At 52.2% G+C, this 57,671-nt stretch carries 51 protein-coding genes and 1 tRNA gene (2 of these 52 cut by a window edge); 32 read left to right on the plus strand and 20 right to left on the minus strand.

What is annotated here, in order from left to right; translation table 11 throughout:
* The 3 genes from mutL to Q4E40_RS07775 form a co-directional block, all read left to right on the plus strand.
* Positions 1-1,491, plus strand: partial view of a DNA mismatch repair endonuclease MutL gene (gene mutL, locus Q4E40_RS07765; protein WP_303411214.1) — the 3' portion only. The gene continues 336 nt to the left of window position 1, outside the view; the window shows 1,491 of its 1,827 coding nt (coding positions 337-1,827); its start codon lies off the left edge, out of view; its stop codon occupies positions 1,489-1,491.
* A 113-nt stretch (positions 1,492-1,604) separates the two neighbouring features.
* Positions 1,605-2,384: a rhomboid family intramembrane serine protease gene (locus Q4E40_RS07770; protein WP_303411215.1), complete on the plus strand. Its 780-nt coding sequence runs from the start codon at positions 1,605-1,607 to the stop codon at positions 2,382-2,384.
* 69 nt (positions 2,385-2,453) lie between these two features.
* Positions 2,454-3,368, plus strand: a complete 915-nt coding sequence (locus Q4E40_RS07775; protein WP_303411216.1) for a rhomboid family intramembrane serine protease — start codon at positions 2,454-2,456, stop codon at positions 3,366-3,368.
* Positions 3,369-4,197: 829 nt separating this feature from the next.
* On the opposite strand, the gene mdh is transcribed toward Q4E40_RS07775, so the two are convergent.
* Together mdh and tilS are read right to left on the minus strand one after the other, a co-directional pair.
* Entirely contained in the window at positions 4,198-5,139 is a 942-nt protein-coding gene (gene mdh / locus Q4E40_RS07780; protein WP_303411217.1) for a malate dehydrogenase, read from the minus strand.
* Positions 5,140-5,406: 267 nt separating this feature from the next.
* The gene (gene tilS, locus Q4E40_RS07785) at positions 5,407-6,738 is read right to left on the minus strand and encodes a tRNA lysidine(34) synthetase TilS (protein ID WP_303411218.1); all 1,332 of its coding nucleotides are present in this window, start codon (positions 6,736-6,738) and stop codon (positions 5,407-5,409) included.
* A gap of 121 nt (positions 6,739-6,859) precedes the next feature.
* On the opposite strand from tilS, the gene Q4E40_RS07790 reads away from it, so the two are divergent.
* From Q4E40_RS07790 to Q4E40_RS07825, 9 genes are all read left to right on the plus strand, one after another.
* Positions 6,860-8,710, plus strand: coding sequence for an OstA-like protein (locus Q4E40_RS07790; protein ID WP_303411219.1), 1,851 nt, complete (start codon positions 6,860-6,862; stop codon positions 8,708-8,710).
* A 55-nt stretch (positions 8,711-8,765) separates the two neighbouring features.
* Positions 8,766-9,590, plus strand: a complete 825-nt coding sequence (locus Q4E40_RS07795; protein WP_303411220.1) for an outer membrane protein assembly factor BamD — start codon at positions 8,766-8,768, stop codon at positions 9,588-9,590.
* 11 nt (positions 9,591-9,601) lie between these two features.
* Positions 9,602-9,928, plus strand: coding sequence for a DNA-directed RNA polymerase subunit omega (locus Q4E40_RS07800; protein ID WP_303411221.1), 327 nt, complete (start codon positions 9,602-9,604; stop codon positions 9,926-9,928).
* 68 nt (positions 9,929-9,996) lie between these two features.
* Positions 9,997-10,494: a flavoprotein gene (locus Q4E40_RS20400; protein ID WP_368411163.1), complete on the plus strand. Its 498-nt coding sequence runs from the start codon at positions 9,997-9,999 to the stop codon at positions 10,492-10,494.
* Positions 10,478-11,137 (plus strand): bifunctional phosphopantothenoylcysteine decarboxylase/phosphopantothenate--cysteine ligase CoaBC, encoded by a 660-nt coding sequence (coaBC, locus tag Q4E40_RS20405; RefSeq protein WP_368411164.1) that lies wholly within the window; start codon positions 10,478-10,480, stop codon positions 11,135-11,137. The genes Q4E40_RS20400 and coaBC overlap by 17 nt, the downstream gene beginning before the upstream one ends.
* A complete protein-coding gene (gene porD / locus Q4E40_RS07810) occupies positions 11,130-12,035 on the plus strand; it encodes a type IX secretion system protein PorD (RefSeq protein WP_303411222.1) in 906 nt (301 codons plus the stop codon). The genes coaBC and porD overlap by 8 nt, the downstream gene beginning before the upstream one ends.
* A gap of 69 nt (positions 12,036-12,104) precedes the next feature.
* A complete protein-coding gene (locus Q4E40_RS07815; RefSeq protein ID WP_303411223.1) occupies positions 12,105-12,335 on the plus strand; it encodes a hypothetical protein in 231 nt (76 codons plus the stop codon).
* Positions 12,336-12,410: 75 nt separating this feature from the next.
* A complete protein-coding gene (recN, locus tag Q4E40_RS07820) occupies positions 12,411-14,090 on the plus strand; it encodes a DNA repair protein RecN (RefSeq protein ID WP_303411224.1) in 1,680 nt (559 codons plus the stop codon).
* Positions 14,091-14,290: 200 nt separating this feature from the next.
* A complete protein-coding gene (locus tag Q4E40_RS07825; RefSeq protein ID WP_303411225.1) occupies positions 14,291-15,106 on the plus strand; it encodes an enoyl-ACP reductase FabI in 816 nt (271 codons plus the stop codon).
* A gap of 200 nt (positions 15,107-15,306) precedes the next feature.
* Here the strand turns inward: Q4E40_RS07825 and Q4E40_RS07830 are convergent, their stop codons facing one another.
* Positions 15,307-15,678 carry a cupin domain-containing protein gene (locus Q4E40_RS07830; protein WP_303411226.1) on the minus strand — a complete coding sequence of 124 codons (372 nt, stop codon included), beginning with the start codon at positions 15,676-15,678 and terminating at the stop codon, positions 15,307-15,309.
* 17 nt (positions 15,679-15,695) lie between these two features.
* Entirely contained in the window at positions 15,696-15,926 is a 231-nt protein-coding gene (locus Q4E40_RS07835) for a Kazal-type serine protease inhibitor family protein (protein WP_303411228.1), read from the minus strand.
* Positions 15,927-16,150: 224 nt separating this feature from the next.
* Here Q4E40_RS07835 and Q4E40_RS07840 point away from each other — a divergent pair, with 224 nt between their 5' ends.
* From Q4E40_RS07840 to Q4E40_RS07850, 3 genes are all read left to right on the plus strand, one after another.
* The gene (locus Q4E40_RS07840) at positions 16,151-16,540 is read left to right on the plus strand and encodes a CsbD family protein (RefSeq protein WP_303411229.1); all 390 of its coding nucleotides are present in this window, start codon (positions 16,151-16,153) and stop codon (positions 16,538-16,540) included.
* A 180-nt stretch (positions 16,541-16,720) separates the two neighbouring features.
* Positions 16,721-17,062, plus strand: a complete 342-nt coding sequence (locus Q4E40_RS07845; protein ID WP_303411230.1) for a YtxH domain-containing protein — start codon at positions 16,721-16,723, stop codon at positions 17,060-17,062.
* 235 nt (positions 17,063-17,297) lie between these two features.
* Positions 17,298-17,786, plus strand: a complete 489-nt coding sequence (locus tag Q4E40_RS07850; RefSeq protein ID WP_303411232.1) for a YtxH domain-containing protein — start codon at positions 17,298-17,300, stop codon at positions 17,784-17,786.
* Between the two features lie 77 nt (positions 17,787-17,863).
* Here the strand turns inward: Q4E40_RS07850 and lysS are convergent, their stop codons facing one another.
* Both lysS and Q4E40_RS07860 read right to left on the minus strand, forming a co-directional pair.
* Positions 17,864-19,390, minus strand: a complete 1,527-nt coding sequence (gene lysS / locus Q4E40_RS07855; protein WP_303411233.1) for a lysine--tRNA ligase — start codon at positions 19,388-19,390, stop codon at positions 17,864-17,866.
* 714 nt (positions 19,391-20,104) lie between these two features.
* Positions 20,105-21,133, minus strand: coding sequence for a hypothetical protein (locus tag Q4E40_RS07860; protein WP_303411234.1), 1,029 nt, complete (start codon positions 21,131-21,133; stop codon positions 20,105-20,107).
* 265 nt (positions 21,134-21,398) lie between these two features.
* Between Q4E40_RS07860 and Q4E40_RS07865 the strand changes: the two genes are divergently transcribed.
* From Q4E40_RS07865 to Q4E40_RS07875, 3 genes are all read left to right on the plus strand, one after another.
* The gene (locus Q4E40_RS07865) at positions 21,399-22,559 is read left to right on the plus strand and encodes a trans-sulfuration enzyme family protein (protein ID WP_303411236.1); all 1,161 of its coding nucleotides are present in this window, start codon (positions 21,399-21,401) and stop codon (positions 22,557-22,559) included.
* A gap of 181 nt (positions 22,560-22,740) precedes the next feature.
* A complete protein-coding gene (locus tag Q4E40_RS07870; RefSeq protein ID WP_303411237.1) occupies positions 22,741-26,148 on the plus strand; it encodes a T9SS-dependent choice-of-anchor J family protein in 3,408 nt (1,135 codons plus the stop codon).
* Positions 26,149-26,303: 155 nt separating this feature from the next.
* Positions 26,304-26,690 carry a hypothetical protein gene (locus Q4E40_RS07875; protein ID WP_303411238.1) on the plus strand — a complete coding sequence of 129 codons (387 nt, stop codon included), beginning with the start codon at positions 26,304-26,306 and terminating at the stop codon, positions 26,688-26,690.
* Between the two features lie 112 nt (positions 26,691-26,802).
* Here the strand turns inward: Q4E40_RS07875 and ggt are convergent, their stop codons facing one another.
* Complete coding sequence (ggt, locus tag Q4E40_RS07880; RefSeq protein ID WP_303411239.1) at positions 26,803-28,542, minus strand: gamma-glutamyltransferase; 1,740 nt, start codon at positions 28,540-28,542, stop codon at positions 26,803-26,805.
* A 90-nt stretch (positions 28,543-28,632) separates the two neighbouring features.
* Positions 28,633-30,747 carry a carboxy terminal-processing peptidase gene (locus tag Q4E40_RS07885; protein WP_303411240.1) on the minus strand — a complete coding sequence of 705 codons (2,115 nt, stop codon included), beginning with the start codon at positions 30,745-30,747 and terminating at the stop codon, positions 28,633-28,635.
* Positions 30,748-31,089: 342 nt separating this feature from the next.
* Here Q4E40_RS07885 and Q4E40_RS07890 point away from each other — a divergent pair, with 342 nt between their 5' ends.
* The gene (locus tag Q4E40_RS07890; RefSeq protein ID WP_303411242.1) at positions 31,090-31,653 is read left to right on the plus strand and encodes an arylesterase; all 564 of its coding nucleotides are present in this window, start codon (positions 31,090-31,092) and stop codon (positions 31,651-31,653) included.
* 42 nt (positions 31,654-31,695) lie between these two features.
* Here the strand turns inward: Q4E40_RS07890 and Q4E40_RS07895 are convergent, their stop codons facing one another.
* From Q4E40_RS07895 to Q4E40_RS07915, 5 genes are all read right to left on the minus strand, one after another.
* Positions 31,696-32,283, minus strand: a complete 588-nt coding sequence (locus Q4E40_RS07895; RefSeq protein ID WP_303411243.1) for a DUF4142 domain-containing protein — start codon at positions 32,281-32,283, stop codon at positions 31,696-31,698.
* 189 nt (positions 32,284-32,472) lie between these two features.
* Positions 32,473-33,009 (minus strand): hypothetical protein, encoded by a 537-nt coding sequence (locus Q4E40_RS07900; protein ID WP_303411244.1) that lies wholly within the window; start codon positions 33,007-33,009, stop codon positions 32,473-32,475.
* Positions 33,010-33,220: 211 nt separating this feature from the next.
* A complete protein-coding gene (locus tag Q4E40_RS07905; RefSeq protein ID WP_303411245.1) occupies positions 33,221-33,910 on the minus strand; it encodes a fasciclin domain-containing protein in 690 nt (229 codons plus the stop codon).
* 167 nt (positions 33,911-34,077) lie between these two features.
* Positions 34,078-35,175 carry a S1 family peptidase gene (locus Q4E40_RS07910; protein ID WP_303411247.1) on the minus strand — a complete coding sequence of 366 codons (1,098 nt, stop codon included), beginning with the start codon at positions 35,173-35,175 and terminating at the stop codon, positions 34,078-34,080.
* 50 nt (positions 35,176-35,225) lie between these two features.
* Positions 35,226-35,798, minus strand: coding sequence for an RNA polymerase sigma factor (locus Q4E40_RS07915; protein WP_303411249.1), 573 nt, complete (start codon positions 35,796-35,798; stop codon positions 35,226-35,228).
* A gap of 144 nt (positions 35,799-35,942) precedes the next feature.
* Here Q4E40_RS07915 and Q4E40_RS07920 point away from each other — a divergent pair, with 144 nt between their 5' ends.
* Positions 35,943-36,146 carry a hypothetical protein gene (locus Q4E40_RS07920; protein ID WP_188502535.1) on the plus strand — a complete coding sequence of 68 codons (204 nt, stop codon included), beginning with the start codon at positions 35,943-35,945 and terminating at the stop codon, positions 36,144-36,146.
* Between the two features lie 249 nt (positions 36,147-36,395).
* Here the strand turns inward: Q4E40_RS07920 and Q4E40_RS07925 are convergent, their stop codons facing one another.
* Positions 36,396-37,583 (minus strand): proline dehydrogenase family protein, encoded by a 1,188-nt coding sequence (locus tag Q4E40_RS07925; RefSeq protein WP_303411251.1) that lies wholly within the window; start codon positions 37,581-37,583, stop codon positions 36,396-36,398.
* A gap of 173 nt (positions 37,584-37,756) precedes the next feature.
* On the opposite strand from Q4E40_RS07925, the gene Q4E40_RS07930 reads away from it, so the two are divergent.
* From Q4E40_RS07930 to Q4E40_RS07945, 4 genes are all read left to right on the plus strand, one after another.
* Positions 37,757-38,887, plus strand: coding sequence for a bifunctional 3-deoxy-7-phosphoheptulonate synthase/chorismate mutase type II (locus tag Q4E40_RS07930; RefSeq protein ID WP_303411252.1), 1,131 nt, complete (start codon positions 37,757-37,759; stop codon positions 38,885-38,887).
* A 67-nt stretch (positions 38,888-38,954) separates the two neighbouring features.
* A complete protein-coding gene (aroB, locus tag Q4E40_RS07935) occupies positions 38,955-39,992 on the plus strand; it encodes a 3-dehydroquinate synthase (RefSeq protein WP_303411253.1) in 1,038 nt (345 codons plus the stop codon).
* Positions 39,989-41,218 carry a 3-phosphoshikimate 1-carboxyvinyltransferase gene (aroA, locus tag Q4E40_RS07940; protein ID WP_303411254.1) on the plus strand — a complete coding sequence of 410 codons (1,230 nt, stop codon included), beginning with the start codon at positions 39,989-39,991 and terminating at the stop codon, positions 41,216-41,218. The genes aroB and aroA overlap by 4 nt, the downstream gene beginning before the upstream one ends.
* 20 nt (positions 41,219-41,238) lie before the next feature.
* Positions 41,239-41,757, plus strand: a complete 519-nt coding sequence (locus Q4E40_RS07945) for a hypothetical protein (protein ID WP_303411255.1) — start codon at positions 41,239-41,241, stop codon at positions 41,755-41,757.
* Here Q4E40_RS07945 and Q4E40_RS07950 read toward each other — a convergent pair.
* The 5 genes from Q4E40_RS07950 to Q4E40_RS07970 form a co-directional block, all read right to left on the minus strand.
* Positions 41,754-42,563, minus strand: a complete 810-nt coding sequence (locus tag Q4E40_RS07950) for an ABC transporter substrate-binding protein (protein WP_303411256.1) — start codon at positions 42,561-42,563, stop codon at positions 41,754-41,756. The genes Q4E40_RS07945 and Q4E40_RS07950 overlap by 4 nt on opposite strands.
* Positions 42,564-42,655: 92 nt before the next feature.
* Positions 42,656-43,726 (minus strand): M42 family metallopeptidase, encoded by a 1,071-nt coding sequence (locus tag Q4E40_RS07955; protein ID WP_303411257.1) that lies wholly within the window; start codon positions 43,724-43,726, stop codon positions 42,656-42,658.
* Between the two features lie 97 nt (positions 43,727-43,823).
* Positions 43,824-45,383, minus strand: a complete 1,560-nt coding sequence (locus Q4E40_RS07960) for an acyl-CoA carboxylase subunit beta (RefSeq protein ID WP_303411258.1) — start codon at positions 45,381-45,383, stop codon at positions 43,824-43,826.
* Positions 45,384-45,524: 141 nt separating this feature from the next.
* Positions 45,525-48,128, minus strand: a complete 2,604-nt coding sequence (locus tag Q4E40_RS07965) for an ATP-dependent Clp protease ATP-binding subunit (RefSeq protein WP_303411259.1) — start codon at positions 48,126-48,128, stop codon at positions 45,525-45,527.
* A 117-nt stretch (positions 48,129-48,245) separates the two neighbouring features.
* On the minus strand, positions 48,246-48,851 hold the full coding sequence (locus Q4E40_RS07970) for a WbqC family protein (protein ID WP_303411261.1): 606 nt from the start codon (positions 48,849-48,851) through the stop codon (positions 48,246-48,248).
* A gap of 260 nt (positions 48,852-49,111) precedes the next feature.
* Between Q4E40_RS07970 and Q4E40_RS07975 the strand changes: the two genes are divergently transcribed.
* Positions 49,112-50,014 (plus strand): lysophospholipid acyltransferase family protein, encoded by a 903-nt coding sequence (locus Q4E40_RS07975; protein WP_303411263.1) that lies wholly within the window; start codon positions 49,112-49,114, stop codon positions 50,012-50,014.
* Positions 50,015-50,064: 50 nt separating this feature from the next.
* Here Q4E40_RS07975 and Q4E40_RS07980 read toward each other — a convergent pair whose 3' ends face one another.
* Positions 50,065-50,691, minus strand: a complete 627-nt coding sequence (locus tag Q4E40_RS07980) for an L-threonylcarbamoyladenylate synthase (RefSeq protein WP_303411265.1) — start codon at positions 50,689-50,691, stop codon at positions 50,065-50,067.
* A gap of 210 nt (positions 50,692-50,901) precedes the next feature.
* Between Q4E40_RS07980 and mltG the strand changes: the two genes are divergently transcribed.
* The 7 genes from mltG to Q4E40_RS08015 all read left to right on the plus strand — a co-directional run.
* The gene (mltG, locus tag Q4E40_RS07985) at positions 50,902-51,972 is read left to right on the plus strand and encodes an endolytic transglycosylase MltG (RefSeq protein WP_303411267.1); all 1,071 of its coding nucleotides are present in this window, start codon (positions 50,902-50,904) and stop codon (positions 51,970-51,972) included.
* Between the two features lie 99 nt (positions 51,973-52,071).
* A complete protein-coding gene (locus Q4E40_RS07990; protein ID WP_007653357.1) occupies positions 52,072-52,485 on the plus strand; it encodes an acyl-CoA thioesterase in 414 nt (137 codons plus the stop codon).
* Positions 52,482-53,456 (plus strand): YihY/virulence factor BrkB family protein, encoded by a 975-nt coding sequence (locus Q4E40_RS07995; RefSeq protein WP_303411270.1) that lies wholly within the window; start codon positions 52,482-52,484, stop codon positions 53,454-53,456. The genes Q4E40_RS07990 and Q4E40_RS07995 overlap by 4 nt, the downstream gene beginning before the upstream one ends.
* A 130-nt stretch (positions 53,457-53,586) precedes the next feature.
* Positions 53,587-55,416, plus strand: coding sequence for a DUF4153 domain-containing protein (locus tag Q4E40_RS08000; RefSeq protein WP_303411271.1), 1,830 nt, complete (start codon positions 53,587-53,589; stop codon positions 55,414-55,416).
* 128 nt (positions 55,417-55,544) lie between these two features.
* Positions 55,545-55,629 (plus strand) — tRNA-Ser (locus Q4E40_RS08005).
* Between the two features lie 251 nt (positions 55,630-55,880).
* Positions 55,881-57,095, plus strand: a complete 1,215-nt coding sequence (locus Q4E40_RS08010; RefSeq protein WP_303411272.1) for a site-specific integrase — start codon at positions 55,881-55,883, stop codon at positions 57,093-57,095.
* 420 nt (positions 57,096-57,515) lie between these two features.
* On the plus strand, positions 57,516-57,671 hold the 5' portion of the coding sequence (locus Q4E40_RS08015; RefSeq protein ID WP_303411274.1) for an ATP-binding protein. 1,500 nt of this gene lie beyond the right edge of the window; 156 of the gene's 1,656 nt are visible here — the first part of the coding sequence; it begins with the start codon at positions 57,516-57,518; its stop codon lies off the right edge, out of view.

Raw genomic sequence — 57,671 nt, forward strand, 5'->3', positions numbered from 1 at the left:
AAAACCAAGCCGCACGGTGCCGAAACGGGTACCCGCCTGCTGGTAGAAGGCTCGACGGTGGCGTCGCAGGAGCCAGCCGCTGTGTCTGCCGGTACCTCCATCGCTGTCAAAAATCTCTTTTATAACGTACCGGCCCGCCGCAATTTCCTGAAGACGAATGCGGTGGAAATGCGCCATATCCTGGACGAGTTTCAGCGGGTGGCGCTGGCTTACCCGGAAGTGGCCTTTACATTGCACCACAACGACGTGGAGATTTTCAGTCTGCCAGCCGGTAAGCTGAGCCAGCGCATTGTGGGTGTGTTCGGCAACAACTACAAAGAGCAGATGGCCGGCTGCGAGGAAGAAACGCCCTTTATGAGCGTGCGCGGCTACATTGGCAAGCCCGAGTTTGCCAAGAAGACCCGTGGCGAGCAATTCTTCTTTGTGAACAACCGTTTTATCAAGAGCGGCTACCTCAACCATGCCGTGATGATGGCCTACGAAGGGTTGCTGCCCAAAGACAGCCATCCGTTCTATGTGCTCTTCATCGACATTGAGCCCGAGCGGATCGACATCAACGTGCACCCGACCAAGACCGAGATCAAGTTCGAAGACGAAAAGACGGTATACGCCATTGTGCATGCTGCCGTCAGAAAATCGCTGGGGACGCACAACATCGCCCCTTCGCTCGATTTCCAGAGTGACGTGAATTTTGCGCCGCTGCAACCCATCCGGATGCCACATGGGGGAGAAGGCTTTGAGAAAGAAGGTGCGTTTCCGGGCTTTAAGGTCCCGTCATCACCAAAAAAGGCCAGTTCTAACGGTTGGGAGCAGTTATATGAGCCGCTACGCAATGCCCAGCCGGAGCAGCAACAGGAGGAGCGCATCACGTCTCCATCGGGCATGGACTTGCTCGACGATACGTTTGCGGCACCCATGACCACCTCCAGCAAAACTTTGCAGGTACATCACAAGTATTTGTTGGTGCAGGTGAAGTCGGGTGTGATGATCATTGACCAACAGGCGGCGCAGGAGCGGATTCTGTTTGAAAAGTACATGGCCTCGCTGCAGAAAAAGATGGTGACCTCGCAGGCGCTTCTTTTCCCGCAGACCATCGAGCTTTCGCCGGCTGATTCGGCATTGGTAAAAGAGCTGCGGGCAGAGTTTCAGGAATTGGGTTTCCAGTTCGAGGACTTCGGCGGCAACACCATCATCCTGAATGGTATACCTGCCGATGTGCAGGCGGCCAACGAGAAAGAGCTGCTCGAGGAGTTGATCGAACAGTATAAAAACAATCTGGCCACGCTCAAGTTGGATAAACGGGAGAACCTTGCCCGGGCCATGGCCAAGCGACTGGCCTCCAAGCTGCAGCCGCGCATGTCAGACCTCGAGATGAACTCGCTTGTAGATAAGCTGTTCGGTTGCGAAGTACCCAACTATACCCCCGGTGGACAGAAGACGCTGGTCATCATGGAGCTCGGTCAGCTGCATGACCTTTTCCAGAAGGGGTAATTTGAATTGTTAAATTGTTGATTGTTAAATTGCTGGGTTGGATTTCAGCGCCTTAACTCAGGTATAGGTATAGCCAACAGGTATAGTAAGCGACGCGAGAAAAAGAAGATAAGATGTTCAATATAACCCCCATGGTCAGGAATCTCCTGATCATCAACGTGGTGGTGTTCATGCTGCAGTCAACGGGTGTGTTCGACTACCGATCCTTTGCGCTGCACCACTTCGGTTCCGACTATTTCCAGCCGGTCCAAATATTCACGCACATGTTCCTGCACGGCGGCTGGGCGCATTTGTTCAGCAACATGTTCAGCTTGTTCATCTTCGGGCCTTTGCTGGAGCGATTCTGGGGACCGCAGCGCTTTCTCAGCTTTTACCTGATCACCGGCCTGGGAGCCAGCATGCTCTACTCCGGCGTTCGGGCGTACGAGTTGAATACGATTGAAAACGAGGCTGTGCAGTACATCGAGAACCCAACGCCAGCCGGTTTCTACAATTTTATGGAATCGCATTACGCAGGCGGCTATGAGAAACGCTTTGCGATAGAGTACCAGCGCAACCCGGATAACGAAGGCTACATAACGGAAAGCAAAAAAGCCGTTACGGCTGTCTTCAACCAGGCGTTCAACATGCCGATGTTGGGGGCTTCGGGTGCGGTGTTTGGCATCCTGATGGCCTTTGGTATGCTCTTTCCGAATCTCGAACTCTTCCTGCTGTTCCTGCCCGTCCCCATCAAGGCCAAATATTTTGTGCTCTTATACGGGGGCTACGAGCTGTATGCGGGCTTTAACAGGGTGCCGGGCGACAACGTGGCACACTTTGCCCACCTGGGCGGTATGCTGTTTGCGTACATTCTTATTAAAATGTGGCAACGCAACGATTATCAGGATACGTAATAGTAAAAACAATAAGTATAAGATAGCTAGGCGCAAAAGCCTTTCCGCTCTTTTCAGCTAACAGGTATAATGAGTATCATCCAAGACATAAAAGACTCTTTCCGGCAGCAAAACAATACCCTGAAGCAACTGATTCTGATCAACGTCATCGTTTTTGTGACGTTGATCGTGCTTCGTACGGTGCTGTACCTGACCAGTAGCAGCTGGGCCTACACGGGGCTGATGCGCTTTATCGCGCTGCCCTCTGACCCACTCGTTTTCATTACCCGTCCCTGGACGATCATTTCCTATTTCTTCACGCACGAAGGTTTCCTACACATAATCTTTAACATGCTCAACCTCTACTGGTTCGGGCAGCTGATCAAGGAGTACCTGGGTGAGAAAAAATTGCTCAGTCTGTACATTTTGGGAGGTATAGCCGGCGGCTTGCTCTACATGCTGAGCTACAACCTGATCCCATATTTTGCCGACCGCGCCGCCTACGCCGTCATGATCGGTGCCTCGGCCAGCGTGCTCGCCGTGGTTGTAGCGGCTGCCACGCTGATCCCGAACTATACCTTCAACCTGATCCTGATCGGTCCGGTTCGGATCAAGTATATCGCCGCTTTTCTGGTGATTTTGTCGATTTCCGGGGCTGTAGGCGATAATGCAGGTGGTAACATTGCGCACTTGGGAGGAGCTTTGTTTGGTTGGCTTTTCGTGAAGCAACTGCAACGTGGCCGCGACATGGGACGCCCTTTGCACAGCACCATGGATTTCTTTGCCAACCTCTTCAAGCGGCGCCCGAAGCTGAAAGTAACCCACCGCCAGAAAGCCACTGTTGGGAATGATTCCCGTCCAGCTTCTGGCTACCACACAGGTTATGCCGGCAAGCCCAGCCAAATGGAGATCGACCTGATCCTGGATAAAATTTCGGTTTCGGGGTATGAGAGCCTTTCCAAAGAAGAGAAGCAGAAGCTGTTTCAGGCGAGTCAGAAGGATTAAGCAGGTATAGCTGGACTTTATTGTTTTTTCGCCTAGCCCCAGCGGGGCTTTGTGCTATGGCGTGAGCGTCCTCGCTCTGTTTGCTATGGAGGGGCCTCTGGCCTAGGTATACCTATACCTTGCGTAGCTTCAGCCTTCCTATACCTTAAGCTAAACTGTTTTATAGCTTGCCCTGGCCGGGCGGGCCTTACTTTTTGTCTTGACACAAAAAGTAAGCAAAAAAGTCAAGATTCCCCAAATCGAGGGCCCCTACCCCCACTCGCTGATCGCTCGAACAGTGGGTAATCATTTTAGTGCACCTGGCAATGCTGTTTGCTGCGTAGTTTCAGTGCAGGTTAGTCTTGTTATACCTGCCAGTGGTTATTTGCTGCAGGGCTTATACCAGTAAGCTGGCAGTAGCTGCAAGTCCCCCTTTGAAGGGGGCAGGGGGATGTTAATCGTGCACAAATATACCGGAGCTAAGCTGCTTATACCTGTAAATTGGCAGCGACAGATTCCCCACCTTAGATAAGGAGGGGCTAGGGGGAATGCCGTCAACTTAAGGTTTATTGTCATTTCGACCCCTTGGGAGAAATCTGAAGGAGTGCTTAAGCTTTGAAAAAATCCAGATCTTTCCCGTCGTCGAGTTGACAGCCGGAGTTAATCATGGCTTAAGTTGACGGCATTGGGAATTAGGGGTGATTGGACCCGGCATTTGTGAGAATCCTGTAAATCCCTAAATCCTGTAAATCCTTGGGGTAGGGGCCCTATATAAAGATTCAGACAAACAAAAAAGCGCCCCTCCTTTGCAGAAGCGGCGCTTTTCGTATCACTAAGCAAGGTATAGCGATTAAGCTTTGGCGGCGTTGATGTTGTCGAGCGCTTCCATTACTTCTTTCACGTGACCGCGTGACGTTTCCAGCAATTGCTTCTCGTCGTCGTTCAGTTGTAGTTCGATGATCTTCTCGATACCATTTTTGCCCAGAATTACCGGAACACCCAGGTATACGCCATCGATGCCGTACTCGCCCTCGAGCTTCACGCAAACAGGGAACACACGGCGCTGGTCGCGCACGATCGCTTCCACCATCTGAGCAGCAGCTGAACCCGGAGCGTACCAGGCAGAAGTACCCATCAGTTTCACCAACTCACCGCCACCGTTCTTGGTGCGGTCCACAATGGCGTTCAAAGTTTCTTCGTCGATCAGCTCCGTTACCGGGATACCGCCCACCGTAGTGTAGCGTGGAAGCGGAACCATGGTGTCGCCGTGACCACCCATCAACACCGCCTGGATGTCTTTTGGAGATACGTTCAGGGCCTCAGCCAGGAATGCACGGTAACGGGCCGTATCCAGGATGCCGGCCATACCCATTACGCGGGTGCGTGGCAGCTTGGAAGTGATGTGCGCCGCATACGTCATCACGTCGAGTGGGTTAGAAACCACAATGATGATGGCGTCAGGCGAGTGCTTCACGATGTTCTCGGTTACCGACTGCACGATACCGGCGTTAGTCGAAATCAGGTCGTCGCGCGTCATTCCTGGCTTGCGTGGCAGACCAGAGGTAATCACTACCACGTCAGAACCAGCAGTTTTGGTATAATCGTTGGTTACGCCAACCGTGCGTGTATCGTACAGGTTGATGGGGGCTTTCTGCCAGATATCAAGCGCTTTGCCCTCAGCAAAACCTTCTTTAATATCCACTAAAACTACTTCGTTCGCGATTTCGCGGTAAGCCAATACATCGGCGCACGTTGCACCCACGTTACCAGCTCCAACTACGGTTACTTTCATTGTAGGATATACTTTAATTATGGTTTGAGATTCGGTTTACTTCCGTAAAATTAGAAAATTCTATTGTTAAAATCGTGTTTTAATAGCAAGTATCACAACACACGTAGTACGATTTTTCATATTCAGGTCTTCGCACAAATGAAAAGCGGCTGCCTCCATGAAATAGTGACCTGAGTACTATCTGCGTCATTAGGTTCAATATAGATCGCCAAGATCTTTAACCAGATAACCGTGCTTCTTGATACGAGCTACGTGATACTTAAAATGCTACGAGATACGCTTTAAAGAAATCTCCAGCACCTGTTCTGTCTTCTCGGTCACTTTAAAGCGGTTGTCCAGGCGCTGGCCCACGATCCAGGCAATGGACTGGTCTGTTACTAATACCAGTGTTTTGGCCTTCAGGTTGGCCGGAACCTTCTTATCAATCAAAAAATCGCTGATCTTCTTTTTACCATTCATCCCCAGCGGCACAAACCAGTCGCCTTCCTGCCACGGGCGCAACCTCAGCGGAAACTTGAGCAGGCCGGCGTCCAGGGCAGCCACATGGGGTTTGGTGTTGAGCTTGTACTCGCTGGCCGGTACATAGCGCAGGGTCAGCTGCGCGTGCTCCTCGTTCACTTCCGTCTGACCTTCTTCTATAGTTATACTTCCAAAGCGACTCAGGTTGCGGGGCGTGATCACGAGCTGGTCGCGGTCTTTTACCAAGGTATGGCTCGGCGAGTCGAACTGCTTGCCCGAAAGTCCCTCCAGCGCTTCTACCAGTTCCAACACCACAGAGTAGCTGAAGTTAAACGGGCGCAGCAGTTCGTGCAGCACCACGGGCAGGCCGGTTGCGTTCTGCAGGGGCGCCAGCGACAGGTATACAGCTTCTTCGGCCTCCTTTATACTTTGCTGGCGCAGGTTGTCAATGTAAGCGTGCACGATAGCCTCGGCCTGGCTCACCCGCTCGGCTGTGTGCTGCATAGTTTCCTCCAGGTTCGGGTTGATTTCCTTGAGCACCGGAATTACCTCGTGGCGGATTTTGTTGCGCTGGTACTTGGTCGTCTCGTTCGAGGTGTCTTCGCGCCAGATCAGGCGTTGCTCCGTCACGAAATCGAAAATATCGTCTTTGGTAACCGTGAGCATCGGCCGAATGATGTGCCCGTTTTTGGCAGGTATACCGTGGAGCCCGGCTATACCTGTGCCCTTGGTCAGGTGAAGCAATATGGTCTCTGTCAGGTCGTTGCTATGGTGGGCTGTGGCAACGTAGTCGTAACCTTCCTGCCGGCGCACCTGTTCAAACCAGGTATAGCGGAGCGTGCGGGCCGCCATCTGGATCGAGAGTTTCTCCTGCGCAGCAAAGGTGCGGGTGTCGAAATTCTCAGTATAGAAGGGCACCTCATACTTTTTGGCCAGCTTTTTGGCGAAGAGTTGATCCGCCTCCGCGTCCTCGGCGCGCAGCCCGAAGTTGCAATGTGCCACGGCAAACGTATACTTGAGTTGGTGCAGCACTTCGCAAAGCACCACCGAGTCGATGCCGCCGCTCACGGCCGCCAGTATTTTGCTGTCGGGCCCGCAAAGGGAATGGGATTGGATGAAACCGGAAACTTTCTGTAGCATAAGGCAGCGGCTGGTATATTTTTTATAATTTTGAAGTTAAGAACAGGCAGAGGCCGCAGGTATGGGAACGTGGGTATAACACATCGCCCCTGACCAGGCCCTTGTCTTTTGTCCATAAAGCATGAACATCACAAAATTAGTCTATTCTATTCTCTTTACGCTATTCTCGCTGACAGTTTTGGCGCAGGAGCAGCAGCAGAAGCCTCCGGTCAATCCGCGACAGGCCGCGCAGCAGGTGCGTCCGCCGCAGCCACCCAAGATTGTGCCGCAGCAACAACCACCGCAGCCGCGCCTCAACCAGCCACGGCAGGCACCCCAGCAGCCCCGCACCACACCGCAGGATACGGCGCGTCCGGGTCAGACACCAGCCCAGCAAGGCCCTCAGCAGCAAGGGCAGCAGGATCGGGTGCAACTGGAGAGTGCCGATGACCTAATCGGTACCACGATCAACGGGAAGCGGGTGAACAAGCTGATCGGGAATGTGATTTTCAAGCAAAAGGAGACCTATCTGCATGCCGATTCCGTGTACCAGTACCGCGACAGTGAAATACTGGAGGCTTTCGGCAACGTGCGCATCAACCAGGCTGATACTGTTACCATGACCGGTACGAAGGCTATCTATGACGGGGCAGGACGCACTGCCAAAATGAGTGGCGGCGTAACCATGCAGGACCCCAGTATGACGCTTACAACGCCGACCCTCGACTACAACCTGGATTCACGCACGGCGGTCTATACGGAAGGCGGCACCATCGTGCAGCCCGAAAACCGCTTGCAGAGCCAGCGCGGTACTTATGATACCAACACCAAAGTCTTCACCTTCCAGCAAAATGTAAAAGTGTTCTCGCCGGATTATGAGATCACGGCGCAGAACATGCGCTACAACACCGAAAGCAAAGTGGTTTACTTCCAAGGTCCCACCTTTATCAAAGGGCAGAACGGCGACCTTTATGCGGAACAGGGCACTTATAATACGATTACGAAGGTGTCGCGCTTTGGCCGCAATGCCTACATCCTGACGCCGGAGTACCGTTTGGGAGGCGATGACCTGTACTATGACGAAGCCCGCGGCTACGGGGAGGCGAAAGTGAACATGACCATGCGCTCCCTTAAAGACGACGTGACCATACGCGGGCAGGTTGGTCGCTACTGGCGCGACAAAGGTGTAGCCAAGGTATGGGGTAACCCGGTAATGGAGTCAATCATGGATGGCGACACGCTGTACATGGCCGCTGACTCGCTTATTTCCCGCGAGGCAAAAGCAGACGGACAGCCGAGTATGTTATTCGCCTTTAACAACGTGAAGATCTACAAGTCGGACCTGCAGGGCACTTGCGATTCCCTCAGCTACAACCGAACCGACTCGCTCATGTACATGCACCGCAACCCAACGCTGTGGAGCGAGCAGAGCCAGATCGTGGGCGATACCATCCGCATCCACATGCGCAACAAGACCATCGACAAGATGTACATTTTCAGCAACTCCTTTATTACTTCCGAGGATTCGCTGCAGAACTACAACCAGGTGAAGGGCCGTGACATGGTGGCGCACTTTCAGGACGGCCGTATGCGGCGGGTGAATGTGAATGGCAACGGCGAGAGCATTTATTTTGCGCTGGAGGGCGACTCGGTGCTGACAGGTATGAACCGGGCCGTGTGCAGCGACATGGTTTTAAATTTTGCGGAAAATAAACTCAAATCTATTTCGTTTCTTGTAAATCCGGAAGCCAAGTTTATACCGCCGCACGAGTTGCAGGCCTCTGACCGAAGGCTGGAGGGATTTGCGTGGCTGGAAGAGCTCAGACCCGATAAGAAAGAGGTGCTGGCCCCGCGTGTACCGGTAAAAGAGCCGACGCCGCCTGCAAAAGCAGCTAAGCCAACAAAAGGCAAAGCATCGGGCACCAAGTCAGGACAGTCCAAAGGCAAAAAGCCTGCTGCCGGGGCTGCCAAACCGACTCCGGTCCGCCAGTAAACACTGTATATTCACGCTTGTAAATCACAGGGATATTGTATAATTTTGCCCGTTCATGAACAGAGGAATCCTGCATACCGTCGTAATGTTGTGCCTGTTGGTTTTTGCAACCAGCTGCAGCAACTTCCAAAAGCTATTGAAAAGCAACGACGTTGACCTGAAATACAAAGCCGCGCTCGAATACTACGAGAAAGGGGACTACTACCGCGCCAACCAGCTGTTGGAGCAGGTAATGCCTTTGATGACGGGTAGGGAAGAGGCCGAGAAAGCCCGTTTCTACTACGCCAACACGCACTATCAGCAGCGGGAGTACATGCTGAGCGCGTTCCAGTTCCGCACTTTCTACGAAACATATCCGCGTAGCGAGTTGGCTGAAGAGGCGATGTTCCTGCAGGCCAAGTCACTCTACAACGATTCGCCGGACTTTGAGCAGGACCAGACCAGTACTGTAACGGCTATGGAGTCGATCCAGGAATTTCTGGTGCGCTACCCGACCAGCCAGTACGCGGCAGAGGCCAATACCATGTTTGATGATCTGAGCGCCAAGCTCGATCGTAAATCATTTGAAAGTGCCCGCCTGTACTATAAGCTGCGTAATTACAAGTCAGCTGTGGTGGCGTTTACGAACTTCCTGCGCGAGAATCCGTCTTCCCCGTACAGCGAGGAGGCTTCTTACCTGCGGATAGACTCACAGTACCGTTATGCGCTGGATAGTGTGCCGGGCAAGCAACAGGAGCGTTTCACGGAGGCAGTAGACTTCTACCAGGCCTTCATCGACCAGTATCCGGACAGCCGCTTCCTGCGTAGTGCCGAACAGGTATTCGCCAGCACGCAGTCAGAGCTCGAGAAAATAAAGAAAACTAACCCAAGCAATTCATAAATTAAGTATATATGGCAGCAGTTCCATCATCAATCGTTACCCGTAACATGGCCGACTTTGCAAAGCAGACCGGCAATGTGTACAAGTCTGTTTCGGTGATCTCTAAAAGAGCAAACCAGATCTCTGTGAAGCTGAAAGAAGAGTTGAACTCTAAGCTGGCTGAGTTTGCGACAACAGTGGATAACCTGGAGGAGGTATTCGAGAACCGTGAGCAGATCGAAATTTCTAAGTACTACGAGCGCCTGCCAAAGCCAACTAACCTGGCTATCGAGGAATTCCTGGAAGGCAATGTATACGTTCGCACACCAGACGTAGAGACAGAAGAAATATCGCTGTAAGGCGCATGCTCCGGAATCGGAAAATAGTATTGGGAGTTTGCGGAAGTATAGCTGCGTATAAAGCAGCCATGCTGGTTCGCCTACTCGTAAAAGCAGAAGCAGAAGTACAGGTGATCCTGACCACTTCTGCTTCTGCCTTTATAACCCCGCTCACATTGGCTACCCTTTCCAAGCGGCCAGTGCTCACCGAGTTTGTGCTCAACGAGCAGGGCGTCTGGAACAACCACGTGGAACTGGGCCTTTGGGCCGATGCCATGGTGGTAGCGCCAGCCAGTGCCAACACGGTGGCCAAATTCGCCAATGGCTTCTGCGACAACCTGCTTTCTGCCACTTACCTGTCAGCACGTTGCCCGGTGTTTGTGGCCCCGGCCATGGACCTGGACATGTACCGGCATCCGGCGGTACAGGCCAACTTTACCAAACTGCGCGGCTATGGCAACTTCATCATTGAGGCGGGGTATGGCGAACTGGCCAGCGGACTGGTGGGGCAGGGGCGTATGGCCGAGCCCGAGGAAATTATTCGCGTACTAGAAAACCACTTTTCAGGCATTGGAAAAACTGTTTAAGGGCAAGACTGTTGTCCTGACCGCCGGCCCGACCTACGAACCCATTGATCCGGTGCGCTTTATCGGGAACCACTCAACAGGCAAAATGGGCTATGCGCTGGCCGAATGCTTTGCCCAGCGCGGCGCCCAGGTACAACTGGTGGCTGGCCCTACTAACCTGCAGGCGCAGCACGCAGGTATAACGGTTATACCTGTCACGACCGCCGACGAGATGTATGCGGCCGTCAAGCAGCTGGCTCCTGCGGCTGATATCTGGGTGTTTGCCGCCGCCGTGGCCGACTACAAACCCAAAGTGGTGGCTGACCGCAAAATAAAAAAAGCCGGCAACGAACTGACCATCGAACTTGTTAAGAACGTTGATATAGCAGCAGCGCTCGGGAAAGAGAAGCGGGCAGACCAGTTTGCCGTGGGCTTTGCCCTGGAGACCGACAACGAAGCCAGCAACGCCCGCGAGAAACTGCAGAAGAAGAACCTGAACATGATCGTGCTGAACTCGCTCAACGATCCGGGCGCTGGTTTTAAGCACGATACAAATAAAATCACTATTATTGAGAAAGATACGGCTACCGCTTTTGAGCTGAAACACAAAAGCGAAGTGGCACAGGATATCGTCAACCTGATCTGGGAGAGACTCTATGTTTAAGCGACTGTTTGTTTTGCTGTGTGTGATGGGAATGGCCCTGGGAGCACGTGCCCAGGAGCTGCAGTGCGATGTGGTGGTCAACAGCGAACAGGTAGCTTTTACAGACCGGCAACTGTTCACGGAGATGCAGAACCGCATTTTCGAGTTTATGAACAACCGCCGCTGGACGAACCAGTCCTACCGGGTGGATGAGCGCATCAAATGTCGCATCCTGATCAACCTGACCGAAATGCCTGAGGTAGGGACTTTCCGCGCCAATGTGCAGATCGTGTCGGTAAGGCCGGCCTACGGCACCGGCTACGAATCCACGCTTTTCTCGGTCATCGACCGCGACTGGCTTTTCCAGTTCAACGAGGCGCAACCCCTCGACTTTGCCGAAAACAACTTCACGGGTAACCTGTCGGCCATGCTGGCTTACTACGCCTACATGATCATCGGGATGGACAACGACAGTTTTGCCAGGCTTGGCGGCTCCCCCGCTTTTGACCGGGCGCGTGGCATTCTGAACCTGGCTGCCTCACAGAACTCTATTTTTCCGGGCTGGCGTCCGTTTGAGGGCAACCGCAATCGCTACTGGATGATTGACAACATGCAGGACCCGGTTTTTGTGCCTTTCCGGGAGGGCATCTACACTATGCACCGCCAGGGGATGGACCTGATGGCACAGGACCCGGAGAAAGCCCGCAAGGCCACGCTCGACGTGCTGCGGAACATCCAGAAAATTTCGCAACAGAAGCCGGGCGCGGCCGTGATCCGCTCTTTCTTTGAGGCCAAGTCAGATGAGCTGGTGAATATTTTCAAAACTGCCGCTCCCGCCGACAAGCAGGCCGCCTATACCTTGCTCACGCAGGTAGACCCTACCAACAACACCAAATACGAAGTACTTCTCCAGCGCTAAGCCTTTTCCAAATTTCACAGAAAGCGCGTATCTTCACGGGGCGGATGGCTATACCTGTGCGCTATACCTATGGGCAAACGCCAGATCAGAATCAATCGAAATAAATTGGCCGACCACCTGCCCGAACTGTTGCAGCGACAGACGGTGCAAGTGGTGCTGAGAACCCGTGTGGTGGTGCAGGGCGTGTTGCAGCATGTATCAGCGGAAGAACTCGAGCTGCTGGACGGCCGGCGCAGCAAGCACACCATACCTGTAGCGGAGGTAGAGGAAGTGATTTACGACATAGAAGCACCTTATTAAAATACACCCAAATTATCGAACTAAGTCCGGGCGTTAAGTCTTATACCTTGTGACAAGCGTCTTGCATCCTGATATATGCTGATTGATCTTAAAATAAAAAACTACGCACTGATAGAGCAGCTGGAAATGAATCCATCGCCGGTGCTCAATATTATTACCGGCGAAACCGGTGCCGGTAAGTCTATTATGCTGGGTGCCATCGGCCTCTTGCTCGGTAACCGCGCCGACTCCAAGTTGCTCTTTAACCAGGAGCAGAAGTGCGTGATCGAGGGGGTGTTTGATATTTCACAGTACAACCTCAAAGAGGTGTTTGTAGCCGAAGACCTGGACTTTGACGAGCAGTGCATTCTGCGCCGCGAGATCAGCCCGAGCGGAAAGTCGCGCGCCTTTGTGAACGACACGCCCGTAACGCTCGACGTGCTGCGCAAGATAGGGGAGAACCTGATGGACATCCACTCGCAGCACGACACGCTGCAATTGGGCGACACTAGCTTTCAGCTCAACATCCTCGATATTTATGCCGGCAACACCTCGCTGGATATCTATGCGGGCAACCTCTCATACCTGAAAGACTACAACGAAACCTACCGCAGGTATAAGAAACTCGAAGGCGACTATAAGAAACTGACCGACCAACTGGCGCAGGCGCAGAAGGAGCTGGATTACAATACTTTCCTGCTCAACGAACTCGAAGAGATCAATCTGCAGCAAGACGAACAGGAGCAGCTGGAGACAGAGCTGAAGGAGTTGGAGAATGCGGAAGATATCAAACTGAAGCTGACACAGGCCGTGCAGTACCTCACCGAATCGGAGTTCAACATCACCTCCGCCCTGAAAGACACTGTACAGCTGATCAATCAGTTGGCGGCTTTCTCACCGAAGTACGAAGAGTTGCGCACGCGCACCGAGAGCTGCATGATTGAGCTGAACGACGTGGCCGGTGAGCTGGAAGATGCTGAGCGCCGCACGGAAGCAGATCCGGCCCGTACCACGGAAGTTCAGGAGCGCCTGAACACCATCTATACCTTGCAGCGCAAGCACCAGGTGCAGTCCATTGCGGAGCTGCTTGAAATACAGCGCGAACTTGAAGATAAAGTAGGCAGCGTCCTCAACCTGGACAATGCCCTTTCCAGCACCGAGAAAGCCATGAAAGAGGCCGAAAAGGAAATGCTGGAGAAAGCAGCTGTGCTTTCAGAGCGCCGGAAAGCTTCGTTTGGCCAGTTCGAGAAGGAACTCTATACCTTGCTGGCCGAGCTTGGAATGCCGAACGCCCGCATCGTTATTCAGCACAAAGTCGCCGCGCCAACCGCCACCGGTACCGACGAGATCAGCATCCTGTTCAGTGCCAACAAGGGGGCGCAGCCCCAATCCTTGGTGAAAGCGGCCTCAGGAGGTGAATTCTCCCGCCTGATGCTGAGCATCAAGTACATGCTGGCCGACAAAACGGCTCTTCCAACCATCGTGTTCGACGAGATTGACACAGGTATATCGGGTGAGGTAGCCGTGAAAGTGGGCAAGATGATGCAGCAAATGGCGCAGAAGCACCAGATCATTGCCATTTCACACTTGCCACAGATCGCGGCACAGGGCAACTCGCATTATTTTGTGTACAAGCACGACACCGAAGACCGCACGATCAGCCGCGTGAAGAAGCTGAGTGAGAAAGAGCGTGTAGATGAAATTGCGCACATGATTGCGGGCGCCAACCCAAGTGCGAGCGCCTACAAGAGCGCCAAAGAACTGCTATCGCTGTAAACTCTCTTAAAGTGCCTCTTTGCTGAGAAGCTCCGCCTGGAACCAGGTATAGGAGTTAACGGAAGGGGCAATCTTGTGCGAATGATGGCTGCTTTGAACTTGAGTTATACCTAGTTATTGCTATATTGCTGCCTGATTTCCGTTGGACATACCTGTCTGGCGGGAATCCTAAAAATGTGAAACATTAACCTGACAAATACATGTCTTACAATCTGCTTAAAGGAAAGAAAGGAATTATATTCGGAGCACTGGACGAAAAGTCTATCGCCTGGAAAGTAGCGATGCGTGCCAAGGAAGAAGGCGCTGAGTTTGTGCTGACAAACGCCCCGATCGCGATGCGTATGGGTGAGATCAACAAACTGGCGGAGGCCTGCAACGCGCAGATCATCCCTGCCGATGCCACTTCTGTAGAAGACCTGGAAAACCTGTTCAGCAAGGCGCAGGAAATTTTAGGCGGTAAGCTCGACTTTGTGCTGCACTCCATCGGCATGAGCCCGAACATCCGCAAAGGCAAATCGTATGGCGACCTGAACTACGAGTGGTTCCAGAAGACGCTGGACATTTCAGCGCTGTCTTTCCACAAGGTGATGCACGTGGCTGAGAAGCAGAATGCCATGAACGAGTGGGGTTCTATTGTAGCCCTTTCCTACATTGCAGCCCAGCGTGTGTTCCCTGACTATACCGACATGTCGCATGCCAAGGCATTGCTGGAGTCGATTGCCCGCAACTACGGCCACCGTTTCGGCAAGATGAGCAAGGTACGCGTAAACACTATCTCCCAATCTCCGACCAAAACAACAGCCGGTACCGGTGTAGGCGGTTTCGACGCTTTCTATGACTATGCTGACAAGATGTCGCCGCTTGGCAACGCCTCTGCGGAGTCCTGCGCCGACTACTGCATTACCCTGTTCTCGGACCTGACCCGCATGGTGACTATGCAGAACCTGATGCACGATGGTGGCTTCTCTTACATGGGTATCTCTGAGGAGGTAGTGGAAATGCTCAATAAGCAGTAGTTTCGAATTTGGAAATTTGGAGATGTGAAGATTTGAAAGTGAATCTCACAAACCCTTGAAATACAAAAAGCCCCTGGTGCTATGTGCTCCAGGGGCTTTTTTGATGTTTTGCTCGTTTGAATTGCGTGGAAAGTATGCCAAACCCAGCGTCACTTTTGGCTTTGCTTTAAAGCAGAGTTATAAAGCTCCACATCTTCAAATCAATCTTCCTCCCGGTGTACTTTGGTGAAGTCGAACGCAGGTACGCACACGGACCAGTATTCGGTCTCCTCGTCATAGGGGTTGGAGTAACGGATGCGGGACCCGGCTTTGATCAGGATGGACTCGCCGGCTTCTACTACCACTTCCTCTCCGTCAATTTCAATTAACTTTCGGCCGCGCAATACGATCGTGATCTCGTCGAACTCCGGCGTTTGATGCGGCTCGCCCCAGTGCGGTGGCGCTACCATGTGGGCCACGCTGAAGGCGTCGGTATGGGTGGAGGCCTTGCCGAAGTGTTCTTCTATAAGCTTTCCGTCGGTGGTAGGCACCCGGAAAGGCTTGGTCTGCTTGAAATATTTCTTCTCAGTCATAGGCTGGCAGGTATAGCTTAGGATTTATCTGGGCACTCGCCTTTGGTATAAGACGTTACGCCTGACCGGTCAGCTGTACAGGCATTGCCGTAGGTTTTTCCGTCGCAGCCACACACCGGGTCATATTGCATGGTACACATCCGGTCAGGGTCGATCTTGGCCTGATCAATGCAGGGTATTTCGCTGTTTTTGCAGGAGAAGAAGGCGCTCATGGCCAGGAAGGCCGTCGCAAAAGCTGTTTTTTTCATGGTGTTTTATTTGTTATCGATTATACGCGCTTATGGGTAGGCGGAGAGGTAAACTACGGCTTTGGAGAACCCAATATGCAAAAATAGCATGTTGCAAACTAAGTATGCACCGCCCCGTATGTAATGGAACGTAAAATAAATGGAATACAAATATAAGGACTATACTTTCTGTTTTAGGAAATCACGCCTTATCAAGTAAACAGCACCAGAAAATGATAAACAACATGAACGACGAAAAAGGAAAGATTTTGCTGGCCACGCTAGCCGGTATTGGAGTAGGCGTAGCAGCAGGTATACTGCTGGCCCCCAATAATGGCCCTGACACCCGTGACAGCCTGAAAAGAACATTGAGCAAAGCAGGTGATGACCTGGAGCGCACCGTGAAAAACCTGATGGACAAGCTTGAGCGCAACAAAGTGACAGACGATGGCAGCAGCCTGGTGATGCGCGGATCCTGGGACGACGTAAAGGGCCAGTTGAAGCAGAACTACGCTGAACTCACAGAAGATGACCTGACTTATGTGGAAGGACAAGAGGATGAACTCTGGGGCCGCCTGCAGCAGAAATTAGGCAAAACCAAAAACGAGATCATGAAGGTAATCAGGGGCTTGTAATAACGCACTGATCATAATTAAAAGCCCGGCATCGTGTTTTGCTGGGCTTTTTTTCGTTAATTAGGTGCAGTATAGTATAAAACTGTAGTATAGTTATAACTTAATACATGGCTTCCTCGTTATTAGGTCAACAGTTGAAATTAAAGAAACCAAATCCAACAATTTATAATAAACAGAACTATGAAAGATAATAGCGGAAAAGTAATGCTTGCCCTGTTGGCAGGCGCTAGCGCTGGCGTAATTGCAGGTTTACTGATGGCTCCGGACACAGGTGAGCAGACCAGAACTGGTATCAAAAAATGGGCTAACAAACTGAGCAAAGACCTGGAGAAGAACCTGCAGACTGGCCTTGACGAAATCAAGAACATGAGCAGCGAAGCCATGAACAAAATGGGTGGTGCTAACAAAAACGGTGGCAACACTGGCGGCACTACTGGTGGCAATGCATCTTCTTCTTCAACTGGCTCTACCGGTTCATCGGCTGGTACACGCACAGGCGGCGCTGCTGAAACTAACGTTTAGTACATAGCCCCTTCAGGAACTATACGAAAAGCTTAGCTTGCTCCCAAGGCATACGTGCCTGCTGACGCGAAGCCTGGCTTTGGAAACATGAATGGCCTGTCCCTAACCGGGGTGGGCCTTTTGTTTTGGGGCCTGATGAGCTGATTTGCGCTAACCTTCGGACTTGGCTCCCGTTATTATTTTAGAGCGTATAACAAGTTGGCAAGAAAGAATTCACACAAAACCAGAGAAGACTATGAGAACGAAAATGGATTACAGCAGCCTGGGAGAGGCCAAAAGCACATACAGTAACACGCCACGATCTTCCTCCACCCACAGCTATGTGGGCAAAGAATCGGGCGAAAATGTGACACACTCTTCAATTCGTGAGCCGCAGCACCAGCCGCAAACGCAGCAGCGTACTGTGTATAGCAGCGGCAGTCGTAAGGACTCCTCCTCCGGCTCGCATGGGGAGAGCAGCGGCACCTTGGGGGTCGCCATGGGCCTGCTCGCAGGCGCCAGCGTAGGTGTGCTGGCAGGTATACTCATGGCACCCGACAGTGGCCGCATTACCCGTCGCCGCCTGTCAGACTCCGCCGCCTGGGTAGGCCGCGGCATCAACGAGAAGCTCGGCACGGGCAGGGTTAAAACAGAGTCCTGGATCAGCAAGGCGGAAGAAGGCTTGAAAGATGTAACGGATAAGGTAAAAAGTAGCCTGTCCGGCGAAAATAGGGATAGATACTAGAGACGAAAGCCTCTAATAAACAGAAATGGCCCGCTAAGGTATAGCGGGCCATTTCTGTTTACTAGTGATTATATGAATTACTCTTCTCTCTTCTCCGGCTTCATCTGCGGGAAGAACAGCACATCTTGGATGGAGTGTGAGTTCGTCATGATCATGCTCAGGCGGTCGATGCCGATGCCCAGACCCGCTGTTGGCGGCATACCGTACTCCAGCGCGCGCAGGAAGTCTTCGTCGAGCACCATGGCCTCGGTGTCTCCGCGCTTGCCAAGCTCCAGCTGCTCCTCAAAACGGGCACGCTGATCGATTGGGTCGTTCAGCTCGGAGAAGGCGTTGCAGATTTCCTTGCCGTTGCAGATCGCTTCGAATCGCTCTACCAGACCTGGCTTGTCGCGGTGCTTTTTGGCCAGTGGGCTCATCTCCACCGGGTAGTCCGTGATAAAGGTCGGCTGGATCAGGTATGGCTCGCAGGTCTCGCCGAAGATCTCATCGATGATCTTGCCTTTGCCTAGCTTCGGATCCACTTTTATACCGAGTGACTCGGCTGTCTGGCGCAGCTCGGGCTCTTCCATCTCCGAGATATCGATCTTGGTGAAGTGCTCAATAGCCTCGAACATGGTGAAGCGCTTCCAGGGGCGCTGGAAGTTAATGATGTTCTCACCTACCTGTACCTCGGTGGTGCCGTGCAGGTCCATGGCTACTTTCTCCACCATTTCCTCTACCAGGTCCATCATCCAGTTGTAGTCTTTGTAGGCTACGTACAGTTCCACCTGCGTGAACTCCGGGTTGTGGAAGCGGCTCATACCTTCGTTGCGGAAGTCCTTGGCGAACTCGAACACACCGTCGAAACCACCCACGATGAGGCGCTTCAGGTATAGCTCGTTGGCAATGCGCAGGTATAGCGTCATGTCCAGCGTATTGTGGTGCGTCTTGAACGGACGCGCCGCCGCACCACCATACAGTGGCTGCAGGATTGGTGTTTCCACTTCCAGGTAGCCCTGGTTAGTCAGGTACTGGCGCATGGAATTTACCAGTTGTGTACGCTTGCGGAAGGTCTCACGCACATGCGGGTTCACGATCAGGTCCACGTAGCGCTGGCGGTAACGTAGTTCCGGGTCTGTAAAGCCATCGTGCACGATCTCGTTGCCGTTCTCGTCGATCTCACGCTTCACGATCGGCAGCGGACGAAGCGACTTGGTCAATACTTTCAACTCCGTTACGTGTACCGAAATCTCACCTACCTGTGTGATGAAAGCGTATCCTTTGATACCGATGAAGTCACCGATGTCGAGCATCTTCTTGAACACGGTGTTGTACATGTCCTTGTTCTCGCCTGGGGCAATGTCGTCGCGGGAAACGTAGATCTGGATACGACCGGTGCTGTCCATTAGCTCAGCAAACGAGGCTTTGCCCATCACGCGGCGGCTCATCAAACGGCCCGCCAGGGTTACTTCCTGGTAGTTGTTCTTGTCCTTATCGAAATTCTCCTTTATCTCTTTGGCCGTAGCCGTCACTTCAAATGTTTCGGATGGATATGGGTTAATGCCCATTTTCTCCAGCTCTTCGCGCTCGTGGCGTCTGCGTAGTTCCTGTTCGCTGAGTTGCATGCGATTTTAGTACTAAAGGTGACTGTTATATATAAACTGCAAAATTGCTAAATAATCAGCAGCTTTTAAAAGGTTAATTGGTGATTGTTAAAGGTTAAGAATGTTAAGGTAGAGGAATGAGGTAGGGGGTTACAATTGTGCTAAGACATGTAGCATGTGCTATGCCTTGTAGCAACCGCTACCGCAGGTATAGTAAATGATGTTGTTTTATAGCTTGCCCTGGCCGGGCGGGCCTCACTTTTTTCCTTGATGAAAAGAAAGAGGGCCCCTACCCCCAGTAAGCAAAAAAATCAAGACGCTCCAAACTCGCTGACCGCTCGAACAGTGGAGCGTCGTAAAGTGCACTTGGCTTAGGTGATCTGTTTCATAGCTTCCGGGGCAAGTTAGCCTTGTTATACCTGTCAGTGGTCTGTGACACTCACAATAAGACTTATGCTTGACACTGACAATGGCCAAAAGGTCCCCCTTTGAAGAGGGCAGGGGGATGTTAATCGTTCCCAAATCCCACTCCTGTTTTGGGGGTAGGGGCCCTCTTTAAAAGGAGGGGCTAGGGGAGGTGATTCCCCTCTCGGGAGGGGCGGGTATAATCTTGCACGAGAATCCTGTCAATCCTAAAATCCTTGGGGTAGGGGCCCTGTATAAAGATTTTGACAAAAAAGCCCCGGCAAGTAAGACTTGCCGGGGCTCCTATATATGTAGTGGAACGAATAGGACTTAAGCAGCTGTGCGGAGTTGCTGCTCGTCGTCCTGTAAAAGGGGTTTAACTCTGTCTTGCAACCTGGCTGCCACAAAGGATTTTTGCAGATAGGCCGGCAGTTCCTGCACAAAGGCCTCGTACTGCTGCAAACTCATCGCCTGCGCCACGTAACACTCGTGTATACCGTTCAAGTAACTCACAATCTGGAGGAGCGAGTCATGGAACAGCTTAAAGTCGATGTCGGACTGCACGAAGCGCTCGATTTCGCGGTGTGAGCTGGAGATACGCAACCTGGCCAGCAAATCGAACAGCGTGGTGTAGCCCATACGCCAGGTCAACTGCTGCCAATGCTGAGGACCAAACTTCTGCAACACCTCACCCGTGCGACTGCTACGGATGGCGGTATTCAGGTTAGCCTGTACCTGCTGTCGCACGGACTTGGCCTTCATGCGACGCGTAGTCTTCAAAAACTGTCCGATCTGCGATTGTGCTTCGAGCTCCTTGCCCGCAATCTGCAAGCCCGGCTTATAGTGCGCCAACGGCAAACGGTTGATGCGGAAGTCATCAAAGTGGCCCGATGCGTAAAAGCTCATCGCCTGCGGGTAAGCGTTCTTCACGATCAGGCGGCCTGCTTCACGCATCACCAGCGACTCATTGCTGGTCTTGATCTGGCGGGTATGCAGGAAAGCCTGTAAGCTCGCAAACACAGTATAGTATGCCTGCGGGAAGGTCCAGTGCAAAGCATTACGGATGTAGTTCTCATCGCCCAGCTCGGCCGTAGTACGCAAAGCATACTCTGTATTCCAGCTATTGAGCAACAGTTTTTTCACCGCTTCCAGATCTTCTTCAGATAACTCAGCAGGCACATCCTTAAAGTAAGCCAACTGCTGCAGACCCATCCCTTCGTAGTGGTCGAGGTGGTAATTGATCGCGAAAAAGTAGTTTAGAAACACCTGCGCCGGGATGGATTTATACCATTCCTTGTCCAGCTGTTTCTGCTCTTCCGGATACATAGATATGATGTTTTCTTCTTCTTTCTCTTTCATGTATTTACAACATTTCTGGCCTGCTAACAGTTGCAAATTTCAGGTATAAATAGTGTGTTTAATTGATTTTATATCACTGATAATCAATGATTTAAAGAATGTCTGAAAAATATTTTATGTGGCTGTATAATGCTCTTGCTGTGGCCGCTTTTAAGGCAAGTTTTGGCTATACCTATGCCTGTAGAAGAGAGGTAATTGTGAGAGGGAGCCTCAACAACCCGAAGTTCAAAATAAGAGTACAAGAGGGGGACAAATCCCTTATATCATGGAGCTATCTTACATCCTGAACGAATTGGGCGAAGACCGCGAACTGTATTACAATGCAGTGACGCCTCCCATCCTGCAAACCAGCAACTTTGCCAGTAAAACGGTAGACGATATGCGGCGCATGCTCCAGAACGAGGCCGAGTCCTACCTGTACACCCGCGGCAACAACCCAACTGTGACCATGTTCGAGAAAAAGATGGCGGCGCTGGAAGGGGCGGAGCATGCCATTGCTTTCGGGAGCGGCATTGCGGCCGTCTCGGCGGCGGTGCTTTCGCAGCTTAAGGCAGGTGACCATGTGGTGTCGATCGATAAACCCTACGGCTGGACCAATGTGCTGATGAACCGCTTCCTGCCCAGATATGGCGTAGAGGTGACCATGGTAGACGGCACCGACACGGAGAACTACCGCCGAGCGATGCGGCCCAACACGAAGCTGCTATACCTGGAGAGCCCGAACTCTTTTACCTTTGAGCAGCAGGACATAGCAGCTGTTGCCGCACTCGCCAAAACGCATGGCTGCAGCACCATCATCGATAACAGCTTTGCCTCACCGCTCAACCAAAACCCCCTGCAGATGGGCGTGGACCTGGTCGTACACTCCTGCACCAAGTACATCGGCGGCCATTCCGACACCATGGGAGGCGTCATTTGTGGCAATCGCGACATGATCAACAGGATATTCGAGGGAGAGTTTATGACGCTTGGGGCCATTCTGCCGCCGCACGATGCCTGGCTGCTCATGCGCGGTCTGCGTACGCTGCCTGTGCGAATGGAACGCGTGGCAGAAACGACAAGAAAGGTAGTGGCCTGGATGGAAAAGCAGGAGAAGGTTGAAAAGATCTATTACCCTTTCCTGCCTTCGAACCCACAATATGAGTTGACCAAAAAGCAGCTGCGCAACAATACCGGACAGTTTACGATTGCGCTCAGAACAGACGATATGCAAAGGGTAGAAGACTTCTGCAACAGTCTGCAGCATTTCCTGATGGCCGCCTCCTGGGGTGGACATGAATCGCTGATCTACCCGGCAGCCGCTTACTACAACAAAGAGGCGAAGTACTCAGGCAAACTCCCCTTTAACCTGGTGCGCTTTTATATCGGGCTGGAGGATGCCGACTATTTAATAAAGGACATCGAGCAGGCCTTGGGCAAGGTATAGCACGTCTAGAATATAATGTTAAAATTATATTGATGATTCGGTAACATTGGATTGAAAGCATCTGCTTACCTTTGCAACCGATGGATCTTCATGCGCTCATCTGTGCCCGTATCCCATTGCACGACAGTGCAGTACACTTTCGTGCTCCCTACACGTTACAAATCAAATCTCTCTTATACCTATGTTTAAACATCTACAAAAAGCCTCTGCTTTTGTGCTGGCCTGCTGTGCCTTTTTGGCTGGCGGCGAAGCCTTAGCGCAGACCAATCCGCAGCCACAGCCGCTGCCTTACTCGCAGGATTTCTCCAGCCTGCCACACAGTTCAACCGACTATCCGGAAGGCTGGCAGGGCTGGTTACTGGCCAACGCTCCCGGAGCAAGCTTCAGAACGGCTCCGGCTACTGCCGACAGAGCTCTGCTGGCTAACAGCACCTCTACTACAACCAATGGTGCCATCCACAATTACAATGGCAAAATAGGTTTGCTCAACAGTGGTTCTGTAGACCTGAGCATCGCCTTTGCCATCAATACCCTGCAAAAGACTGCAGTGAATGTGGCGTTTGATATGATGACGCTGCGCAACCCGTACGACGGCGGAAGCAACACCCGTATCAACGAAATCGTGCTGCAGTACCGGGTTGGTACAAGCGGGAGTTTCATCAACATTGAAGGTTCACAGTATCAAAACAACACGGAGAAGTGGGCCACGAGCGGTAATACTGATCCGCAAAAGGTTGAGTCCTTTACCGTGACCCTGCCAGAGGCGGCTGAAAACCAGGAAGTGGTGCAGTTGCGCTGGGCTACGCGCCAGATCAGCGGCGGTGGCTCCAGACCCAGCTTTGCCGTGGACAACATTGAGGTAACCAGCCTGAGCGACAGCAAGAACCCAATCGTGTTGGCTCCTGCTACACTTGCCTTTGGTGATGTGGTATTGAACCAGCCAAACGTTTCTTCCTATACTCTGACAAGCGCGAACATCAGCGGCAATGTGCAGCTGACAGCCACAGCAGGCTTCACCGTTTCGAAGCAGGCGACAACTGGTTTCGCCACCATTATCACTTTCTCTGCTGAGGAGATGGCCGCCAACCCGACTGTGTATGTGCGCGTGTCAGCAACTACCACGGGGGCTTTATCCGGCACGGTTTCGCATAGCGGCCAAGGTATAGCTACTGCCGTAACCGAGCTGACAGCCAATGCGGTTAGCCCATTTGTGCAGAACTTCAACAACTGCGGTACCACTTTGCCCGGTGGCTGGAAAGCCTACAGCGTAACGGGTGACCAGGTATGGGGCTGTACTACGTTTGGAAGGGAGACGGAGGAAAGTCCGCGTAACAACGGTGTGCAAATCAACGGCTATGCCGGCAGCGCCCGCGAAAACGAAGACTGGATGATTTCTCCTGCACTGGACCTTTCTGACTTCAACATTGCCGCACTTTCTTTCTGGACCAGAACCGCTTTCCAGGGCCCCGGCCTGAAACTGATGGTGTCGACTAACTACGACGGCAGCAGCGCGCCTGCCACAGCCACTTGGACAGAACTGAATGGCGATTTCCCGGCTGCCGCTTCTGATGTGTGGAAACAATCCATCGTCAACCTGACGGATTACAAAGGTGCTGCTGTACATGTGGCGTTTGTGTATGCTTCTGAGGCTGAAACAGACAGAGCCGCCCGCTGGACCCTGGACGATTTCGCGGTGGAGAACGTAGACCAGTTGCTGGTTGCCAATGACTTCAGCGTTGATTTTGGATTGGTGGAAGTGCCGAACGCTTCTGCTCCGTATACCTTCAACTTCTCTGCGCTGGGCTACCCGGCAGGTATGACACTGTCAGTAGGTACTGATTTCGAGCTTTCCAGGAACGGACAGACATACGCTTCTTCCCTGGTTTATACCGCTGCTGAAGCGAGTGCAACAAACCAGGTATACGTACGCTACAAGCCAGCCAGCACCAAGCTGCGCTCCACTGGCCAACTGACTTACACAAGCGGCGATTTCACCGTGGTGAAAGGAAGCCTGACCGGTACCTCTCTGCCGAAGAGCAGCACCCTGGACATCGTGTCCTGGAACCTGGAGTGGTTTGGCGCTGACAAAGACGAGAACAATAAAGAACTCGGTCCGGATAACGAGGAACTGCAGTTTGCAAATGCTAAAAAAGCACTCCAGACGCTGGACGCTGACATCGTTGCCTTCCAGGAGATTGCCAACGATGCTGCTATGGCCAGCCTGATGGCGGAGTTGCCGGCTTACGACTTCGTTCGCTCGGATGTGCATTCTTACTCATGGGACCCAAGCCGCAACCTGGTGCCGCAAAAGCTTTATGTGGCCTACAAGAAGGACGTAGTAAAAGTGAAGAGCCAGAAAGTGCTGCTCCACAAACTGTATCAGGATGTGCTAGCCGGTACAGCCACCTTGCCAAATTACCCTGCTGCGCAAACCAGCTTTTGGGCAAGCGGTCGCCTGCCACTGCTAGTGGAACTGGAAGCCACAGTGAACGGCGTGACGCAGCAGATCTATGTGGTGAACCTCCACACCAGAGCCAACTCCGGTACCAACGTGACGCCATACAACCAGCGCAAGTACGACGTGCAGGTGCTGAAGGACAGCCTGGCAGCGCAATATCCGAATGTGAACCTGGTGATGCTGGGCGACATGAACGAAGATGTGGACATCTCGGTGGTAAACAACCTGCCATCTTCCCTGAATCCGTTTGTGCAGGATGAAAATTACAAAGCGCTGACTTACGACCTGAGCGTAGCAGGTGGCTATACTTACGCGAGTGGCTCTTTCCAAAGCTTCCTGGACCATATCATCGTGTCCAAGTCTTTGGTGGATGAGTACATCGAGGAATCTGTTACAATAGAGAACCAACTGCTCAGCCTGATTCCTAGCTATAGAAACACAACGTCGGACCACGTGCCGGTATCGGCTCGTTTCAGCTTCAGCGCCACGCCGGCCGTTGCGTTCTCAGCACCGACTTTAACCGCCACTGAAGGCGACTCGCCAGTTGCTGTAAACCTGAACATCTCGGCTGCACAGCCAAAAGCCCATACTGTATACCTGACTGTGAAGGACGGTGCCACCGCCACTGCAGTGGATTACACGACTGCCCCGGTAGCCGCTAACAACGTAATTGCTGTAGAGGTGCCAGCCTATGCTAATTCTGCTTCCTTCGAGGTACGTATTGCCCACGACAAGCTGACAGAGCCAACGGAGCAGGTAACTTTCCATATCCACAACGTAACTACCGACCTGGGTATAGCGGCTGCAGCCCGCACGTTCACACTCGCCATCCGCGACAACGACTTCCCGGCAGGTATAGCCAATGGCCAGGACCTGGCTTTCCGCCTGTATCCAAACCCAACGCAGGGCGCTGTAGTGAACATCTCTTTACCAGTAGAAGTATCGGTGATGGATGAGATGACACTGGAGCTGCGTTCTGCTAACGGAACCAAAATGTATGAACTAAGCGGTAACCTGAGCAGCGTGCAGCAGCAGCTGAACGAGAAGGTAGCCGGCCTGCGCAACGGCATGTACTACGTGCAGGTGGCGGTGCAAGGCAAGGTATACCAGGCTAAGCTGGTAAGAAACTAGTTTATGCCAACTCAAAAAAAACGGCCTCCTGCCTTACGGGAGGCCGTTTTTTTTTATGCCCAGGTATAGCAGTTGCTCAACTGGAGTCGTTCGTATAGGTATAACCAAGACAAAGGACAACTGGTATTACATTACACGAACCAATGGAAACAACTATGACAGACAAACCGCAAATCATAAATAATGTACACGCCGCCACCCTGATCGGAACAGGTCTGAGTAGCTATTTTCTGAACGAGAAGCGGCCCAAGACGGCGCTTATACCTGCAGTGGCCGGGAGCGGACTGCTGCTGTTGAGCAAAAACCTGGAGAAAGGCGACCAGGCCATGGCACATGTGGCAGTCGGCATCACCGGACTCCTGTTGGCCCAGACACTGCGCTCCTTCCTGCAGGCTGCCGTGCCGGACGCCGAGACAGAAGCCAAGTTTGACACGGCTACCTTAAACCGGCGCAAGCTCATATTCGGTCTGATGAGCACCACAGGTATAGCCGCCATGGCCACTTACATTGGCGGATTTATTGAAAAGCGAAAGAACGGCTAGGTATACCTGGCATAAAACAGCGAGCCCGCAGATGCTATACCTGCGGGCTCTCTTTGTTTGTAAGGTAATGTAATCGGTTAACCGCTTCAAAAAGCCAGTTGGCTATACCTGGTTAGAAACCAACTGCGGTGTCGTCACCGCGCGGGTCGGCACCACCCTCCAGTTTGCCATTGGGGAGCACCAGGATGCCTTCCACAGCGCCATACTTGCCTCTCTGCTTCAGCTTATACCCTTTGCTCTCTAGCACGGCGCGAACTTCAGGTGAGATCGCATCCGTTTCGTGCTGGATCTCTTCGGGGAGCCACTGGTGGTGGAAGCGGGGAGCGGCTACGGCTTCCTGCATGGTCATGCCGTGCTCTACTACGTTCAGGATCGTCTGAAACACGGAGGTGATGATGGTAGAACCGCCCGGCGTGCCCACTACCATAAAGAGTTTGCCGTCTTTCTCCAGAATGGTTGGTGTCATGGCGCTAAGCATGCGCTTGCCGGGCTGCACAGAGTTTGCTTCACCCCCAATCAGGCCAAACATGTTCGGTACACCGGGCTTCGCGCTGAAGTCGTCCATTTCGTTGTTGAGCAGGAAACCGGCACCTTCAACCACTACCATAGAGCCATAACCACCGTTGATGGTCGTGGTGATGGAAGCCGCATTGCCAAACTGGTCAACGATGCTGAAGTGGGTTGTTTGATCGGATTCATACACGGGCAGTACGCCCGCTTTTACCTCCGATGATGGGGTAGCGCGTTCCAGGCTCACGTTCTTCATGCGCTCCTGCAGGTAGCTGCGGTCCAACAGGCCGCTGCTGGGCACTTTGTAAAAATCCGGGTCGCCGAGGTAGGTGGCACGGTCAGCGTATACGCGGCGCTTGGCCTCAGTCATGATCTGGATGGTCTGAGGCTGCTGCCAGCCAAAGCTTTTCAGGTCGTAGGGCTCTACCATGGTCAGCAATTGCATCAGCGCAATGCCCCCGCTCGATGGCGGCGACATAGAGGTAACTTTCAGATTTTTATACTGCCCCGTGATCGGCGTGCGCCACACGGCATTGTAGTCGCGCAAATCCCGGTGCGAAACCAGGCCGCCACCGCGCTGCATTTCTTTCACGATCAGATCGGCTGTTTCGCCGGCATAGAAGCCATCGCGTCCCTTGTCGCGGATGCGCTCCAGGGTACGGGCCAGGTCGAGGTGATAGAGCGTGTCGCCGGTCTGCCAGGCCTGCTCACGCGTCAGGTAGGGGGTATGCTTGTTATACCTGATCATTTCTTCCCGGGCATTGTTCAACATGCGGGCTTCGCGCGCAGTTAGCACCACGCCACGTCGGGCCAGGTCGATGGAGGGCTGTACCAGATCGGCAAAAGGCAGGGAGCCGAGCTTTTCGTGCAACTTGATCATGCCGTCAACCGATCCGGGTACGCCGGCTGCCAGGTGGCCGAGCAGACTCAGGTCAGGTATCACATTGCCCAGTGAGTCGAGGTACATGTCGCGGTGCGCGGTGGCGGGGGCTTTCTCCCGGAAGTCGAGCGCACCGGTTTCGCCGGTGTGGTGACGGTATACCAAAAAACCACCGCCCCCGATGTTGCCCGCTACCGGATAGCAAACCGCCAGGGCAAACTGTGTGGCAATGGCCGCGTCGTAGGCATTGCCGCCCTTGCGTAGTATCTCCAAGCCAATGTCAGAAGCATCAGGGTGGGCAGATACCACCATGGCCTTATCGGCTACGACACCTCGCTTCCCGGCTTCGGCTTGGGTTTGAGGGCGCGGAGCGCAGCTGGAGAAGGCGAGGAGCACGGCGGCCACACAAGACAAGGTATAGCGCTTCGATCGGAAGCCCTGAATCAGGTTGAGGTGTTTCATGAGTTGGGAATGAGTAAGGCTAAGCTGCAAAGTAAAAAAAAGCCGGCTATCTACATAGCCGGCTTTCTTCTTATTGCCAATTAAGGGCGATTACTTGATATCATTCTTGATGATCGCTACTGCTTCCTCCACATACACGTCTTTCTGCAGCGACTTTAGGAAGTCTTTGTTGCGGGCCATTTTGGCGGTGTCTCCCGCTATGGTCTGCAAATCGGTCTTCAGACGCGCTACGTTCAGCACCGGAACATTTTTCTGAGCGTCTTCCAGTTGCTTGTTGGCTGCTTCGCTCTTTTTCTCTTCTTCCATGTACTTCGCCATGCTCAGGGAGCGGGAAGTGTTGTCAGCCAGTTTTTTCAGCCTTTCGCCGCTCTGCTGGATCAATTTGAAGCTCTCGCTGTCAGAAATGCGGTTCTTGCTGCTGGCCTGTATTGCCGGGATGTTCAGCTTAGCGCGCGACCATGGCTTATAACGGGCCGGAGAGATCTCATCGAATGGCAGGGCGTATTCCTGTTCTTTTTCACCGAACTCCAGGTAGCTGTACGCGTCTGGCAGTATCACATCTGGCGTTACACCACGCAGCTGCGTCGTACCCCCGTTGATGCGGTAGAACTTCTGAATGGTGAGTTTAAGCGCTCCGAACGGCTTGTATGGGTCAAACTGCGATGGCAGGGCTTCGTCAATTTCAACAAACTGCTGTACAGTGCCTTTACCGAATGTCGGCGTACCCACAATCACGGCACGCTTGTAGTCCTGCATGGCTGCTGCCAGAATCTCAGAGGCAGACGCACTGTTGGAGTTCACCATGATTACCAGCGGACCGGTATACTGTACTTCCGGGTCACGGTCATCGAGCACGACGGTTTTGCCGGCAGACGTGCGGATCTGAACGATCGGGCCCTGGTCTACGAACAGGCCGGCCATCTCGACAGCGTCAGCAAGGGAACCGCCCCCGTTGTTGCGCAGGTCCAGTACCAGTCCCTGCATACCGGCAGCTTTCAGTTTCTCAACCTCAGCCTTCACATCCTCGCCGCTGTTACGACCACCTTTGCGCTCGAAGTCGGCATAAAAACCAGGAAGCTTGATGTACCCGATCTTCTGCTTTTCGTCAATCATTGCACTTTGCGCATAGGTTTCTTCAAACACAATCACATCGCGCACAATCGGGATAATGCGGGTACTACCGTCAGGCTTGCGCACGGTCAAACGTACTTCAGTTCCTTTCTTGCCGCGGATAAGCTGAATGGCATCGTCCAGGCGCATCCCTTCGACCAATACCGCATCGCCGCTGCCCTGGGCTACCTTCTGGATCGCATCACCTGGCTTCAAATCGCCTTGCATATATGATGGGCTGCCCGGCACAATTTCCATTACCTTGATCTGGCCGTCTTTTTCCTGCAGCGAGGCACCAATACCTTCCAGTCGGCCGGTGAACTCAATATCAAAGTCTTTCTTGGCTTTAGGAGGGAAGTAACCTGTATGCGGATCGTAGACGTTCGCCACTGCGTTGATGTACGTGGAACGGCGGTCGTCGCGGGTCACCTGGTCCAGGCGCTTATAGAGCTCGTTGTAGGCTGTCATCACCTTTTCGCGGGCTTCGGCTTCCATCTGTTCCATGGTCTTGCGCGTCTCCTTGCTGTCTGCGCTGGCTGTGGCTTTTTCCTGCTGTTTCTGCATATCGGCCAGTCGTACCAGTGTCTGGTACTTCAGTTGCTTTCTCCAGGCTTCTTTCAGCTCGTTTTTGTCTTTGGCGAATTTCAGTTTCTTACCGTCCAGCTCGATGCTCTCCTCTTTAGAGAAGTCGAAAGGCTTGGACAGGATCTCTTTGTAGAAAGCCTCAGATTCCTTGGTACGCTTCTCGATCAGGTCGGCTGAGATGTCAAAAAACTCGAATGAACCGGCACGCAACTGGTCGTCCAGCTGGGTCTCGTACTTGCGCAGCATGGCCACGTCTGACTCAAGCAGAAATTTCTTGTTAAAGTCGAGGCGGTCCAGGTATAGCCCAAAGGCTTTTTTCGAAAAGCTGTCGTCTACCTTTTCCGGCTTGTAGTGCATGGTGCTCAAACCCTGCATCAGGGCTTTGATCAGTATCTCGTTTTTGCCGGCAGGTGTGCTGTTGTTTTTGCTGTACAGGATAAAAGAGCCCGTGAGAAGGACCACGGCCAGTACAGAAAGAAATATTTTTAATCTGGTTGTCAAGGATAGCATCTAATTAAGTTAGTTGGACCACACATTGTCTACGCAAAAGTAGTGCCGTAGATGAGGCCACAGGCATTTCTTTTAAGGCGAGTCCTAATGTAGTATAAATCTAGCTTTATCGCAAAGCAGCGCGTCTGCTCAGCATAAACAAACTGGTAGCCTGCTTGTTTTACGGAAAGCCTCACTTCTTTATATAACTGTTCTGACTTTTTTTTCGTTTCCCGAGCATGCCTAAACCTTGAAGCCTGACTCTGTTGATCTTGTCTGGTGTGCAGCGCCTGAGGCCCCTTCCGCACAGGTATAGCACTGCAGCGGCGGGTGCTCAGCAAGGTATAGCAAGACCTAACAACTATGAAGACACTACTTTTTTTCGGGGACAGCCTGACGGCAGGGTATGGGTTGCCAACGGCACAAGCCTATCCGGCGCTGATACAGGAGAAGTTGAAAGAGGAAGGATACGAAGGCTATACCGTCATCAATGCAGGCATCAGCGGCGACACTACCTCGAGTGGCTTGTACAGGTTGGACCGCTGGCTGTCTGCGCCCATCGATATTTTTGTGCTGGCCCTCGGAGCCAATGACGGGCTGCGCGGTATACCCGCCCGGGAAACGTCACAGAACCTGCAGCAGATCATTGACAAAGTAAAACACAAACACCCCGATGCGCAGATCATCCTGTCAGGTATGGAGATTCCTGACATTGTGCCGGGGCGCTACGCCGAGGAGTTCCGAAAACTGTTTCGGGAACTGGCCATTAAGAACAATGTAGCCTTTGTGCCTTTTCTGCTGGAGGGCGTGGCAGGTATGCGGCACCTCAACCTGCCCGACGGCGTACATCCGAATGCGGAAGGTCAGAAGTTACTGGCCCGCCATACCTGGACCATACTGGAAAGCGTACTAAAGCAGGGAAATTAAACAAAACAGGCGATGCTGTCAGCATCGCCTGTTTTTGTGAGTTTAGTTCTTGTAATCTTGCCTGAACCGCATGGCGTTTTCCATCTGCGCCCGGATTTCTTTTCCCATATTGCGAGCCCACAGATTAAACGTGGTATTGTCTGTCTCCTCAACGTCTTTCACATTATCCTCAAACTGTTGGAGTGCCTCTTTGTGGGCATCCACCACAGTTTCCCAGTAGGCACGGTCAAATTCATCCGTATTTTTATCGCGGAGCTCCTGCACACGTCCGGCATGGTCTTCTTCCATTTGCTGAGGCAGCGTGACGCTGTACCGCTTTGAGATGTCCTGCAGTTCGTCCAGCTTTTTGGAGTAAATGTCTACCATTTGCTGACCATAGTCACGCACCTGCTCCGTTTTGCCTTTTTCGACTGCCAGTTTGCCAAGCTCCAGCTGCTGCGTGCTGATGCTGTGCGCCTTGCCCATAAATTCGCGCTTGTCTTCGTTCAGGGTAGAATCCACCGTGGTAGTGGTGTTCATCTCGGTGTCCACATTGGCTGTAGTGGTGTCGGTTTCCTGCGTTTCGGAGCTGCAGGATGCAAAGGCAAGCGTGCTTAGCGTGAGCGTGGCTGCCATCCATAGGTTTTTCATAGTCTTATTTTTTGCTTTTCGGAATATCAATGTGTTTTTAAGGGCATACGGAAAAACGATCAGTAGATGTTCATTTTATTGTATACCAGCCTTCTCTGTGCAACAGCCAGGATAGGCTATAAAAGCAAAGGCTCGACTTCGCCACAGGGGAAAAGCCAAGCCTTTGTTTTTATGTAAGGCAATCGGGCCTTAGTAATAAATATGCTCTCCGCGGTTCTTCTGGAAATGACTTTCGAAGTAACGGGCATCTTCTGATGTGCGCGGCTTAAAGCCCAGCACGATATTACCTTCTTTCACGCCTTCTTCATATACTTTGGCGCGTTCTTCAGGTATACCGGCTCCCACCAGCGCACCGATCAGGCCGCCTGTCAGGCCACCTGCACCGGCACCGGCCAGGGCAGCTGCCAACGGACCGGCCACTACCAGACCCAGACCAGGTATAGCTACAGAGGTACCAATGGCTGCCACAGCACCCACAATAGCACCAAGCGTACCGCCAATGGCTGAACCAGCTCCGGCTCCTTCCAGTGATTTGTTACCCAGTTCGGTATCGCCGTCGCGGTCCAGGTCACCGCTAAAGTGGCGCTTGCGTCCCTCGTCCGACAATACTACGTTGATATCATCTTTATCATATCCGCGTGCACGCAGTTCTTCATAAGCGCGTTCTGCGCTGTCACGGTCCCGGAACATGGCTGTCATCATGCTCGTATCGCTTACTCTTTCCATAGTTGAATTTTTAAGTTTGTATTGTATTAGTATAAATTAAAGATGCCTGCTTTTTTGCAGACTAGTTTATTGTAACGGCTCACCTACTCTATGGTTGCAAAATGAAGTAAGGTAGTGTGCGTTTACAGTATTCATAAGGGGTTTTTTGCCGGCTTGTAGTAAAAAAGCCTTCCGCAAGGGAAGGCTTTTTTATTTAGTATAATGCTGTTGATTATTCTTTGTCAGTTACGGCGTCAGCAGTTACCAGCACGCGGTCCACCACATGGATCACACCGTTGTTGGCCTCAATGTCAGACTCTACAATACTGGCACCGCCAATAGTGAAGGAGTTAGGGGCAGCGCCTGCGCTCGCTACTTCGATATAGTCATCCTGACCTACCTGGATGCGCTGGTTTGCCTGCAGCTGGCTTGTCATTACCTTACCCGAAATGATGTGGGCCTGCAGCACCTTGATCAGCTCATTTCTGTTTTCTGGTTTTTTCAGGTATTCCAACTGACCGGCAGGGAGTTTCTGAAAGGCCTCGTTAGACGGGGCAAAAATGGTGAACTCACCTTCCTGCTCAAAAGCTTTCGAGATATTAGCAGCCTGCACTAACTCCATAAAAGTGGAGATTTCGCTTTTGGTTCTTGCTGCATCCAATATAGCCATAGAGCTTGTCTCAGCAGTAGCATCCATGGTGGAAGAAGTGTCCACATCAGTAGTAGTGGTTTCAGTGCTTACTTCTGTTTCTGTTGTTGTTTCCGTAGTGGTGGCGTCATCACCAGCCATGGTAGTTGTCTCACTCATGGTTGTGGTTTCGTCCATGGCAGTGTTGTCCATGGCATCATTACTACTGGCGCAGCTATACAAGAAGCCTGCAGTAAATACAGCAACAAGGGGTTTTAGCATTCGAATTTTCATAGTGTTTATTTTAAGGTTCATGATGAATTAAATTGTACATCTTTAGGTGGGATATACATGCTGTATTTAACTGTATCTTTTTAAAAAAGTTATAAAAAAAGAAGACTATCTGTGTTTGAGTACAGATAGTCCCTTGTAGTATTGCAATAAAACAATATTGTTGCGCCCTAGTTATACACTTTCACAACGAAAATATAGTCCTGAAGTTTCTTCAATTGCTGCGTGCGCGAGTTTCCGCTCAGGTTGTTTTGCTGCGGAAGGCTAAAGGTTAGGTTGCCTTCTCTTTCCTTCATCTCACTCACCATCTGAAGCAGGTACGATGACTTCACTGCAAAAGCAGCGCCCTCCTGACCTGCCTGCTTACCGTTGATCACGCCGATCACATTGCCTTTTTCATCGAGCAGCGGACCGCCACTGTTACCAGGGTTCAGCGGGATGGAGATCTGGTAAGAAGTGGTGTCGCCCTCAAAACCAGACGCGGAACTCAGTGAGCCTTCACCAAACACGATATCCTCGCGCGGGAAGCCCAGCGTATACACGCGCTCACCCAAGTCCGAAGAGGCCGTCTTAAAGGTATAAGGCAGCTTGCCGAAACCTGCAAAGGAAGGGTCTTCCACTTTCAGGATGGTCAGGTCGTAGTCGGTGTTGCGGTGCACTTCCGTTACCTTATACTTCAAGCCGGCTTTGTTCTCGATTAGGATAGAGTCCGCTCCCTGAATTACGTGTGAGCTGGTGACAATGTACCCATCCGGGCTGATGGCGAAACCGGTGCCACTGAAGCGTGCCGAACGCGGGGCCGGTGCGGGGGTGTCTACGCTGGCAATGCCATTGATAATGGCACGCTGTTCCTTTTTGATTTTCTCAACCTCACGACGGAGCTCAATGTAGCGCGCCGTTTGCTGCTGTACAGGTTTCTTCATCTGCTGCACACTCCAAAGCGTGCCGAATACAGACAGCAGTGAAACGCTGGCGGCAACCGCCATGGTCTGGGCGTGCTTCTTAAAGAAGACTTTCCAGGCTGTCAGTTCGCTGGTGATAGCCCGCGAACCGGTTTCCATTTCTGTGTGGATGCTGTTGAGCTTATGGCGCAATTGCTGACGCTGGCCATAGTGCTGCATGGCCTGCAGCACCTGGCGGTGCTCCTGTACCTGGTCGGCAAGCCGCGGGTCGGAGAGCAACAGCGCCTCAAAGGCAGCTTTCTCCTCGGCGGGCAGGGTGCCGGCCAGGTAGCGCTCTATTTGCTCGTATATGCGGTGGTCAAACATGGTTATATAAAAATACCTTTTACAAGGTGCTAAAATTCAATTCGTCTATGCTATACCTCTGGTTTGTAAGAGGTGAAGAATAGCTTCTTGAGGCGTTGCAGGCACTTGTACTTTTGGTTTTTGGCCGTGTCTGTGTTCGTGTAGCCAAACTTTTCCACAATATCCTGCATGCCCTGCGCCCGGATGTAGAAGTCCTCCAGTAATGAGCGACAGGGTTCCCCGAGCTGGTCAAGCGCCTCGGCCATTACGCCGAACTGCCTTTCGTTCTCCTCGTGCTGCGGCACATCCTCCTCCAGCGACAGGTAGTTCTCAGAGTCCTCTATGCGATTCGCGTAGCGGCCTTTCTCTGCCAGCCGTTTCAGCCAAAGCCGGCGGCACACCGAGTAAAGGTAAGTCTTGATCTGGCAGCTAAGCTCCAGGCTGTTGCCTTTGATCTTCTCGTAGAAGACGATCACGCCTTCCTGATAAATGTCTTTCGCCTCGTCATCAGTTCCACTGTTGCTGATGATGAAATGAGAGATCATCGGGAAGTGCAGCTTATACAGATATGCGAGTGCGCGGTCATCGTCATTCCGGATTCCCTCCATGATCGCCTCATCCGTCTCATACAAACTCTTCCTCATGCCGTTCTGTTTTTAATACGCCAGGCCGCTTTTTGTAACCCAACAAAAAAATATTTTAAAAAAATAAAAAATACCGGGTTACCTATCCGTGTTTCCGGTATGAAGTTCAAATTCGAAACCAAAACACTTAATCACAAACACAAAATGAAAAAATTGTTCAAATTCGCTTTCGTAGCGTTCGCCCTGGTAGCTTTCACAGCTTGCAACACTGAAGAAACTGCAACTGAAACTGAAGCTGTTGAAACTGAAGTAACTACTGAAGAAGAAGTTGTTACTGAGGAAGTTGAAGCTGACTCTACTGTTGAGACTACAACTGTTGAGACTGACTCTACTGTAACTGTACAGTAATCAATAGCAGAACTACGGATTATACCTTATAGTTCTAAACACATAAGAAGGCCCTGCAGCAATGCAGGGCCTTCTTATTTTTTATGCTGCTTAGTAGACTCAACGTAGGTTTGGGGTGATTAAGCGTCGCCTTCAGGGAGTTTATGCTGCCGACCTAAAGCCTTACACCCCGATAGCCGCAAACTTCTAACTCGCGTCCCCGCTTGTGGACTCAACAGGGCTTCTCCTCAGAGCCCGATAAGTCGGACACTAACGCTTTGCTTTCCTACGGCGCTCCATTTCTTTGCTGATCAGGCCAAACTCGCGGCTGCTCTGGCCGGCGATAGCTGTGTTCTCGTTGGCGCGGCGCAGCAGGTATGGCATCACCGACTCCACCGGACCGTAAGGCACGTACTTCGCTACATTATAACCGGCATTGGCCAGGTTGTAAGATAAATTGTCGCTCATGCCGAAAAGCTGGGCAAAGAACACGCGCTCGTCGTTGGGCGCTATACCTTTCTCCTCCATCAGTTCCATCAACAGGTAGCAGCTGGCTTCGTTGTGCGTGCCGGCGCAAAGCGAAATGCGGTCGATGTGCTCGATGCAGAAACGGAGGCCGTCGTTGTATAGTTTATCAGAAGCGGCTTTGGTCGGGTTGATCGGGCTTGGATAGCCTTGTTCCTCGGCACGCCTGCGCTCTTTTTCCATGTAAGCACCGCGCACAGGCTTTGCTCCGAGTATGTAGTTTTTGGCCACAGCGTTCTCATAGTCACGTGCCAGCGCGTCGAGGCGGTCGTGACGGTAGAGCTGGTAGGTGTTGTAAACGATGGCTTTCTTTTTGTTGTAGAGCTCCATCATATCGTAGGCCATTTTGTCAATCGTGTCCTGAAACCAGCTTTCCTCGGCATCCACAAACACACGCACATCGGCTTCGTAGCAGCGCTGACAAATGTCCTGTACCCGCTTCAGTCCACGCGCATAGGCGGCTTGCTCGTCAGCTGACAGTTTTTCTCCTGCCTGTACTTTCTCCAGTAAGGCTGTACTCATCAGGCCTGTCACCTTAAACACAGAAAAGGGGATGTTCTTGTTGCCACGCGCTTTCTCTACGGTGCGCAGAATTTCGTCCCGGGTATCATCGAAGCTTTTGTCCACTCCTTCGCCCTCTACCGAATAATCGAGGATGGTGCCGATGTTGTATTTGGCCAGCTCGCGGATGGCACGCTCCGATTCCCCGATCGTTTCGCCACCGCAGAAGTGGTTGAATATAGTTGGCTTGATGATAAACTTTACCGGCAGGTGTAGCTTGAGCGCGAAGTTGAGCAGGTTGCCCCCTACCTTCACAAAGGTGTTGCTGTTCATGGACTTGAACAACAGGTACATTTTATAAAGCTCAGCGTCGGACTTGGATGAAAAAGCGACGGCTGTATCGTCGAAAGAAACGTTGGTAACCGGGTTCATGTAATAGTGTTTTAATCGGCGCAAAGATAAGGTATGTGTCAACGTTATACACCATGGAAGTCTGGTACTTGAGGGATATTTTTGTGCTGTTTTTCGGAGTAAGCATTCCCTTAAACCAGATCAGCTGCATAACTGTTGTATTTGTCGTACCTTTGTAGGGACAATTGACACCGATGGATTTCAAAAATAAAGACACCTATTTCGCTGATCTGCTAGCTGAGCGGGGCAGGCCGCTGGTGATTGCCGGGCCTTGCAGCGCGGAGAGCGAACAGCAGGTGATGCAGACGGCCGAAGCCCTGAAAAAGCTGAATGTGCACCTCTTCCGGGCAGGCATCTGGAAGCCGCGCTCCCGTCCTAACACCTTTGAGGGGGTAGGTCTGCAGGGCCTGACATGGCTGGCCCGCGTAAAGCAGGAACTGGGTATGCGGGTAACGACGGAGGTGGCCACCGGTCGCCACGTGGAGGAAGCCCTGAAACAAGGTATAGATGTATTGTGGATCGGCGCCCGCACCACCGTAAACCCCTTTGCTGTGCAGGAAATAGCTGATGCGCTGAGCGGGGTGCAGATACCTGTGATGGTGAAAAATCCCGTGAACCCGGATCTGGCGCTTTGGATCGGAGCGATCGAGCGCATTTACCAGGCAGGTATAACCGATCTGGCCGCCATCCATCGTGGTTTCTCTTCGTACCAACCTTCCAAGTACCGTAATGCGCCGGTCTGGCAAATCCCAATCGAACTGAAAGCCCGTTTCCAGAATCTGCCCGTGATCGTGGACCCGAGCCACATTGGTGGTACCCGTGATCTGATCTACCCCTTGTCGCAGCGAGCGCTTGACATGGGCTGTGACGGTGTGATGATCGAAACGCACCCGAACCCGGCGGAGGCCCTGAGTGATGCGGAACAACAGGTAACCCCAGCCGCCCTGGCTGACATACTGAGCAAGCTGCAGGTGCGTAAAACGAATTACGACGATGCGGAACTGGTGAACCGGGCCGAAGAACTGCGCCTGAAGATCGACGCCGCCGACCACGACCTGATCGGGGCCTTGGCACAGCGCATGGCCTTGGTGGAGCAGATAGGGGAGTACAAAAAGCAAAACAACGTGCAGGTGCTGCAGCTGGAGCGCTGGAAGGAAATTTTCCGTACCCGTGCCGACTGGGCCGCCGAAGCAGGTATAAGCCCGGCCTTTGTGGAAGAGCTCTACAAGCTGATCCACGTCGAATCGATTCGCAAGCAGACCAGCATCATGCAGGCCGGAAATCCGGAAGCAAAACCTAATACCGAGCCGGAACAGGCCTCGTAAGCGTATACCTGAACTCTGGTTTAAAGCCGACGTTCTTACACTTATACCTGACGAAACAAATATCATCGTGACTGAAAGCATACACATCGGGCGGGACGTGCTGCCGCAGCTGAAAGCAGTGCTGCAAAACCTCGCCTTTTCGAAAATAGCCGTGCTGGTGGACGAGAACACCCTGCACCATTGCTATCCGCAGGTAAAGCCGCATTTGCCCGAACATGACATGATCCAGATACAGAGCGGTGAGGCGCATAAGACGCTGCAGACTTGCGAGCATATCTGGCAGCGCATGACGGAGCTCCACCTGGACCGCTGGTCGGTGCTGGTGAACCTGGGAGGCGGCGTGATCGGCGACATGGGCGGTTTCTGTGCGGCCACCTTTAAGCGCGGAATGTACTTTGTGCAAGTGCCTACTACACTTTTGGCGCAAGTGGATGCCAGCGTGGGCGGCAAAACAGGTATAGACTTCCACGGACTCAAGAACCACATCGGGGTTTACAAAGAGCCGAAGGCTGTCATCATCGACCCGGGTTTTCTGGATACGCTACCACAGCGCCAACTCAAGTCGGGTTATGCCGAAATCATCAAACACTGGCTGATCGCCGATGCGGCCGCCTTTGAGGAGCAACGCCACATCGGGCTTTTTACCGAAGATTGGGATGCGCTAATCCGCCATTCAGTAGGTATAAAGTCGGCTGTGGTGGAGGCTGATCCGCTGGAGGGCGGTTACCGCAAGGTGCTTAACTTCGGCCATACCGTGGGCCACGCCGTAGAAAGCTACCTGATGGAGCAGCCCGGCCGCGAGCTCTTGCATGGCGAGGCCATTGCCGTTGGGATGCTGTGCGAGGCCTACCTTTCTGTGAAGAAAGAGTTGCTCACCAAGCGCGAGCTGGACCAGATCGAGACTTTTATGGTGTCGATCTATGAAAAGGTAAAAATCACCGAAGAAGATATTCAAAGCATGGCCAAACTGGCTTTGCAGGACAAAAAAAACACGCACTCTACCATCAACTGTACGCTGTTGCAAGGTATAGGCAAGGCCGTTTGGGACCAGCCTGTTACTCTGCCAGAGATACAGGAGTCTTTGCGCTACTACCAGCTACTATGACAAAAACCGTTACTCTTTCGCACCCTACAGGTATACTGAAAGGTCGTGTACAATTACCAGCCTCCAAAAGCGAGGCGAATCGCGCCTTGATCATCGCCGCACTGGCAGGCGGTGAATCCGAACTGCAGAACCTTTCGGAGGCCAACGATACGCAACTCCTGCAAAGGCTCCTGAAAAGTGATGCTGATACGATAGACGCCGAGGATGCCGGCACGGTCATGCGCTTTCTGACGGCCTATTATGCCGTGACCGGTCAGCAAAAAACACTGACCGGCACCGAACGCATGTGCCAGCGACCAATCAAGGTGCTCGTAGAGGCACTGCAGGACCTGGGCGCTGGTATAGCCTACCTTGGGGAGGCGGGTTATCCGCCCCTCCAGATCAGCGGGTTTAAAGGCAGCGGCAAAAAGCACCTGAAAGTGCGCAGCGACATCAGCAGTCAGTACATTTCGGCTTTGTTGATGGTGGCGCCTTTGCTGCCCGAAGGATTGGAGCTGGAACTGGAAGGTAAGATCAGCTCACGCCCATACATCGAAATGACCTTGGCTTTGATGCAGCATTTTGGGGTAGAGGCCAGCTTTGAGGGAAATACTATCAAAGTGCCGCATCAAAAATACCAGCCCGCCACTTTTGCAGTAGAATCGGACTGGTCGGCGGCCAGCTACTGGTATAGCATGGCGGCTCTGGCCAAAGAAGCGGATATTACCTTGCTGGGGCTGCGCGAGTCTTCCCATCAGGGCGATAAAGCCATCGTAGACATCATGCGCCGGTTGGGTGTGCATACCGAGTTTAAACCGGATGGAGTTCGCCTCACTAAGAAACATGCTGAGAAACGAGTATCCTTTGATTTCAGCAACTGCCCGGATCTGGCGCAGACCATCGTGGCCCTGTGTGCCGCTTCTGGTGTAGCCGTTGAGATGAACGGACTAGAGAGCCTGCGCATCAAAGAAACAGACCGCATTCAGGCTTTGCAGATTGAAGTTTTAAGCATGGGCGCTTCACTGGACGAACGAACGCCCGGTATTTTTCAGATGAACCCGACACTGATGATTAACCGGGAGCTGAATTTCAGGACCTACCAGGACCACCGCATGGCCATGGCGTTTGCCCCCATCGCTTTGCTGCAGCCTGTTCAGATTCAGGAGCCGGAAGTGGTGCGCAAGTCCTACCCGCGGTTTTGGGAAGATCTGGAGAAAATGGGGTTTGAGGTAGTGGTGAATGAATAATAATTAATGAATAGCGATTGATGGGAAAGCGGTATTTGTATGGGGACGCCGGTCTGATTGAGATCCTATTGCCACAGCTTGAGTTGATGGAGACTTCTGCTGGTGGCTATGCTTCCGTTTACAAAGATCCGCTTACCAATTCCTTTTGGCTGAAATACTATGCTACTGCTGCCACAGAAGGGGGAGGATACCTCACGCTCGTGCGGCTTCCGGCCCCTTCCACTGAAAAGCTAATAGACATTGCCATTCGCACGCTTTTCGAAGACGAGGCGGTGGCTGCCGTTTTGCGCTTGCTCGACGAAGAGGCAATTGAGAAAAAAGAGTTTCGCGAATTATTGATCGGGAAACTGGAGGAGGCAGTTGAAAAAGGCGATCTGCAGCGCGACCGCGCCTTCCAAATTATCAAATTCTCCAACCTGGCTGACCCGATGAACAAACGGGAAGTGGTAGGGAAAGACAGTGCAGATGTAAAGGCTGATGCTACCTATTTTGCAGGTATAGCCGAGCGGGCTGAACGGTTGCTGAAGCGCCTTTCTTAGTGCGCTATACCTTGTCCGATTTCCTGTACAACCTGCTGCAAATAGGCCGGTGCCTGTAGCAAGCGACTGCCATACCAGCTGAACATCTCCCCGTCCACTACTTTGATGACGGCCCTCGGGCACATTTCCTGAAACTCGGCAAAGTACTTTTCCTGAAAGGGGTAGGGCTCCGATGACAGCAAAATCAGCTTGGACGCAGCAGTCTGTAATTGCTCTGGGGAGATTTCCGGGTAGCGGGGCTGATCGGCAAAAATATTGGAGAACCCGCAGCGCTGCAGCAGGTGGTCGATGAAGTTGTTGTTGCCCACGGCCATGTAAGGTTTGCGCCAGATAAAGTAGGCGGTAGGTATAGCAGGATGCATGGGTTGCAGCTTTTGAAAACCAGCGGCTATACCTTGTGCCAATTCCTGCGCCCTAGACTCCGTTCCGGTCAACTGGCCAACCTGCCTAATCATCTCCAGCGCATCTTCCAAGGTATAGATATCGCTCATCCAGACCGGGTAATTTTTCTGCAGACTAGCTATACCTTCTTCATAGTTCTCTTCCTTGTTCCCAATAATCAGGTCGGGCTGAAGTTCATCGATGAGTTCCAGTTTAAAGTTCTTCGTGCCGCCGATCATGGTCTTTTGCTTTACTTTCTCACTCGGGTGAATGCAAAACTTTGTGACACCGACAATACGATCATCAAGTCCCAGGTCAAAAAGGAGTTCAGTCTGCGAGGGCACCAGTGACACGATGCGCTGCGGCAAGTGCGGCAATGTGACCTGACGACCCATTTGATCGGTGAAGGTATAGGGGAAGCGCATAGTCAAAAGTAAACAATTAGGGATGGCTTTAAAACAAAAAACCACACAAGCCGCTCAGGGCTGTGTGGTTTCTCTCGGGCTAAAAGCGATTTCTATTTCAGGTAACGGAAGTCCTGTTGGTCCTCGATTTTTAGCAGTGTTTCGTATATAAGTTTCGTCACGTTCTCCACGTCGTCTTTGTGCACGGTCTCTACAGTCGTGTGCATGTACTTCAGCGGCAGGGAAATCAAAGCCGAGGCTACACCCGCGTTAGAGTATGCAAACGCATCGGTGTCGGTTCCGGTTGCACGTGAAACAGCGGAGCGCTGGAACGGAATCTCTTTTTCCTGAGCCGTATTGATGATCAGATCACGCAGGTTGTTCTGCACAGCCGGACCGTAGGCAATCACAGGGCCTTTGCCACAGTGGATGTCGCCGCTGTTCTTCTTGTCATACATCGGCGACTGCGTATCGTGCGTCACGTCTGTGATGATGGCCACGTTGGGGTTGATGCGGTGGGCAATCATCTCGGCTCCACGCAGACCGATCTCTTCCTGCACCGCATTCACGATATACAGGCCGAATGGCAGTTTGTGCTTGCGCTCATGGATCATGCGGGCCACCTCAGCGATCATGAAGCCACCTACGCGGTTATCGAGCGCGCGACCTACGTAGAACTTGTCGTTCATTACCGTAAACTCGTCCTCAAAAGTAGCCACGCAACCTACGTGTATACCCATTTTCTCTACCTCTTCGCGGTTGCTGGCGCCACAGTCCAGGAATACGGTTTCGATGGTAGGGGCTTTGTCATTCTCTACCTTGCGTACGTGTATGGCCGGCCATCCGAAAACAGCTTTCACGATGCCTTTGGAGGTATAGATATTCACTCTTTTGGAAGGAGCGATCAGGGCATCAGAGCCACCGTTGCGCTTCAGGTATAGGTAGCCTTCCGGCGTGATGTAGTTCACAAACCAGGAAATCTCATCGGCGTGCGCTTCGATCACCACCTTATACTCAGCCTCCGGGTTGATCACACCCACCACCGTGCCATAAGTGTCTACAAAGTAGTCTTCAATGTAGGGCTTGATGTACTCCAACCATAGTTTCTGGCCTTCCGACTCGAAGCCGGTAGGAGAGGAGTTATTCAGGTATTTTTCTAGAAAATCGAAAGATTCTTTTCTCATCAGTTTTTATCAGTAATGTATACACAATGGTTGTTAAACATAACGAGCATGTATAGCCAGATGTTCTATGGCCGCACATGCTCGTCGTTCAATCCAATTAAAGCGGAATATTCCCGTGCTTCTTGCGGGGCAGTGTCACCGCCTTGTTCTCCAGCATTTTGAAGGCTTTGATCAGCTTGGCGCGTGTCTCGCCTGGCATAATCACCTCGTCGATAAAGCCACGGTGCGCAGCGCGGTATGGTGTCGCGAACTTGTCTTTGTACTCCTGCACCTTCTCGGCCAGTTTCGCAGCCGGGTCTTCGGCTTCAGCGATCTCACGTTTGAAAATGATCTCAGCAGCACCCTGTGCTCCCATCACCGCGATTTCGGCCGTTGGCCAAGCGTAGTTCATATCAGCACCGATGTGCTTGGAGTTCATCACATCATAAGCACCGCCGTACGCCTTGCGGGTAATCACGGTGATACGCGGTACAGTCGCCTCACAGAAGGCATAGAGCAACTTGGCACCGTTCGTGATGATGCCACGCCACTCCTGATCGGTGCCTGGCAGGAAGCCCGGAACGTCTTCCAATACCAGCAGCGGTACATTAAAGCAGTCGCAGAAGCGCACGAAGCGGGCAGCTTTGGTGCTGGCGTTGATGTCGAGCACGCCGGCCAGTACGGCTGGCTGGTTGCCCACGATGCCAATGCTGCGGCCTCCCAGACGGGCAAAACCCACCACGATGTTCTCACCGAAGTTCTTGTGGACCTCAAAGAAAGAATCCGCGTCAATGATGCCCTCGATCACCTCACGCATGTCGTACGGCTGGTTCGGGTTTTCAGGTAAAATGTTGTCGAGCACAGCGCGGGTTTCGTCCGCTTTTTCCTCGTAAGGTATAGACGGTGGCAACTCCTCGCAGTTCTGCGGCACGTAGCTCAACAGGGTCTTGATGTAGTTGATACACTCCACTTCGTTAGCGCAGGAAAAGTGCGTCACACCGCTCTTGGAGCTGTGCGTGCTGGCCCCGCCCAGTTCTTCAGACGTAACGTTCTCGTGCGTTACCGTTTTCACCACGTTCGGGCCCGTCACGAACATGTAAGACGTGTCTTCTACCATCATGATGAAGTCGGTGATGGCAGGGGAGTATACCGCACCACCCGCACATGGTCCCATGATAGCCGAGATTTGAGGGATAACGCCAGAGGCCAGGGTGTTGCGGTAGAAGATGTCGGCATAGCCACCCAGCGATACCACGCCTTCCTGGATGCGGGCACCGCCGGAGTCGTTCAGACCGATGACAGGGGCGCCGTTCTTCATGGCCAGCTCCATGATCTTCACAATCTTCTCGGCATGGGTTTCAGAAAGTGAACCACCCAAAACGGTGAAGTCCTGCGAGAAAACGTATACCAGACGTCCGTTGATGGTGCCGTAACCGGTCACCACACCGTCGCCCAGGTAGTACTGCTTGTCCAGACCGAAGTCTTTGGAGCGGTGCATTACAAACTTGCCGATTTCCTCGAAAGAGTTCTCATCCATCAAAAGGTGAATGCGCTCGCGGGCCGTCAGTTTGCCTTTTTTGTGCTGTGCTTCTATTCTGTCCTGTCCGCCGCCTAGCAAGGCTTCGGCGTTTTTGCGCTCCAGCGTTTCTATCTGGCTCTGTCTGATTTCTCCTGCCATGAAAATGGGTATAGCTGTTTTATCTGATACGAATTGAATAATTGTCAAATTTAAAAACTATCAGCCGAAAACAGCTATAAACCAGACAAAAAATAAGGGCTGCCCTACATAGGACAGCCCTTATACCTTAGGTTTTATACCTTATTTGTCAGATTTATCACCGTCGCCGGACGACTTGGTTGGTTCGGTCTCTTCCTCTTCTCCGTCGTTGGCCATGCCTTTGTTCTTTTTGCCATTGCCTTTTTTCGACGCGAAAGTAAGTTTCTCTTCACCTTCCTTGTAGTCCACCATCATGGTGTCGCCCTGCGCTATCTCGGCTTTCAGTATCTCCTCCGCAATCGGGTCTTCGATATATTTCTGAATAGCACGGTTCAGCGGACGCGCACCATACTTCGGATCGTAGCCTTTCTCAGCCACGAAGTCCTTCGCTTTGCTGGTGAGCTCGATCTTGTAGCCCAGGGACTCGATGCGCTTGAACAGCTTGCCAAGCGACAGCTCGATGATCTTGTGCATGTCCTCACGACCAAGTGAGTTGAACACGATCACGTCATCCAGACGGTTGAGGAACTCTGGCGAGAACGTCTTCTTCAGAGCGCTTGCAATCGTGCCTTTCATAATCTCGTCCACGTTGTCCTGCTTGGTCTTAGACATGAAACCGATACCGGCTCCGAAGTCCTGCAGGTCGCGTGCACCGATGTTGGAGGTCATGATGATGATCGTGTTTCGGAAGTCCACCTTGCGGCCCAGACCATCCGTCAGGATACCATCGTCGAGCACCTGCAGGAGCAGGTTGTACACATCCGGGTGCGCTTTCTCGATCTCGTCGAGCAGTACCACCGAATAAGGCTTGCGGCGGATCTTCTCCGTCAGCTGACCACCTTCTTCGTAGCCCACATAGCCCGGAGGCGCTCCCACGAGGCGAGATACGCTGAATTTCTCCATGTACTCGCTCATGTCGATACGCACCAGCGCGTCGTCTTTGTCGAACAGGTAAGTGGCCAGCACTTTGGCGAGCTCCGTTTTACCTACACCAGTCGGGCCCAGGAACACGAACGAACCAATCGGCTTCTTCGGATCTTTCAAACCAACGCGCGTACGCTGAATGGCTTTCACCAATTGCTTAATGGCTTTTTCCTGACCAATCACTTTACCGCTCAGTTCATCGGCCATGTTCAACAGCTTCTGACCTTCGTTCTGGGCGATACGCTTCACCGGTATACCTGTCATCATGGCAATAACCTCTGCCACATTTTCCTCTTTTACCGAATAGCGCTTCTTCTTGGTCTCTTCTTCCCAGTTCTTTTTCGCTGTATCAAGCTGGTCAATCAGTTTTTTCTCTTTGTCGCGCAGTTGGGCAGCCTCTTCGTATTTCTGGCTCTTCACCACGCGGTTTTTCTCTACCTTGATGTTCTCAATCTGCTCTTCGAGCTTCAGGATATCATCCGGCACCACAATGTTGTTGATGTGCACGCGCGCACCGGCCTCGTCAAGCACGTCAATCGCCTTGTCTGGCAGGAAGCGGTCACTCATGTAACGGTCACTGAACTTTACGCAAGCCTCAATCGCTTTGTCGGTGTAGTTCACGTGGTGGTGATCCTGGTACTTATCCTTGATGTTGTGCAGGATCTCGATTGTCTCTTCCGGCGTGGTAGGGTCTACCATTACGATCTGGAAACGACGGGCCAGGGCACCATCTTTTTCAATATACTGGCGGTACTCGTCCAGTGTCGTTGCGCCGATGCATTGTATCTCGCCACGGGCAAGCGCAGGCTTGAACATGTTGGAGGCGTCCAGCGAACCGGAAGCGCCACCGGCACCCACAATCGTGTGCAACTCGTCAATGAACAGGATCACGTCCGGAGACTTCTCGAGCTCGTTCATCACGGCTTTCATACGCTCCTCAAACTGGCCACGGTATTTTGTACCGGCTACCAGCGAGGCCAGATCCAGGGTTACCACACGCTTGTTGAAAAGCACGCGGCTTACCTTTTTCTGCACAATGCGCAGGGCAAGTCCTTCAGCTATAGCTGTTTTACCTACACCCGGCTCACCGATCAGGATCGGGTTGTTCTTCTTGCGGCGGCTCAGTACCTGGGCCACGCGTTCGATTTCTTTTTCACGGCCCACAATCGGGTCGAGCTTGTCGTCTTCTGCCAGTTTGGTCAGGTCGCGACCAAAGTTGTCGAGCACCGGGGTGCGCGATTTTTCGCCGGGCTTCTTGCTCGAGCTGCTGCCAGCGCGTGAAGAAGAACCAAACAGTTTGTCAGAATCATCATTATCGTCTGTGTCAGACGAGGCCAGTGGATTATTGCTGTGATAATCCAAGGAGTCTCTTATCGCTTCGTAGTTCACGTTGAATTTCGCTAGGATTTGTGAAGAAATATTGTCCTCATCCCGAAGGATGGATAATAAGAGATGTTCAGTACCTATTATATCACTCTTGAAGATCTTGGCCTCCAGATAAGTAATTTTAAGCACCTTCTCAGTTTGCTTGGTAAGCGGGATGCTGCCGGTGATGTTGCTGTTCTGAGAAGCGGTGTTTCGTGTAGCCTGCTCCAAAGCGTACTTCAGTTCATCTATCGAAACGCCGAGCTTCTTCAGCAGGGCGATGGCAGTTCCTTCTCCTTCCCGGATCATGCCCAACACCAGATGCTCAGTGCCAATATAGTCATGTCCAAGACGGATAGCTTCCTCACGGCTGAGTGAGATCACCTCTTTCACTCTGTTCGAGAATTTAGCTTCCATGTATACTCTTTAAAAAAATGTAAAGGTCTAAAAATGTTGTAACTCGTTGAGGCTAACAGGAAAAGCCCCTGATTGTTAACAAGCCCGAGTCAGCAAAGGTTTAGTTTTGCCGGGGCATTATTGTAAGTAGGAAAGCGACTTCGGACCCTGTGTGAACAACAAGTCAATTATACTAAGGTCTTGTACAAATTGTTTGCCAAATACTTGTGTATAGGGTTGTACGTACAAGTTGTCAGGAATGATTTTAGGATGTATCCTATTTCTGAGATCGAGCACCCCCTCCGGTTGCGCTGTTTGAAAACTGTCTGTGAAGGCTATTGGCCGATCCAGTTTCAGAAATTTAAGATAAAGCCGCAATAAATCAACGTTCAGGTCAAATAAATATTTCGGCTGCCGCTCATATACGTCTTTCAGGTAGTCACTGTAAAATTCAAAATAAGGCGCCCGTCCGTAGGCCGCCTGTATCGTGCGCCAGTGCACGTTGTACCATTTCTGACTGTAGTCAATCTCGATCTCCGTGATCAGCGTCTTGTCCTTGCTGTTGCCCCGCAGCACCGGCACGCTCAGCGGCATCATGCCCTGCGCCGTGAGCACATGGCAACGGCTGCGGTAGCTCTGCTTTACGTAGTTTTCGTGATTTTCTATCAACAAACCATCCGCCCGCAGCGCCTGCGCGAAGTACTGGATGGGCGGGTGGTACATGGTTTCGGTTAGTAATAGCAAGCTATTATAGTTAAGAGTTAAAAGTTAATGTCGTATCAGGTAGAACGAATCAAATAGCAAGACTTCTCAGACAAAAGACTTTCCACACAGGTATAGCTCTTTTCTTAAAAGTCCATAGTCCATTATCAAGTGCTCTTTGAAGGGGTCGTGCTACTTGGTACGTGTGTCGTGATACGTTAAAAGTGATTCGCGAAATAAGCACGATTTCTTTAATTTCATAATGCAGGTATAGGTTGTACCTTTGCAGTCGACTTATACCTGTGAAGAAATCCCCGAACATATCTGCGCTTTATTACCCGCTGTGGTGGCTGCTCAAAGGCCTGTCTTTGCTGCCGCTGCCTGTGCTATACCTGCTCGCCGACTTTTTGTTTGTGCTCGTGTATTACGTGATCGGCTACCGCAAAAAGGTCGTGCTGCAAAACCTGCGAAATTCCTTCCCTGAAAAGCCAGAACAGGAGATAAAAGGTATAGCCAGGGCCTTCTACCGGCAATTTCCGGACCTGATCGTGGAGATCCTGAAACTGGCCTCGATGGATGCACCCGAGTTGCGCAGTCGCATCGTGTTTTCCAACCAGGAAGTGCTCGATCAATTTGTACAGCAGGGAAAAACGGTCATTACCATGGGCTCGCACTCCGGCAACTGGGAGTGGGTGCTGCCGGCAGGTGCTGTACAATACGACTTTCCTGCAGAGGGTATATACAAGCGGATCAAAAATCAGTTCTTCGAAGAGTACATGTTTTACCTGCGCAGCCGTCTCGGTGCCCGTTTGATCGAGATGAAAGACACCATGCGCGACTTTGTGCGAAACAAGAAGACCCCGCGCGTGGTGGCCATGCTCTCAGACCAGACGCCTCCTTACGGCGAGATACAGTTCTGGACAACCTTCCTCCATCAGGATACACCTTTCTTTGTCGGGGCCGAGAAGCTGGCGCATGCCTTTGGCTGCCCCGTGCTTTTCCTGGATGTGGATCGCATCAAGCGTGGTCACTATCGCCTTACGTTTGAGGTACTGTCCGACGGCAGCAGCAAACCCGAAGAAGGCACTTTCCCGGTTACCGAAGCCTTCGCCCGCAAGCTCGAGGCCTCTATCCGCCGTAACCCCGCCAATTACCTCTGGACCCATAAGCGCTGGAAACACAAGCGGCCGCAGGTCGTGAGTTAAAAAAGTAGAAGGTCAACTTTCTCCCTTCTTAACTTCCAAACTTCCTAACTCTACAGGTATTCCTCAATATCTCCCGCGCCTTCGCGAAGCACTTCAAAATTATTGGCGACGTCTATGACAGTAGAGGCGATGTTGTTGCCGGGACCACCATCGATAACGGCATCTACCAGGTTGCGGTACTTCTCATAGATCAGTTCCGGATCGGTGCTGTACTCCAGCACTTCGTCTTCGTCGCGGATGGAAGTGGAAAGGATCGGGTTACCGAGCTCCTGCACGAGCGCCAAAGCTATTTTGTTGTCGGGCACGCGTATACCTACCGTTTTCTTTTTGCTGCCCGCGTAGCGCGGCACGCGGCTGCTGGCATCGAGAACGAAAGTGAAGGGGCCGGGCAGTGCCTTTTTCATCACCTTATAAGTCGGCGTGTCGATCTTGGCATAATCGGAGATGTGCGTGAGGTCGGAGCAAATGAAGGAAAGGTTCACCTTGTCCGGCTTCACGCCTTTGATCTGGCAGACGCGCTCTACCGCCCTGGTGTTGTGGATGTCGCAGCCGAGGCCGTAGATGGTATCGGTCGGGTAGATGATCACACCGCCGTTGCGCAGGATCTCGACTGCTTCCTGTATCTTTTTGGGCTGTGGATTGTCCGGATGTATCTGGATGAAAACGGCGTTGGGCATAGTTTTATCGTGTAAAGTTGAACATTAGGTAGGACATACTGATTAAAAGCCCGCTGCGTTGCAGGTATAGCCCTGCAGACGAGTGAATGGGCGGCTTCTAACAGATGAAGTTTCAAAATTAGTCAGATAAGAAAGATTAGTGTTATTTTTGTAGCCTAAACTATACAGGTTCGGAACCAGATACCCTTTTCCGGGCTTATTACTTACATTATGGCTAACGAAGTCACCCCACGCAGACGCGTCAAGAAAGAGAAAAGTATGTTGCTACCCGGCATTGTCGTGCTGGTGCTGTTCCTGTTTGTGAGCTTTTCCTATTATGCCTACCAGATCGTGTACACGGCCAACGTGGACACCAAAGGGCAGGACACCTATGTCTATATCCCGACCGGCGCCAGCTACGAGCAGGCCCTCGACTCAGTGGAGGCCACCGGCACCATCATCGATCGCCTGTCGCTGCGTTTCATGGCCAAGCTCATGGACTACGACGAACTGGTAAAGCCAGGCAGGTATAAGATCGAGAACGGCTGGGGCAACCGCCAACTCATCGGCATACTGCGCCTGGGCGAGCAGGCACCGCTCAAGCTTACGTTCAACAACATCCGGCTCCGCAGCCAACTGGCCGAAAAACTGGCCGCAGCCGTAGAGCCTTCTACTGAGGAGATCGACAGCCTGCTCAACGACCAGGAATACTTGCAGACGCTCGGTTTCGACACGACCACGGTGGTAAGCATGTTTATACCTAATACCTACGAGGTATATTGGACTATCACGGCACCGGAACTCATGCAGCGCATGAAGACCGAATACGACCGCTTCTGGACTGCCGAGCGTAAAGCAAAAGCCGAAAAAATGGGGCTTTCTCCGAAGGAGGTATCCACGCTAGCCTCCATCGTGCAGGCTGAGACGATCAAGAACGATGAGAAGCCGCGTGTGGCCGGCGTATACCTGAACCGTCTGCAGAAAGGGATGAAGCTGGAGGCCGACCCAACCGTGGTCTACGCTGTGCGCGACTTCACGATTCGAAGGGTGCTCAACGTGCACTTGCAGCACGACTCGCCTTACAACACGTACCGCTATGCTGGCCTGCCTCCGGGCCCGATCAACGTGCCGGATATCTCCAGCATCGACGCGGTACTCAATCCGGAGGCGCACAAGTACATCTACTTCTGCGCTAAGGAAGACTTCTCCGGTTACCACAGCTTTGCCGTTACGCACGCCGAGCACATTGCCAACGCCCGCCGCTACCAGCGAGCACTGACAGAGCGGAATATTTTGAAGTAAATTGTTTAATTGCTGCATTGTTAAATGGTTGGTCTGCAGGAGATATTCACTGTGAGAATATAAACCATTTAACAATTTAACCATCCAACCATTTACATAATGTTCGAATCAGAAGTACAGATACGCGTGCGCTACGCCGAGACCGACCAGATGGGCTACGTCTATTATGGCAACTATGCGGCTTACTACGAGGTGGCCCGTACCGAGGTGTTCAGAAGACTGGGTATACACTACAAGGAGATGGAAGCGACCGGTACGATGATGCCGGTGCTGGAGCTCAAGTGCAAGTATATCCGGCCGGCCAAGTACGATGATCTGCTGACGATCAAGCTCTTTCTAAAGCACAAGCCGCACGGCTCGCGTATAAAGTTTGAGTACGAGGTGTATAACGAGGAGCAGACGCTGCTGAACGTGGGCGAAACCACCATGGTGTTTGTGGACATGAAGTCAGGGCGCCCGACGGCTATACCTGCGCTCATACACCAGAAGTTGGACGGATACTATAGCGAATGAGGCTGAACCAGCAATACCTGAAGCGCCGCAGGGCGTATCGCAAATTCATTGTTTTCCTGAAGAGGTGGCGTTTCAACAACGGCCAGTCTTCGGTATACGAGGTGGCCGACGTGCTGCTGGGCGAACTCAGACTGGACTCCATTACCAAGCGCGCCTCTTACATGGCCTTCAACTTTACACTGGCCATCTTCCCGACCATCATCTTCCTCTTCACGCTTATACCCTACATGCCCAGCATCCTATCGCTGGACCTGGGGGAGAGCATCCTCAACTTCCTGGCTGATTTCCTGCCTGAGGAGATGTATACCGTGGCCTATGGCACCATCGACGACATTGTGAATAAACCACGCGGGGGACTGTTGTCCTTCGGTTTTTTGTTCGCCCTGATCCTATCCACCAACGGCATTATGTCTCTCATGGACGCCTTCGATAAAAAGTACCATACCTTTTACAAACGCCCATACCTTAAAAAGCGGGTGATTGCCACAGTACTGACCATTGCGCTTTCCTCTATCCTGTTTCTGGCCGTGGCGGCGATCTTCTTTGGGCAGTGGATACTCGATGTACTGGTTTTCTACGAGATCGTGACTGAGAGCTATACCTATACCTTGATCGTGATGCTGAAGTACGTGGCCATTATCCTGCTTTTCCTGCTGGCCACGTCGCTGATCTACTACTACGTGCCCGCTATCCAGGACAAGTGGCCTTTCATCTCGGCTGGTGCAGTGGTGGCGACCATCCTGATCTTCCTGGTGTCGATGATCTTTTCGCTCTACATCAGCGCCTTCGACACCTACAACAAGTTCTACGGCTCCATCGGGGCCCTCATCGGTCTTATGATCTGGCTGGACTTTGTGTCGATGATCCTGATCCTGGGCTTCGAGATCAATGTGAGCATCGACACCGTGACCAAGCGCCTCACCCGTAAGACGGCACAGAGTGCTGCCAAAGCTTCTTCGGCGGCGGCCTAAGGTATAGCCGTCCCTTTAGCGATGCTTATTAATATAGCCTTTTCTATATTCTTCCGTGTTTAATACTTAACTTCGTATGGTGCCTTGCTTTGGATAGCAGGCAGAGAGTCCGGTTAAGCAATAAACAAGCATGCCTTTATTAAATAATGTGTCGCTGCGACAGCTCTGGGTACGTGCGCAGCATACCTTCCTGCGGTTTCCGATGGTGCTGCTCTCAGCCGTTACGGGCACAGTCGCCGTGTTATACCTCATTGAACTCGAGTACGGATCAGATGAAAAGAGAGAATTTCTGGGAAAGCTCGTCTTTGTCAACTCTGCTGGCATCATCCTGTTCTTCACTTTAGAGCTTCTGGTAAGGAGGTACAGGCTTTCGCTGCAGGGCCGGTTTCTTACCTGGTTGGGGGGGACGCTGTTTCTGGTGCTGTACTACTTCATTTTGCCCGAAGAGTTGGAAGCAAAGCAGGTACTACGGCATCTGGCGCTTGTGTTGGCGTTGCACCTTGTAGCTTCCTATGCCATGTTCCTGAACCGCCGGGAGGAAAATGCCTTCTGGCAATTTAACAAGGCGCTGTTCCTGCGGGTACTCACATCGGCTCTATACACAGGGGTGCTCTACATTGGCCTGGTCATTGCCATCGTGGGGCTAAATCTGCTCTTTTCCATCAAAGTCAACGACAAGATCTACTTCGAACTATGGGTAGTTCTAGTTGGCGTTTTCAATACCTGGTTTTTCCTGGCCGGCGTGCCACTCAACACCCGGGGGCTGGAGCGTACAACCGATTATCCCAAAGGGCTAAAGGTGTTCACGCAATTCGTGCTGTTACCGCTTGTTACGCTATACCTGCTCATTCTCTATGCTTACCTGGGAAAGATCGTAGTGCAGTGGGAGTGGCCTTATGGGTGGGTATCGGTATTGGTGCTTAGTTTCTCTATTGCCGGTATCCTGTCGCTGTTGCTGATCCACCCGATCCGGAATAAAGCAGGCAATGCCTGGATGCAGACTTTCTCTAGGTGGTTTTACCGGGCACTCTTTCCGCTTACCATCCTGCTGGCGCTGGCGATCTGGCGCAGGATCTCGGAGTATGGCATCACGGAGGAGCGGTATGTTGTGCTGGCACTGGCCATCTGGCTATTGGTGACGGTGTTGTATTTCCTTTTCAGCAAATCCAAAAATATCAAGTTTATACCTGTCACACTCAGCCTGATTGCACTACTAGCCGCATTTGGCCCGGTAAATATGTTTGTGGTGTCGGAGTGGAGCCAAGTTAGCCGCCTGCGCAGTCTGCTGCAGGAGCACGGGGTCATGCAGGAGGGTAAGGTTGTGCCTGCTGACAAACCGGTATCTCCAGAAGCCAGAGCGGAGATAAGCTCCATTGTTAACTACCTGTACAAGAACCATGGGTTTGATCGTTTGCAGGGCTGGTTTAAAACCGACTTGAAGCGTGAGTTTGAAAAGGCAACTGCTGATGCCGGAAGCGAGTGGGCCAGAAAATCGGTTGTTCGTGATAAATTGCTGGAACAGATGGGAGTTGAGGACACGGATGCTCCAAGAACGCCGGTGACCCGGAACTTCAGGTTTGTGCTGAATGGCTATGAATCCGAAGCTAAAAGTGAAGTTTATGCACTGGCTGGTTACGACTTTGCGGCTCAATTACTGCTAAGTCAAAGTATGAGTCGCCACGATCTAGAGCTCGGTGAATTCCCTCTCATTGTTTCTTTTGATGATAACACACTTACTTTCCGGTCGGAGGAGGAAACGCTGGATCTTGACCTGACCGGCATGCTGGAGAAGCTTCAGGAAAGAGAAGGAAATATTCGGGCCAAATCTGAATTAACCTCTACGCTGCGGGGAAGAGAGCTAAAACTGCAGGTCGTAGTGCAGGACATTAATGGTTCCCAAAGGAGAAAGGAATTTACAACACACGAAGTAAAGCTGCTCATATTTGTAAAGATTCGCTAGGAGAGCCAAAAAAAAATGCGCTTCAGAATCAGTTGCTTATACCTTCGGCGCACAAACCGGCGAAAATTATTTGCGTATAGCTTTGAAAATTCAGTGCGGCACTATACTTTTGTTCTCGATTCAATTACAGAGAGTTGGCGGAGTGGTCGAACGCGGCGGTCTTGAAAACCGTTGACTGTAACAGGTCCGGGGGTTCGAATCCCTCACTCTCTGCGAAATAGCTTATCAATTAGCTTAAAAAGCCCTTAAATCAGCGATTTAAGGGCTTTTTCGTTTTTAGTCCTACCTGAATTTTACGATTTCTCTCCTTTCTGAGGCAGCCAATTCGGGTACCCGAAGCCGATCCTTTTCTGGGTACCCGAATTGATGTATAACTAACTGGCTGTAAATAAGATGTGCAGATATTTTACATCTTGTGAAGCCTTCTTTTGATTGTTAAATTCAAGCATAAAAGGAGGAGTTGTATGGACACCAAGATCAGTATCCTGTTCTACGGCAGGAAAGCCAAGACCACCAAAGACAACCTTTTGCCGATCTACCTGCGCGTCACGCTGCAGGGCAGACGCCTGGAGCTGAGCACCCACCGCTACGTCTCGCCCGAGCGCTGGTCTGTGGAGGCGGGCAAAGTGAAGGGCAGCTCGGCCGAGGCCCGGAGCGTGAATGCCTACCTAGACACCCTCAGGACTAAGGCATACGGCCATCACCGGGAGCTGCTGGAGGAGAGCAGGCCCGTCACCGTGGAGGCGTTCAAGGAGAAGTGGATGGGAGTGGAGGAGAAGCCCGTGCTGCTGCTGGAGGTATTCCGCATGCACAACGGGCAGATGGCCCAGCTGGTGGGCAAGGACTACGCCGCGGGCACCCTGGAGCGCTACGCCACCTCCCTGCAGCACACGCGGGACTTTATCCGCTGGAAGCACGGGGCGGAGGACATCGACGTCAGGAAGCTCTCCTACGGCTTCATCACCGACTACGAGTTCTGGTTCAAGACCGTGCGGGGCTGCGCCCACAACACCACCATGAAGTACCTGGCCAACTTCAAGAAGGTCATTCACCTGTGCCTGAAGAACGGCTGGCTGGAGCGCGACCCCTTCCTGGGTTACAAGATGAGCAAGCGGGAGGTGGTGCGCGAGTGCCTCACCCAGGCTGAGCTGCAGCGGATGGCCGAAAAGGAGTTCGCCACCGACCGGCTGGGCCAGGTGCGGGACGTGTTCCTCTTCAGCTGCTACACCGGCCTTGCCTACGTGGACGTGCAGCAGCTCAGGCGCTCGGAGATCGGGGAGGGGATGGACGGGCAAAGGTGGGTCTTCACCAGGCGCCAGAAGACCGAGACGCCCTCCCGCATCCCGCTCCTGCCGGTGGCCCTGGAGATTCTGGAAAAATATCAGGACCATCCGCAGTGCCTCTACCAGGACAAGGTACTGCCGGTGCTGAGCAACCAGAAGATGAACGCCTACCTCAAGGAGATCGCCGACGTGTGCGGCATCCGCAAGACGCTCACCTTCCACATTGCCCGCCACACCTTCGCTACCACCGTCACCCTGAGCAACGGCGTGCCCATCGAGACGGTGAGCCGGATGCTGGGGCACCGCAACCTGAAGACCACCCAGCACTACGCCAAGATCCTGGACCAGAAGGTGAGCGACGATATGCAACGGCTCCGGGAGAAACTAAAGCTATAGTTGACAGAAGGTGCCGTTTTAGCAACCAGCCCGACTATAAAATTCTTACTTTCAGCTTTGGCTCTTGATTTGCAATTCGCGAATTGAGAATTAAATATCATGAGAAAACACGGTGGCATGCGGCCGTAAGACATAGTCATACTGCTTGCCATCACGGTGAGAGGTGATGCGCCCTGGATGATGAAGGATTTGACCCATGAGTTTGGCATCAGTGCGTCGGAGGTGTTAGAATCCATCCACAAGTTCTACGTGGCAGGGCTTTGACAAGCCAAAGCAGAAAGTGATGCGCCAAGCATTACTCGAATTCCCTGTCTTTGGGGTGCGCTACGTATTTCCGCAGTAACCCGATGCCATGGTAAGGGGAGTGTCTACCGTCATCAGCCCACCAGTATGGGTAAAAGTAAAAGAGACTAAATCGTTATGTTAGAAGATAGTGAATTCGATAAAAAATCGCTGAGGTTGGTACAGGGTAATACTACAGATTGGGCTGAGCTGGCGAAGGATTGTGTTTGTTTTGCCAATGGCAAAGGTGGGACGATATATATCGGAGTCGAAGACGACTCCGATATGCCTCCT

Source organism: Pontibacter coccineus (assembly GCF_030546575.1).
Classification (GTDB): domain Bacteria; phylum Bacteroidota; class Bacteroidia; order Cytophagales; family Hymenobacteraceae; genus Pontibacter; species Pontibacter coccineus.

Coding starts and splice junctions, on each gene's coding strand:
- Q4E40_RS07770 (WP_303411215.1), top strand. CDS start 1,605: ATGTTCAATATAACCCCCATGGTCAGGAATCTCCTGATCATCAACGTG.
- Q4E40_RS07775 (WP_303411216.1), top strand. CDS start 2,454: ATGAGTATCATCCAAGACATAAAAGACTCTTTCCGGCAGCAAAACAAT.
- mdh (WP_303411217.1), bottom strand. CDS start 5,139: ATGAAAGTAACCGTAGTTGGAGCTGGTAACGTGGGTGCAACGTGCGCC.
- tilS (WP_303411218.1), bottom strand. CDS start 6,738: ATGCTACAGAAAGTTTCCGGTTTCATCCAATCCCATTCCCTTTGCGGG.
- Q4E40_RS07790 (WP_303411219.1), top strand. CDS start 6,860: ATGAACATCACAAAATTAGTCTATTCTATTCTCTTTACGCTATTCTCG.
- Q4E40_RS07795 (WP_303411220.1), top strand. CDS start 8,766: ATGAACAGAGGAATCCTGCATACCGTCGTAATGTTGTGCCTGTTGGTT.
- Q4E40_RS07800 (WP_303411221.1), top strand. CDS start 9,602: ATGGCAGCAGTTCCATCATCAATCGTTACCCGTAACATGGCCGACTTT.
- Q4E40_RS20400 (WP_368411163.1), top strand. CDS start 9,997: ATGCTGGTTCGCCTACTCGTAAAAGCAGAAGCAGAAGTACAGGTGATC.
- porD (WP_303411222.1), top strand. CDS start 11,130: ATGTTTAAGCGACTGTTTGTTTTGCTGTGTGTGATGGGAATGGCCCTG.
- Q4E40_RS07815 (WP_303411223.1), top strand. CDS start 12,105: ATGGGCAAACGCCAGATCAGAATCAATCGAAATAAATTGGCCGACCAC.
- recN (WP_303411224.1), top strand. CDS start 12,411: ATGCTGATTGATCTTAAAATAAAAAACTACGCACTGATAGAGCAGCTG.
- Q4E40_RS07825 (WP_303411225.1), top strand. CDS start 14,291: ATGTCTTACAATCTGCTTAAAGGAAAGAAAGGAATTATATTCGGAGCA.
- Q4E40_RS07830 (WP_303411226.1), bottom strand. CDS start 15,678: ATGACTGAGAAGAAATATTTCAAGCAGACCAAGCCTTTCCGGGTGCCT.
- Q4E40_RS07835 (WP_303411228.1), bottom strand. CDS start 15,926: ATGAAAAAAACAGCTTTTGCGACGGCCTTCCTGGCCATGAGCGCCTTC.
- Q4E40_RS07840 (WP_303411229.1), top strand. CDS start 16,151: ATGAACGACGAAAAAGGAAAGATTTTGCTGGCCACGCTAGCCGGTATT.
- Q4E40_RS07845 (WP_303411230.1), top strand. CDS start 16,721: ATGAAAGATAATAGCGGAAAAGTAATGCTTGCCCTGTTGGCAGGCGCT.
- Q4E40_RS07850 (WP_303411232.1), top strand. CDS start 17,298: ATGAGAACGAAAATGGATTACAGCAGCCTGGGAGAGGCCAAAAGCACA.
- lysS (WP_303411233.1), bottom strand. CDS start 19,390: ATGCAACTCAGCGAACAGGAACTACGCAGACGCCACGAGCGCGAAGAG.
- Q4E40_RS07860 (WP_303411234.1), bottom strand. CDS start 21,133: ATGAAAGAGAAAGAAGAAGAAAACATCATATCTATGTATCCGGAAGAG.
- Q4E40_RS07865 (WP_303411236.1), top strand. CDS start 21,399: ATGGAGCTATCTTACATCCTGAACGAATTGGGCGAAGACCGCGAACTG.
- Q4E40_RS07870 (WP_303411237.1), top strand. CDS start 22,741: ATGTTTAAACATCTACAAAAAGCCTCTGCTTTTGTGCTGGCCTGCTGT.
- Q4E40_RS07875 (WP_303411238.1), top strand. CDS start 26,304: ATGACAGACAAACCGCAAATCATAAATAATGTACACGCCGCCACCCTG.
- ggt (WP_303411239.1), bottom strand. CDS start 28,542: ATGAAACACCTCAACCTGATTCAGGGCTTCCGATCGAAGCGCTATACC.
- Q4E40_RS07885 (WP_303411240.1), bottom strand. CDS start 30,747: ATGCTATCCTTGACAACCAGATTAAAAATATTTCTTTCTGTACTGGCC.
- Q4E40_RS07890 (WP_303411242.1), top strand. CDS start 31,090: ATGAAGACACTACTTTTTTTCGGGGACAGCCTGACGGCAGGGTATGGG.
- Q4E40_RS07895 (WP_303411243.1), bottom strand. CDS start 32,283: ATGAAAAACCTATGGATGGCAGCCACGCTCACGCTAAGCACGCTTGCC.
- Q4E40_RS07900 (WP_303411244.1), bottom strand. CDS start 33,009: ATGGAAAGAGTAAGCGATACGAGCATGATGACAGCCATGTTCCGGGAC.
- Q4E40_RS07905 (WP_303411245.1), bottom strand. CDS start 33,910: ATGAAAATTCGAATGCTAAAACCCCTTGTTGCTGTATTTACTGCAGGC.
- Q4E40_RS07910 (WP_303411247.1), bottom strand. CDS start 35,175: ATGTTTGACCACCGCATATACGAGCAAATAGAGCGCTACCTGGCCGGC.
- Q4E40_RS07915 (WP_303411249.1), bottom strand. CDS start 35,798: ATGAGGAAGAGTTTGTATGAGACGGATGAGGCGATCATGGAGGGAATC.
- Q4E40_RS07920 (WP_188502535.1), top strand. CDS start 35,943: ATGAAAAAATTGTTCAAATTCGCTTTCGTAGCGTTCGCCCTGGTAGCT.
- Q4E40_RS07925 (WP_303411251.1), bottom strand. CDS start 37,583: ATGAACCCGGTTACCAACGTTTCTTTCGACGATACAGCCGTCGCTTTT.
- Q4E40_RS07930 (WP_303411252.1), top strand. CDS start 37,757: ATGGATTTCAAAAATAAAGACACCTATTTCGCTGATCTGCTAGCTGAG.
- aroA (WP_303411254.1), top strand. CDS start 39,989: ATGACAAAAACCGTTACTCTTTCGCACCCTACAGGTATACTGAAAGGT.
- Q4E40_RS07945 (WP_303411255.1), top strand. CDS start 41,239: ATGGGAAAGCGGTATTTGTATGGGGACGCCGGTCTGATTGAGATCCTA.
- Q4E40_RS07950 (WP_303411256.1), bottom strand. CDS start 42,563: ATGCGCTTCCCCTATACCTTCACCGATCAAATGGGTCGTCAGGTCACA.
- Q4E40_RS07955 (WP_303411257.1), bottom strand. CDS start 43,726: ATGAGAAAAGAATCTTTCGATTTTCTAGAAAAATACCTGAATAACTCC.
- Q4E40_RS07960 (WP_303411258.1), bottom strand. CDS start 45,383: ATGGCAGGAGAAATCAGACAGAGCCAGATAGAAACGCTGGAGCGCAAA.
- Q4E40_RS07965 (WP_303411259.1), bottom strand. CDS start 48,128: ATGGAAGCTAAATTCTCGAACAGAGTGAAAGAGGTGATCTCACTCAGC.
- Q4E40_RS07980 (WP_303411265.1), bottom strand. CDS start 50,691: ATGCCCAACGCCGTTTTCATCCAGATACATCCGGACAATCCACAGCCC.
- mltG (WP_303411267.1), top strand. CDS start 50,902: ATGGCTAACGAAGTCACCCCACGCAGACGCGTCAAGAAAGAGAAAAGT.
- Q4E40_RS07990 (WP_007653357.1), top strand. CDS start 52,072: ATGTTCGAATCAGAAGTACAGATACGCGTGCGCTACGCCGAGACCGAC.
- Q4E40_RS07995 (WP_303411270.1), top strand. CDS start 52,482: ATGAGGCTGAACCAGCAATACCTGAAGCGCCGCAGGGCGTATCGCAAA.
- Q4E40_RS08000 (WP_303411271.1), top strand. CDS start 53,587: ATGCCTTTATTAAATAATGTGTCGCTGCGACAGCTCTGGGTACGTGCG.
- Q4E40_RS08010 (WP_303411272.1), top strand. CDS start 55,881: ATGGACACCAAGATCAGTATCCTGTTCTACGGCAGGAAAGCCAAGACC.